Here is a 56,236-nt window from a genome sequence, read left to right on the forward strand (position 1 = left end):
GAGGACGAGGCCGTTCAGGCCGACAGCGGGGGTCTGGGGGCGGCAGCCCCCAGGGACAAGGGACGGGCAGGGGCGGCGGGGGCGAAGAAACCAACCCCCACCCCACCAACCGTAGAATCACGACGTGACCGCCCCCGCCGAAGCCCTCCGCACCGCCCTCGCCGGCCTTCTCGACGGCCTCCCCCCGAAGGCGGCCACGCAGGCGGTGGAGCGGCTGATCGCGAACTACCGGGGTCGCACCCCGACGCACACCCCGGTCCTGCGCGACCGCTCGGACGTGGTCGCGTACGCGGCGTACCGGATGCCCGCGACGTTCGAGGCGGTACGCACCGCGCTGGACGCGTTCGCGGACGCGGCCCCCGGCTGGGCGCCGGACAGCCACGTGGACGTCGGCGGCGGCACCGGCGCGGCGACCTGGGCGGTGAACGCGACCTGGGAGGGCACGCGCCCGGTCACGGTGCTCGACTGGGCGGAACCGGCGCTCGCACTGGGCCGGGAAATCGCCGCGGCGAACCCGGAGTTGAAGTCCGCCGAGTGGCACCGCTCTCGTATCGGAGCAGCGCTCACCATCGAGAGCACTGCTCTCGTCACCGTCTCCTACGTCCTGGGCGAACTGACCGACGCCGACCGCGCGCATGTCGTCGACGCCGCCGCGTCCGCCGCCCAGGCCGTCGTGATCATCGAGCCCGGCACCCCGGACGGCTACGCCCGTGTCATCGAGGCCCGCGACCGGCTGACCGGCGCCGGGCTCCGGGTCGCCGCGCCCTGTCCGCACAGCGCGGCCTGCCCCATCGTCCCCGGCGAGGACTGGTGTCACTTCTCGGCCCGGGTCAGCCGTTCCTCCCTGCACCGCCAGGTCAAGGGCGGCTCCCTGCCGTACGAGGACGAGAAGTTCAGCTATGTCGCCGCGACCCGCTTCCCGTCGGCCCCGGCTCCGTCCCGCGTCGTCCGCAAGCCGCAGATCCGCAAGGGCCAAGTGCTCCTGGACCTGTGCGAGACCGAGCCCTCTCTCCGCCGGGAAACGGTCAGCAAGCGCCACGGGCTCCTGTACAAGGCGGCCCGCGACGCGGTCTGGGGCGACGCATGGCCGCCGCCCCGGGGGGACTGACTCCGTCCCTGGGGGAGACTGACTCCGCCCCAGGGGGCTGACTCCGCTTCAGGGGGACTAACTCTGCTCCTCCGCACTGCGGCGCTCTTCCTGCAGCTTGCGCAGCAGTTCACGTTTCTGAGCCTGGGGGTCCTGGCTCACGCCGACCTGCTTGCCCCGGCCTCCGCCGCGCAGCGCCTTGCGGCCCAGGTTGCTGCGGCCTCCGCCGACGCCCAGCATGTTTCCGCCTCGGCTCATCTCGGGTCTCCCTCTTCGGTTCACGGCGAGACGATTCGTCTCGCTAGATACCTACCACTGTCCAGCGAGACGCACCGTCTTGTCAACCTGGTAAATTCACCCCATGGTCCAGAAGCCCCCTCAGTCTTTGGGCAATCCCGCCCCGCCCTCAACCAAACCCACCCCCGACTCCACCCGCCGCAGTGAGAAGTCCCGCCGCGCCATCTATGACGCCGCCCTCGCCCTCGTCAGCGAGGTCGGCTATCCGAAGACCACCATCGAGGGCATCGCCGCCCGCGCCGGCGTCGGTAAGCAGACGATCTACCGCTGGTGGTCGTCGAAGGCGGACGTGCTCCTGGAGGCGTTCATCGATCTCAGTGCCCAGGCGGCGGAGGCCGCGTCACGGCCCGAGATCCTGGGGGAGGAGGCGGCGTACGAGATCCCTGACACCGGCGATCTGGAGGCCGACCTCAAGCTGGTCCTGCGCGCCACTGTCGACGAGCTCCTCGACCCCAAGTTCGAGATCCCCTCGCGCGCGCTGGCCGCCGAGGGTGTCGTCAACGAGCAGGTCGGCGTCGAGTTCGTGACGAAACTCCTCGAACCCCAGCTCCAGCTGTATGTGAAGCGGCTGCGCTCCGCCCAGGACGTCGGCCAGGTCCGCCAGGGCATCGACCTGCGCATCGCCCTGGAGCTCTGGGTCTCCCCGCTCGCCCAGCGCTGGCTCCAGCGCACCGGCCCGATCGACTACGCCTACACGGACGCCCTCGTCGACTACGCCCTCCACGGTCTCGCCCCGCGCTGACCGGCAGCCGCTCAGTGCGGAATGGCGGCGACATATATCACACCAAAACGCGCGAACATGCCTGATTCCTGCCACAGGCGCATCGCCCCCACCCACCCCGGATGTCAGCTCTGGCCACCCGGGGCGCAGGATGATGGGACCATGGGGCAGGACGCAACACGTGGCCACTACGGCGAGGCGAGGCGATACATGAGCGCAGAGTCCGGCAGTCGCTCCGGCGCGCAGGGCAGGATCTCCCAGTGGCTGCGTGGCCGCCGCCCCAAGGAGACCGCCGACGACGGCAGCGGGCGTGAAGCCCTGCTGCTCGCCGCTGCCGCAGCCGGGCTGCCGCTCGCGCAGGCCGCGTACCCCTCCGGGTACCGGTGTTCCTGTGACCGCGTGGGCTGTCCCACCCCCGCGCGCCACCCCATCTCCTTCGCCTGGCAGACGCAGTCCACCACCGACCGTGCCCAGATCGAGCGTTGGGCCCGCCACCAGCCGCGGGCCAACTTCATCACCGCGACCGGCATGGTGCACGACGTCCTGGACGTGCCGCTGGAGGCGGGGCGCGAGGCGCTGGAGCGGCTGCTGGCCTCCGGGATCGAGGTCGGACCCGTCGCCCAGTCCGGCACCGACCGGATGCTCTTCTTCACGGCCACCCGCGGTACGCCCGAGGACCCGGACGAGTGGTGGCCCTGCGAGCTGGACTGCCACCCCGAGACGATGGACGAGCACCCCGGGCTGCGCTGGCACTGTCGCGGGTCCTACGTCCTCGTGCCGCCGGCCCAGCTCCCCGGTGATCTGACGGTCGACTGGGTACGGGGCCCCGAGCACCCCCTGCCGGACCCGCTCACCATCCTCGAAATGCTGACCGACGCCTGTGCCCGCTACGTGGGAGACGGTTCGGACCAACTGGCGGCCTGGCCCCACCGGGGCTGAACCCCCCACGGGGCTGAGCCGCCTCCGTTATTCGCCCTTCGCCCCCGTCAGCCCCTGCACCCGGCTCAGGAACTCCACCTGCTGGTCCCCCGACCCCTTCGCCGGGTCAAGCACCGCCTCGTTGGAGACGAACTCCAGCGTGAGGGACTGCTTCAGCTCGCCGGTCATCAGGGCCTTGATGTTCGCGTCGGTGACGTTGAGGTCCACGCCCTGTGCGGCGGTCTGCTTCTCGTAGTGGCGGGTGGTGAAGAAGACCAGCGCGCTGCCGTCCGTGGTGCGCAGCCCGACGGGGGCGTAGTCACCGGAGTTGAGCGGCTCGTCGACGTACTGCCGGGCCAGGCCCGGCTTGCTCGCGTTCTTCTCGCGCAGGGCCCGCCACTCGGTGGTGTGGGCGCCGGGCGCGAAGGTGTCGCCGCCGCTCGCCAGATACGTCGCGTAAGCCTGGCCCAGTTTGTCCGGCGCGACCGTGAGGGCCGCGTCGTCCGCCGTGACCGGCTGCGCCCAGCCGTCCGCGTCCTTCTCGAACTCCGGTACGTCGTCGGTGGCCAGGACGGTCAGATACGAGGCCTGCCACACGTCGTTCGCGCTGCCCCGGGTGAACACCAGCAGCCAACGGGTGTCGCCCGAGCCCTTGTTGGCCTGGGTGTCCGCCAGGAACCAGCGCGGCCAGCCCGCCTTCTCGGGGATGGTGAACTTCGCGTCGGTCAGCTCCAGCGGAGCGGGCGCCGGGTTGCCGGCCGGGCTGTTCTCGTGCCCGGCGTCCAGCTTCGCGCCGTCGATGTCGGAGAGCGGGCCGGTGACATGGCCGGCGTCCAGCGAGCGGTCGTACGCCTTGTCCGCCTTGTTGTACGCGGTGGTGAAGTCGCTGAGCGCGCGGGCGGCCTCCGTCCGGGTCGCCGTCGGCACGATCTCCCGCTCCCCGTGCACCACCATGCAGCCGCTCGCCGTCAAGGACAGAACCGTCACCGCGCCCGTTGCCAGGGCGAATCGACTGCGACTACGGAGTCTTCGAGTGCTGCGATCCCCGCGAACCCTGCGATCCCTGCTCATCAGGTGTCTTCACCTTCCCCTTCCCGGAGGCGAACCCTACCGGGGCGAGAAAAATCGCGAGCGTCGGGATCAGATAGAGCGCCCACACCGTGATCTGGAGGACGGTCGGGTCGGGCTGGAAGTTGAAGACGCCCTTGAGGAGGGTGCCGTACCAACTGTCCGGCGGAATGGCACCGCTGATGTCGAAGGCCTTGTCCGTCAGGCCAGGCAGGAAGTCGGCCTCCTGGAGATCATGGAAGCCGTACGCCAGCACACCCGCGGCGACGACGACCAGCATGCCTCCGGTCCAGGTGAAGAACTTGGCCAGGTTGATGCGCAGCGCGCCACGGTAGAACAGCCAGCCGAGCACCACCGCCGTCGCGAGACCGAGCAGCGCGCCGAGCAACGGCCTGAACGTGCCGTCCTCGGAACCGGCCGCATGCACCGACGTCCACACGAACAGCGAGGTCTCCAGGCCCTCCCGGCCGACCGCCAGGAACGCCGTGGCCACCAGCGCCCCGGTGCCCATCAGCAGCGCCGAGTCCAGCTTGCCGTGCAGGTCCGTCTTCAGATGCCGTGCCGTGCGCCGCATCCAGAAGACCATCCAGGTCACCAGGACCACGGCCACGACCGACAGCGAACCGCCCAGCGCCTCCTGCGCCTTGAACGTCATCTCCTGCGAGCCGTACTCCAGGCCGAAGCCGAAACCGAGCGAGATCAGCACCGCGACGGCGATGCCGATCCAGATCGGCCGCAGAGCCTCGCGATGCTCGGTCTTCACCAGGTAGGCGACCAGGATGCAGACGACCAGGCTGGCTTCAAGGCCCTCGCGCAGACCGATCAGATAGTTCGCGAACACGGCTATGCCTCCTCGGTGAACAGTGCCCGGCCCCACCAGTCGTCCTTGTCGCGGACGCCTGGTGGGATCGCGAAGACCGCCGAACCCACGTGCTGGATGTACTCGTTGAGCGTGTCGACGGCCAGGCTGCGCTGCACCGGGATGAAGCCGGTGCGCACATCGCGCTGGTAGGCGAGGAAGAACAAGCCCGCCTCCAGGCGGCCGAGGCTGTCCGTGCCGTCGGTGAAGGAGTAGCCGCGGCGCAGGAGCGTCGCCCCGTGGTTGGAGTCGGGGTGCGCGAGCCGTACGTGTGCGTCGGGCTTCATCGCCTTCAGGAACGGCTCGTCGCGCTCCTTCGCCTTGCCGACCGGGGCGCCCTCGGCCTTGTCGCGGCCGAAGATGTCCTCCTGCTCCTGGAGCGAAGTCCGGTCCCAGGTCTCGATGTTCATCCGGATCCGCCGGGCGACGAGGTACGAGCCCCCGGTCATCCAGGCCGCAGCGCCCTTCTCGTCCCCCTCCTCCACCCACACGAACTTCTTCAGCCGGTCGGTCTCCGTCCCCGCGATGTTGCGGGTGCCGTCCTTGAAGCCCATGAGGTTACGAGGGGTCTGCGCGTCCGGCGTCGTCGAGGAGGTCTTGCCGAAGCCCAGTTGGGACCAGCGCATGACGACCTTGCCGAAGCCGATCCGGGCGAGGTTGCGGATCGCGTGCACCGCGACCTGCGGGTCGTCCGCGCAGGCCTGGATGCACAGGTCGCCGCCGCTGCGGTTCCCGTCCAGGTTGTCGCCCGCGAACTTCGGCAGGTCGACGAGGGCCGCCGGCCGCAGGCCCGCCAGACCGAACTTCGCGAAGAGCGAGGGCCCGAAGCCGATCGTCAGCGTCAGCCGCGAGGGGCTGAGGCCCAGCGCCTCACCGGTGTCGTCCGGCGGCGCCTCGGCCAGGCCGCCGTACGCCCCCTCACCGACCGCCTGCCCGGCGGTGACCCGCCGTGCCGCCTCGGTCCAGTCCTTAAGGAGCTGGACGAACTCGGCGCGGTCTTCCGTCTTCACGTCGAACGCGGCGAAGTGCAGCCGGTCCTGCACGGGTGTCGCGATGCCGGCCTGGTTCGCTCCGTGGAAGGCGATCGCGGCGCCGGACTCGGCGGCCGGTTCCACGTCGCTGCCCGCCTGGGTCATCGCCACCGCGCCACCGGCAGCGGCGGCACCGAGCGCGAGACCCGCCCCGCCCCAGCTGATCAGCGAACGCCGGGAGGGAGTGGAACCGGTGGAGGTGTCCGTCATGGTGACCCCTCGTCTACTTCACGACAGCGGCGGCGAGCTTGGACAGGGGCTCGGCGAGCGCGTTGACCGCGTCCGAGAGCTCCTTGCGGTCGGCGTCACCGACCTTGTCGTACGAGGTGAACTCGTAGGACGTCTTGTCCGCGCGGTACTTGTCGAGCAGCGTGTTCAGCGCCGCGAACTGCTTGTCCAGTTCCTTCGTCAGGGCCGCGTCGTTCTCGGCGGCGACCGACTTGAGGAGCGTGTACGACTCCTGCGCGCCCTCGACGTTGCCCTTGAAGTCGACCAGGTCGGTGTGCGAGTAGCGCTCCTCCTCGCCGGTGACCTTGCCGGTGGCGACCTCGTCGAGGAGTTCCTTGGCGCCGTTGGCCATGGAGGTCGGGGTGATGTCGGCCTTGCCCACCCGCTTCTGCCAGTCGGTCAGGTCCGTCACCAGCTGGTCGGCGAGGGTCTTGTCCTCGGCGGTGATCTTCTTGTCCTGCCAGAGGGACTTCTCCAGGCGGTGCCAGCCGGTGAATTCCTGGCCGGGCTCCAGACCGTCCGCGCGGACGTCGACCTTCGGGTCGATGTTGCCGAAGGACTCGGCGACCGGCTCGGTGCGCTCCCAGCCGATCCGCGAGGGCGCGTACGCCTTCTTCGCGGCCTCCAGATCGCCGGCCTTGACGGCGTCGGTGAAGACCTTGACCTTGGGCAGCGTCGCGTCGGCCTGCGCCTGCGCGTACGAGCGGTAGGCGGCGACGGCCTTGTCGAGCCGCGGGTCACGCTTGGCGACCGTGCCGCCGGTGGCCTTGACGTCCTGGCGGATCCCGTCGCCCGTCATGCCGGGCTTGCAGGCGATCCGGTAGTCACCGGCCTTCACCTCGGCGGTGACCGTCTGCTTGGTGCCCGGGCCGATGTTCTCGCGCTCGGTGACGATCCGGTCGTCCGGGAAGAGGAGGTAGACCTCGGTCACCTTGGAGCCCTTGTTCTCCACGGAGATCTTGACGTGCCCGGCGGGGAACTCCGTCCTGGACACCTCGCACTTGGAGTCCGTGGCGGTCACCTCGACGAGGTTGTCACTGCTCGACGTATCGCTCTTCTCGGTGCAGCCCGTGACGGCGGTCAGAACCGCCGCGCCGGCGACGGCTGTGGCGACGGAGAGTCGGACGGGACGCATTAAGGCTCCAGGCGGGGCTCGACGGGTTCACAGAAACGGTAAAGATCCAGGTGAGGCAGACCTAACTTATCTGAGGCTTACCTGAGTGGTACCCGTCCGTCCAGTGATTCAGCTCTCATGGACGGTGTATGAGCGCGACCTGATCACGGTGGCTCAATCCGCAGCCCACGGGATGGTAAAGAGTGGGTCAAGAACGGTGGCGGGGGGCCGCCAGGACCTCGCCGGTGCGCGGATGCGGAAACACCTCGACCGGCTGCTTGTACGCCTCCGAGAGCAACTCGTCGGCGAAGATCCCGGCCGGCGGCCCGTCGGCCACCGCGCGCCGGCGCACAGAATCACCACCCGGTGCGCGTACGCCGCCGCGAGCCCCAGATCGTGCAGCACCACGACCACGGCGTCCCCCGCATGCGCCCTTTCCCGGCAGACCCGGAGCACCAGCTCCTGGTGCCGCAGATCGAGCGCGGCGGTCGGCTCGTCGAGCAGCAGCAGGGGAGCGCGCTGGGCGAGCACCCGGGCGAGCGCGACCCGCGCCCGCTCACCGCCGCTCAGCGCCGAGAAGGGACGGCCCGCGAACGCCGCGACCTCCGTCACCGCCATGGCATCGGCCACGGCCACCTCGTCGTCGTCGGACTGTCCGGCCCACGGCGCCCGGCCCATCCGTACGACCTCGTCGACCGTGAACGGGAGGGAGAGCGCGGCCGACTGGGGGAGCACGGCACGGCGCAGGGCGAGTTCGGGCGCGGACCACTGGGCGGCCGGGCGGCCGTGGAGTCCCGGACGAGGGCTGAACTCCCTTACACCGTCCGCCGCAGTCCCCGATGAGGACTGAGCCCCCTTACACCGTCCGCCGCTTGTCCGGATCACCCACCAAGGAGAACCGCCACCATGCCCGTCAGAGCACGCCGCCCGCTCGCCCAGGGCCACGAGACGAACGGCGAGTACGGCCTCGACCTCACCTTCAGCGACCTCAGGACGGAACTCGACGATGGCTCCGGCGAACTGACCGCCGACGTCGACAGCCTCGGCGAGAAGTCCGAGGACGTCGCCCTCGCCAAGCTCAAGGCCGCCTCGGGTCAACTCACCGTCCAGGACGGCGTGATCGAGCTCGACGACGTCACGGCCACGCTGACGGACGCCGGCGCGAAGGCCTTCGGCGGGTTCTACACGGCGGGAACCGAACTGGACCCGGTGGACCTGGCCGTCGCGGTGGACGAGGGCGCCCAACTGCCCGACGATGACGACGAGTCGACCACGGGCGGCTCCGGTACGACGGGCGGCTCGGGCACGTCCGGTACGACGGGCGGCACCGGCACGACCGGCTCCGCAACCGGCTCCACGACGGGCGGCACGAGCGGTTCGCTCGCCTCGACCGGCTCGGACGTACCGGTCGGTGCGCTCGGCGCCGCGTCCGCGGTGATCGTCGCGGCGGGCACGGGCGTGGTGGTCGCGATGCGCAGGCGACGTACGGCGTAGCCCGGTTCACCCGCACTGGTGCGGCAACCCACCCCGGCCTCGGCCCCGGCCCCGGCCCCACCTCGGCCCCGGTCCCACCTCGGCCCCCACCCCGGCCCCGGCCCCGGCCTCACCCCGGCCCCGGCCCCGGCCTCACCCCGGCCCCGGCCTCACCCCGGCCTCACCCCGGCCCCGGCCTCACCCCGGCCCCGGCCTCACCCCGGCCCCGGCCTCACCCCGGCCCGGCCTCGGCCCCGGACCCGGTCGCCTTCGGCGGTCCGGTGGGCTGGGGCGGGCTTGTGGAGCGAGTGGTGTTTGAATGCCGGAGTGACTGAATATGACGTGCTGCGGGTCTTCTGCGGTTCCGGCGGGCGATACGGCAACGAACTCGGGGTCGTTCGTGAGGGCTCCGTCATGCCGGACAGCGAGGACCGGCTGGCTTTCGCCGCGAAACTCGGGTTCAGCGAGACCGTGTTCGTGGACGACCCCGAGCGCGGGGTCATCGACATCTACACGCCCACGCTGCGACTGCCCTTCGCCGGACATCCGTGTGTCGGGACGGGCTGGCTGCTCGATGTGCCCGAACTGGTCACGCCTGCCGGGGTGGTGGGGGTTCGGCTGGACGGTGAGTTCAGCTGGATCGAGGCCCGTCCGGAGTGGCCGGAACCGCGCACGCTGCGTCAGTACGCCACGGCTGACGAGGTGGACGCGCTGCCCGTGCCGCCCTCCGGGGAGTGGATCTACGCCTGGGCGTGGGAGGACGAGGCCGCGGGGCGGGTCCGAGCCCGTGGGTTCCCCGGGCGCGGGGACGCCATCGAGGAGGACGAGGCCACGGGGGCGGCGGCCCTCCAGCTGACGGCTCGGCTCGGGCGGGCGCTCAACATCGTCCAGGGGGCCGGGTCTCAGATCCTTACGGCGCCGCAGCCGGGGGGATGGGTCGAGGTGGGGGGCCGGGTGCGGTTGATGCGGGGGTGAGGTGGGTGGGCCCGCGGCGGAGCCGCTGATGGATGCAGTTCGCCCCCTCCGCCCCTGCCCATGCCCGTCCCCGGGGGGTCCGCCCCCAGACCCCCGGATCGCGCCGAACGCGTTCGTCCGCGGACGCCGGACGGGCTGGAACCTCACGCAGTGAGGGGAAACTCCTCCCCGAGGGCACGGAAGACATCGGTGTTCAGGGCGAAGGCCCGCTTGCACTCCGTCACGATCCGTTGCTTCTCCAGGTCGTCGGCGTGGATGGCGTCGAGGAGTTCGCGGTAGTTGCGCTTGAAGGCGGCGGGGTTGGTGATGTCCTCGAAGACGTAGAACCGGACGCCGTCGCCCTTGCGGGTGAAGCCCCAGGTCTGTTCGGCCTTGCCGCGGATGATCTGGCCGCCGGAGAGGTCGCCGAGGTAGCGGGTGTAGTGGTGGGCGACGTAGCCGCCGGGCCAGGTGCGGGCGCACTCGGCGACGCGGGCCGCGTAGGCCCGGGTCGCCGGCAGGGCGGTGAGGGTCGTGCGCCAGTCGGGGCCACGGAGGTGGGCGAGGTCGGCCTCCAGCGCGGCGCGGCGCGACAGTTCGGGCTGGATGAAGGGCCCGGCCACCGGATCGGACGCCAGCTTTCCGGCGTCCGTCTCCAACGCCTCGTACACGCACCACAGCTGCTCGGTGTAGCGCGCGTACGCCTCCACGCCGAGCCTGCCGCCGAGCAGGTCGCTCATGAACGTCGAGGTCTCCGCCTCCGTGTGCTGCTCGTGCGAAGCGGTGCGGATGAGCGTCGAGAACGCCGTACCCGACGAGTTCATGGTGGACCTCCGGTGGTGAAGGGGAAGAGAGCAGCAGTCGGATTTTCTGTGGTTAGCCTTACCTAAGTCAACTGGTTCCCGACGTCCTGTCGGTAAAAACGTACCCTGGATCCCGATCAGATCCACATGAAAAAGCCCGCCCCGGGAACAGGGCGGGCTGTGGGGCTCGGAAGTACCGGAGGATCGGGGGTTACGGCAGCGTGAGGATGTCGGCGCCGCTGTCCGTGACGACCAGCGTGTGTTCGAACTGCGCCGTCCGCCTGCGGTCCTTCGTCACGACCGTCCAGCCGTCGTCCCACATGTCGTACTCGTGCGTACCGAGCGTCAGCATCGGCTCGATCGTGAAGGTCATCCCGGGCTGGATGACGGTCGTCGCGTGGGGGCTGTCGTAGTGCGGAATGATCAGCCCGGAGTGGAAGGAGGAGTTGATCCCGTGCCCCGTGAAGTCCCGGACCACCCCGTACCCGAAGCGTTTCGCGTACGACTCGATGACGCGGCCGATGATGTTGATCTGGCGGCCCGGCTTGACCGCCTTGATGGCGCGCTCCAGCGACTCGCGGGTCCGGTCGACGAGCAGTTTGCTCTCCTCGTCCACGTCGCCGACGAGATAGGTGGCGTTGTTGTCGCCGTGCACACCGCCGATGTACGCCGTCACGTCGAGGTTGATGATGTCGCCGTCGCGCAGCACCGTGGAGTCGGGGATGCCGTGGCAGATGACCTCGTTCACGGAGGTGCACAGCGACTTGGGGAAGTCGCGGTAGCCGAGGGTCGACGGATAGGCGCCGTGGTCACACATATAGGCGTGCGCGACCCGGTCCAGCTCGTCCGTCGTGACGCCCGGCGCGATGAGCTTCGCGGCCTCGGCCATCGCCTGCGCGGCGATCCGCCCGGCGATCCGCATCGCCTCGATCGTCTCGGGCGTCTGCACCTCCGGGCCGGTGTACGGCGTGGGGGCGGGCTTGCCCACGTACTCGGGGCGCCTGATGTTTCCCGGGACGGGACGGGTGGGAGAGAGCTCCCCTGGTACGAGCAGCGACTGGCCAGACATGCCAGCGAGTCTAACCAGCGGACGTGGGGGACCATGTCCGTGGCGAAAGGAGCCGGTCATGGCCCTCTTCAAGAAGCGCACCGTCGGCAAGCCCGGCGAGTGGTACTACTGCCTGGAACACAAGACCGTCGAGGAAGGCCCCGACTGCCCCGGCAAGGACCGCTTCGGTCCCTACGCCTCCCGAGCCGAGGCCCAGCGCGCGATGGAAATCGCCCGCGAACGCAACCTCGAATGGGAGACGGACCCGAAGTGGCACGACGCGAAGGGGACGGAGCCGGGGCCTGACGAGGACTGAGCCCGCGGGCGGCTGGTGACCCGCAGTCGCCCATGGTGCTCAGCCGACGCTGGGGGCCTGCATTTGTCGGCCGACAGTCATGGGCGATGCGGGTGGGAAAGAACCCCGGCCGTAGGCCGGGTCTACCCCCCACCGGCGTCAACCTGGCGAAACCCCGCTGGCCGACCGCCGCACGTCCCGCATCCGCCGCGCATGCGGATTCGTCCGTACGTCGTACGTCATCAGCTTGGGGAGGCAGAGCGCCAGCAGTCCCACCGCGCCCACGCAGAGCAGCCCGCCTGCCCAGATCGAGGCCCGGACACTCGTCCACGCCGCCATCCCGCCCGCGCGGACCTGCCCCAGCTGCGGCCCGGCGGAGTAGGACAGCAGTTCGATCCCGGCGAGCCGGCCCCGCAGCTCGTCCGGGATCGTCTGGTTCCACATGGCGGCCCGGAAGATCCCGCTGACCATGTCGAAGGCGCCGCCGAGGACGAGGCAGAGCAACACCAACCAGACGTTGCCCATCACACCCGCGGCGACCATGGCGAATCCCCAGCCGACCGCCGCGAGGACCACCATCCGCCCGTGCCGGTGGATCCGAGAGGTCCACCCGCTGGTGAGGGTCACGAGCAGCGCCCCGGCCGGCAGTGCCGCGTACATCAGCCCCAGCGACCACGGGGCCCCGAGTTCGTCCGCGAGGAAGGGCAGCAGGGCGAGCGGCATCGCGAAGAACATCGCGGCGAGGTCGATGGCGTACGTGCCGAGGAGCTCCTTGCGGCTCCACGCGTACCGGGCGCCCTCCGCGATCGACCGCAGCGACGGCTTCGCGGCCTCGCGCGCCGCGGGTGACGCCGTCAGCCCGACGACCAGCAGCACCGACGCCAGGAACGTCACGAGGTCCACGGCGTACGCCCAGCCGAGCCCGGCATAGGCCACGACGACACCCGCGAGCGCCGGGCCCGCGACGCCGCCGACGGTCCAGCGCAGCGCGTTGAGCGAGGCCGCGGCCGGCAGGTGCTCGTGCGCCACGATCCGCGGCAGGAGCGAGTCCAACGCGGGGCGCTGGACGGCGCCGAGCGCGGAGCTGAGTCCGGCGACCACGTACAGCGGCCACACCGTCGGGTGCGGCAGAGCCGAGTTGACGAGCAGCGCGGCGCACAGCACCCCCTGCCCGGCCTCCGTGTAGACGATCAGCTTCCGCTTGTCCAGAGCGTCGGCGAGCGCCCCGCCGTACAACCCGAACACCACCATCGGCACCAGCTCCACGGCCCCGATCGCCCCCACCGCCACCACGGATCCGGTGAGTTCCTTCATCTGCACGGGCAGCGCGACGAAGGTCAGGAAACTCCCGAACGTCGTGATCAGCCCGGCCACCCACACCCGACGGAACTCGGCGGAGGCCCGCCAGGGCGCGAGATCCGGCAGCAGCGAACGGAGCGGTGCGGGGTCGTCGTCAGTCACGACGGGCCATGCTGGGCGACGCCACGGTGTGAGGCAACTGCATTTCGGCTACGGGAGCCGGCCCGCCGCGGGCGGGAAGGAGTGGTGAGTCGGGTGGGCGGTCGGGAAGGGTAGGTCGAGGTGCCCGCAGGCGGGGTGGGAGACCGAGTCGGGTGGGTGGGCGGGCGGGCGGGATAAAGATCACCACCGCGCAGACGGCGGAGCCGTCAACTGATCCGCCAGCCGGGACAGCCGGTCACGAAAGCGGCGCCGCCCCCGCGGCGCAGGCAACGCACACTCCCCAGCCCCCGCACTCACAAGATGCTGCACGGTATCGAGATCCAGCTCGGGATCGGCCGGCACGGCAAGCGACTCGTGAGCCAGCCCCAACAGCTCAGAACCCCCTGCGGACAGCGCCAGCACCGTCGCCCCGGCCCGACGGGCATCATGAACCCGTTCCAGGAGCGGCGCCCCGGTCGCACCCTGCGACACCACGAGCAACGTCTCCCCCCGCCGCGCGGCCTCGATACGCCCGAGCCCCACCGCCAGGTGGGCCGGATCCGACCCCCGCGCCGCATGCCGCACCAGCGTCGGCGACAGTTCCGGCGTTCCCGACCACGCCGCCTCGTCGACCAGATGCGCGGCGAGATGCCAGGGTTCGTACTCCTCCGTACCCACCAGCAACAACCCGCCCCCGTACGACACCACGGACCCCCGCAGCACCCCCGCGAACCGCCGCGTGGTCCCCAACCACTCGGTCCCGGCGAGCACTTCACGCAGCAACGCGACCCTTACGGCATCCATGGGGACGCATCCTGCCGCAACCGGCCACCCGGGACACGGAGTTCACCCCGAATTCGCCCAAGTTGGGCAAGGCGCCGAATCAAGCGGTAAGAAGAGACGCATGACAAGCACCAAGGACACCGAGGGCATCGAGGACGCAGAGGTCATCGAGGACGCAGAGGTCACCGAGGACGCTGAGGTAACCGAGGGCATCGAGACGTCCGTCCCCTTCGAGGCGGGCCGGGAAGGCTACGCCAGCTTCCGCATCCCGGCCGTCGTCGCCACCGCAGGCGGGACCCTGCTCGCCTTCTGCGAGGGGAGGGTCGGCTCCCGGGAGGACTTCGGAAACATCGACATCGTGCTGAAGCGGTCCACGGACGGCGGCCGCACCTGGGGCCCACTCCGGGTCGCCGCCGAGAACGGTGAGCACCTCGCGGGCAACCCGGCCCCCGTCGTCCTCGACAGCGGCCGCGTCCTGCTCGTCCACGTCCGCAACGCGGCTGCCGCCACCGAGGCCGCCATCCGCCGCGGCGAGGTGTCGGCCGCCGACGGCCGCCGCGTCTGGGTCCAGCACAGCGACGACGAAGGCCTCAGCTGGTCGAGCCCCACGGACATCACCGCGCAGACCAAGGCGGAGACCTGGCGGTGGTACGCCACCACGCCGGGCCACGCCCTCCGGCTGACCTCCGGCCGGGTCGTCGTCGCCGCCAACCACTCCCTCCCTCCGACCGGCACGGACAACGGCACCGAGGGCAAGTACGACGGCGGCCACTGCCTGCTGAGCGACGACGACGGCAGGACCTGGCGCCTCGGATACGTCGACGACAACCCCAGCGGCTACATCAACGCGAACGAGACCACCGCCGCCGAACTCCCCGACGGACGCGTCTACTTCAACACCCGCAACGACTCACCCGCCCCCGGCACCCGCGCCGACGCCTACTCCCACGACGGCGGCGAGACCCTGGTCAAGCCCTTCCGCCCGCAGGCGGGCCTCAGCGCCCCCGTCGTCCAGGGCAGCGTCCTCCAGCTCCGCGACCCCGACCTGCTCCTCTACTCCGGTCCCGCCGACCCCGGCTACCGCGCCCTGATGACCGTCCGCGCCTCCACCGACGACGGCGTCACCTGGCACCCCGCGCACACGGTCGACGGACTGCCGGCCGCGTACTCCGATCTCGTACGTGTCGACGCCACGACCCTCGGACTCCTCTACGAGACGGGCGACTTCGGCGCGTACGAGACGATCGTCTTCCGCCGCATCCCCCTGACGGCCCTCACCTGACTCCCATGCCCGGGATCCGCGCCCGGGATCCGCGCACGTAAAGTCGGCTCATGACCTCTACCGACAGCGCCTCCACCGCCGGCGCACAGAAGGCCCCCGCCAAGGACCCCTGGGACCTTCCCGACGTGTCCGGGCTCGTCGTCGGCGTACTCGGCGGCACCGGCCCCCAGGGCAAGGGCCTGGCCTACCGGCTCGCCAAGGCCGGCCAGAAGGTGATCATCGGCTCGCGTGCCGCGGACCGTGCGCAGAGCGCCGCCGCGGAACTCGGGTACGGCGTCGAGGGCGCCGACAACGCCGAGTGCGCGCGGCGCAGCGACATCGTGATCGTCGCGGTGCCGTGGGACGGGCACGGCAAGACCCTGGAGTCCCTGCGCGAGGAACTGGCCGGCAAACTCGTCGTCGACTGCGTCAACCCGCTCGGCTTCGACAAGAAGGGCGCGTACGCGCTGAAGCCGGAGGAGGGCAGCGCCGCCGAACAGGCCGCCGCCCTGCTGCCGGACTCGCGGGTCACCGCGGCCTTCCACCACCTCTCGGCCGTCCTCCTCCAGGACCCGGAGATCGCGGAGATCGACACCGACGTGATGGTCCTCGGCGAGGAGCGCGCGGACGTCGAGATCGTCCAGGCGCTCGCCGGACGCATCCCCGGCATGCGCGGCGTCTTCTCCGGGCGGCTGCGCAACGCCCACCAGGTGGAGTCCCTGGTCGCCAACCTCATCTCGGTGAACCGGCGCTACAAGGCCCACGCGGGCCTGCGGGTGACGGACGTATAAGTCACGTGGGGGACACTGGTGGCCATCAGTGTCCCCCCGACAGGAGCCGCTCCCATGTCCCTCTTGCCCCCACCCGCCCCGGCCCGGCGACTCGCCTTCTACGCACTCGCCGTCTGCGTCCTGGCCGTCGCCGCGGCCGTGGTCTCCTTCGTCCAGGGCAGCCTGCTGGGGATCGTGTGGGTGCTGCTGGCCGGACTGTCGTCCAACATGACGTGGTACTACGCGCGGCGCGGCAAGGCGCGTACGGGATCGGGGTCCGTCACTGGGTGACGGTGCAGTACTCGTTGACGCCGTCCCAGAAGCGGTACAGGTTCTGACCGCAGTAGCGCTCGACGTCGTCGATGCCCAGGCCGCCGAGGATCCAGTAGATCGCGTCGAAGAACGCGGTGTTCACCGACGGGATCCACAGCACCGCGAACACGGCGAGCAGACCGAACGGCGCGAACGGCTCCACCTGGCGGCGGACGCCGTACGACAGCCAGGGCTCGATGACGCCGTAGCCGTCGAGGCCCGGCACCGGGAGGAAGTTCAGGATCGCGGCCGTGATCTGGAGCATCGCGAGGAACGCCAGCGCGTAGCGGAACGGGTCCGGCACTCCGTCCAGGGCGCCCAGCCAGAACGGCGCCGTGCAGACGATCGCGAAGAGGACGTTGGTCAGCGGGCCCGCCGCCGAGATCAGACTGTGCTTCCAGCGGCCCTGGATCCTGCTCCGGTCGATGAAGACCGCACCGCCCGGCAGACCGATCCCGCCCATGATCACGAAGACGACGGGCAGGACGATGCTGAGGAGCGCGTGCGTATAGGCGAGCGGGTTGAGCGTCAGGTAACCCTTCGCGCCGATCGAGATGTCCCCGCTGTGCAGGGCGGTGCGCGCGTGGGCGTACTCGTGCAGACAGAGCGAGACGATCCACGCGGCCGTCACGAACAGGAACACGGCCAGACTCGGCTTGTCGGCGAACCCGGTCCAGGTCGCCCAGCCGGTCACCGCCGTCACGGCCACGATCCCGATGAAGACGGGGCTGATCCTCCGGTCACTGCGCCGGGAGGCTGTGGTGGTCATGAGGTGGGGCTCCTGGGGTGGGCTGGGGGGTGTGCGGTCGACCGTACCGGTGGTCTGTGAAGAACGTCCTGCGGACGGCCAGAGGTTCCTGACACTCGCTACGCTGCAAGCGATTCCCCTGAGGAGCTGCCGTGATGATCGCAGACCCTCCTCCTCAACTTCTCCCGGATCACGCGGGTTCGAAACCCGGAAGCGGAGCCGGGCCCTCACCAGTGACAATGGGCCCCGTGCGCTACCGCATCCTCGGCACCACCCAGGCACTCCGCTCCGACGGCACGCCCGTCCCGGTCGGCGGGGCGCGGCTGCGTGCCCTGCTGACCGTGCTCGCGCTCCGGGCGGGACGGACCGTGCCGGTGTCCGTCCTGGTGGACGAGGTGTGGGACGGCGACCAGCCCGCGGACGCGCCCGGCGCGGTCCAGGCGCTGGTCGGCAGGCTGCGCAGGGCGCTGGGCGCGGAGGCGGTGGACTCGGACGAGGGCGGCTACCGGCTGACCGCGGGCCGGGACGACATCGACCTGCACCGTTTCGAGCGGCTGGCGGACGAGGGCACCCGCGCGCTGGCCGACGGCGACAGCGCGAAGGCGGCGGTCGTCCTCGACGACGCCCTCACGCTGTGGCACGGACCGGTCCTCGCCGACCTCCCCGACCGCACCGCCGAGGCGGCCCGCTGGGAGACTCGCCGCCTCGACGTACGCCGCGCCCGTTTCACCGCGGCCCTCGCCCTCGGCGGCGCCGAACAGTCGCTGCCCGAACTCACCGCCCTCTGCGACATTCACCCCCTCGACGAACCCCTCCAGGCGCTGCGCCTGCGCGCCCTGCGCGACGCGGGCCGCCCGGCGGAGGCGCTGGCCGCGTACGAGTCCGTACGACAGCTTCTTGCCGACCGCCTCGGCTCGGACCCGGGACCCGAACTACGCACCCTGCACACCGAGTTGCTGACCCCGGCGCCCCAGAGCACCCCCGCGCCGCAACCCGCCGCCCGCCCCGGCAACCTCCGCGCCCGCCTCACCTCCTTCGTCGGACGCGAGGCCGACATCGACACCATCCGGGGCGACCTCGCGGCGGCCCGGCTCGTGACCCTGCTCGGACCCGGCGGAGCGGGAAAGACGCGGCTGTCGCAGGAGGCGGCGGAGGCCGTCGCATACGCGGCACGGGACGGGGTGTGGCTGGCCGAACTCGCCCCGGTGGACGACCCGAAGGCCGTGCCCGAGGCGGTACTCACCGCCGTCGGCGCGCGCGAGACCGTGCTGCGCGGCGCCGGCGCCGAGGAGATGCGGGCGGTCTCCGACCGGATCGACGACCCCCTCAACCGGCTCGCCGAGCACTGTGCCAAGCGCCGCATGCTGCTGATCCTCGACAACTGCGAGCATGTCGTGGACGCCGCCGCGCACCTCGTCGAGGAGCTCCTTGAGCGCTGCCCCGGACTGACGGTGCTCGCCACCAGTCGTGAACCCCTCGGTGTACCAGGGGAGTTGCTGCGCCCGGTGGAGCCGCTGCCGGAGCCCGTAGCGCTGGCGCTGCTCGCCGACCGCGGGGCGGCGGCCCGGCCGGGATTCCGGATCGAGGACGATCCGGCGGCGGCCGCCGAGATCTGCCTGCGCCTGGACGGACTGCCGCTCGCCATCGAACTCGCCGCCGCCCGGCTCCGGTTGCTCACCGCACGGCAGATCGCCGACCGCCTCGACGACCGGTTCCGCCTGCTGACCTCGGGCGCTCGCACGGTCCTGCCGAGGCAGCAGACCCTGCGCGCGGTAGTCGACTGGTCCTGGGACCTGCTCGACGAGGACGAACGCGACGTACTGCGGCGGCTGTCCGTCTTCGCCGGCGGCTGCGATCTCGCCGCCGCCGAGGCCGTCTGCGGACCCACCGCACTGGAGTCGCTGGGCTCCCTTGTCGACAAGTCCCTTGTGGTGGCCGCCCCTTCGGCGGACGGCGGGATGCGCTACCGGCTCCTGGAGACCGTCGCCGAGTACGCGCGCGAGCGCCTCGACGAGTCCGGCGACCGCGCCGGCGCCGAGCGCGCCCACCTCACGTACTACCGTGAACTCGCCCGCACCACCGACCCCGAACTGCGCGGCCACGGCCAGGCCGCGGCCATCGCGCTCCTTGAACGCGAGTACGAGAACCTGCGCACCGCCCTGCGGCACGCCGTCACCGAACGCGACGAGCAGGAGGCCATCTACCTCGTCCTGTCACTCAACTGGTACTGGCAGATGCGCGACCAGCGCATCGAGGCCCGCACCTGGTCCGCCGAGGTCATGGCCCTCGGCCCCGACCCGTTCACCCCGCCCGCGCGCCCGGCAGCCCCGCTGTACGAGAGCGTCACCGCCACCGCGCCACCACTGCGCCCGGAGGTCCTCGAAGAGGCCCGGCGCGGAGTGCACCTCGTCCATCTCGCCGGTATGGACATGGACTTGGAAGCCTGGATGACGCCGGAGGCCCAGGAGAGGCTGCGCGTCATCGCCGCGACCTACCGTCCGGGCCTCCCGCAGACCTGCCGCAGCCCCGGCAGCCTCTGGTTCTACGCCGTCCTGCTCACCGGCGACATGGAGCGGATGCGCTCCGTCATCGACGTGACCGTCAGCACCTGCCGCGAACTCGGCCTCGAATGGGAACTCGCCGTCGCCCTCCAGATGCGCGCCAACATCCTCGCCAACCGCGCCGACTGGGCGGGCGACGCGACCCGTGACGCCGACGAGGCGCTGGAGATCTTCGGCCGGGTCGGCGATGCCTGGGGCGCGGCCGAGGCGCTCTCGGCACGCGGTGAGGCCCATGAGCGCCGGGGTGAGTACGGGCCGGCCGCCGCGGACTACGCGGAGGCGATGGCGTACGCCGAACGGCTCGGCGCCCGAGCCCAGGCGGCGGTGCTGAGTGTCCGCCTCGGCAGTATGTACATCGAGCTGGGCGAGCCCGAGCGGGGCGAGCGGATGCTGCGCGAGGTGCTCGCGCAGGGCTTCGGCGCCGTCAACGAAGCCATGCCCGCGGGCCGGCTCTTCCTCACCATGCGGCTCGGCCGCACCGGCCGGTTCGCCGAGGCGCGCGAGCAACTGCGACTGCTGCGTGAGGAGTTCGGGGCCAGCACCTTCGTGATCTTCGACGGGTATGTGATCGGGGTGGACGCCTGGCTGGACGCGGTCGACGGACGGTACGCGGACGCCCGGGACAAGGCGCGGCGGGCCGTGGAGCGGTCCCTGGACCCGCTGTCGCGGATGATGACGCCGAACCTGATCTCCACCCATCTGACCACCGCCGTCATCGCCCTCACCGGCCTGTACGGTGCCGACCGCGCCCGCGACGCGGCCCGACTCCTCGGCGCAGCCGACCACTTCCTGCCGCCGGGCCACTTCGCCGCCCCGATGGAGGACGAGATGCGCACCCTGGCGGAGGCCGGTCTGCGGGCCGTACTCGACGACGCGGCGTACCAGGCCGCCTACGCCGAGGGCGGCGGGCTCTCCATGGAGGAGGCCGCCGCCCTCATCTGACGCGGACCGGACCGGGCAGTCGCTCGGCGTGCCCAAGGTCAGGACTTCGTACGGAACTTGTGGATCGCGTACGGCGCCATCACCACGGTGATCAGCGCCGTCCAGCCGAGGGTCACCCACAGATCGTGTGCGACGGGGCCGCCCACCATCAGTCCGCGCGAGGCGTCCGCGAGTGAGGACAGCGGGTTGTAGTCGGTGAAGGCCTGGAGCCAGCCCGGCATGGTCTGGGTCGGCGAGAAGATCGACGAACCGAACTGCAGGGGCATCAGGACCAGGAAGCCCAGCGCCTGCACCGACTGCGCGTTCTTCAGCGTCACACCGAGCGCCAGGAAGATCCACATCAGGGAGGTGCCGAAGAGGGCGGCGAGCCCCACGGAGGCGAAGAGGCCCGGCCAGTTCGTGATGTCGAAGCCCACCAGCACGCCGACGACCATGAGGACCGTCGTCGCGACAAGCATCCGCATCAGCTCCACCACGATCTTGGCGAAGAGTACGGAGCCCTGGCCGATCGGCAGGGTGCGGAACCGGTCCATCACCCCCTTCTGGAAGTCCTCGTTGAAGCCGGTGCCGACGGCCATCGCGATGTTCATCGCCGTCATGGCCATCAGACCGGGCACCACGTACTGGACGTACGCCTCCTGGCCGCCGCCCAGCGACTGCCCGATGGAGCCGCCGAAGACGTACACGAACAGCAGGGTGAAGACGACCGGCATCAGGATGGCGTCGAACATCGACTCCGGGTCCTGACGGATCCACAGCAGGTTGCGGCGGACCAGGGCGCCGATGTGGCGCGCGTGCGCGCGGGGGCTGATGCGGCCCTCGTCCTTCGCGGCGAGGGGGACATCGATGACTGCGGTACTCATGCGGAGACCTCCTCGTAGGCGCGGGCCGGGGTGTTGTCCTGCGGGGTACTGGCCTTGTGGCCGGTGAGGGACAGGAACACCTCGTCCAGGCTGGGCAGTTCGGTGCTGATCGAGCCGATGGTGATGCCGCGCGCGGTGACCGCGCCGACCACGGCGGTGAGTTGTTCGTCGCTGAGGATCGGGACCAGGACGGTGCCGGTCTCGGTGTCGACGACGGTGGTGGCGAGGCCGGTGAGGCCCAGCTCGTCGAGCATCGCGGCCAGCGGGCGCAGCTCCAGCGGATCCACCGGACGGACGCGCAGGGTGCGGCCGCCGACCTTCGCCTTCAGCTCGTCGATCCGGCCGTTGGCGATGACCTTGCCGCGGTCGATGACCGTCAGCTCGGAGGCCAACTGCTCGGCCTCCTCCATGTACTGGGTGGTGAGCAGCACGGTGGCGCCGTCGGCGACCATCCGCTTGACCTCGCGCCACACCTCGTTGCGGGTGCGCGGGTCGAGGCCGGTCGTCGGCTCGTCCAGGTACAGCACGGCCGGGCTGCCGATCATGGAGGCGGCGAGGTCGAGGCGGCGGCGCATACCACCGGAGTACGTCGCCGCCGGGCGCTTGCCGGCCTCGGTGAGCGAGAAGCGCTCAAGGAGCTCGTCGGCACGCCGGCGGGCGTCCTTGCGGGGCAGATCGAGCAGCCGCCCGATCATGTACAGGTTCTCCCAGCCGGAGAGCTTCTCGTCGACCGCGGCGTACTGGCCGGTGAGGCCTATCACGCGGCGGAGTTGCCGGGGCTGCTTCAGTACGTCGTAGCCGGCGACCGTCGCCTGGCCGGAGTCGGGGGTGATGAGGGTGGACAGCACCCGGACGAGGGTGGTCTTGCCGGCGCCGTTGGGACCCAGCACACCGAGGACGGTGCCCTCGTGCACCTCCAGGTCCACACCGTCCAGCGCCTTGGTCTCGCCGTAGTGCTTGACCAGCCCCCGTACGGTGACGGCGCTCTGGCCGCTTCGGGGCTTGTTGTCGATTCGCGTCATGACCATCAAGGTGCCAGCCCCCACCGACAAACCACCGACAGCCCGCCCACGGCTCCCGACACCTCGCCGACAGCGGGATGTCCGCGCAGGTCGGCCCCATGGCGCAGAAACGGGCAGCGACCCGTCGACGGGGGAAGTTCGACGGGTCGCCTCGGTGCCGCAGTGGCTCGGTGGACCCTCAGGTCCTCAGGTGGTATCAGTGCACGGAGTGCTCGTCCAGCGGGAACGTTCCGCCGATGACGTCATCGGCGAACGCCTTCACCGCGTTGCCCATGACCTCGCGCAGGTTGGCGTACTGCTTGACGAACTTCGGCATCCTGCCGCCGGTCAGGCCGAGCATGTCGGTCCAGACGAGGACCTGCGCGTCCGTGTCGGGGCCCGCGCCGATACCGACCGTCGGGATGTGCAGGGTGCGGGTGACCTCGGCGGCCAGCTCCGCCGGGACCAGTTCGAGGACGACGGCGAACGCGCCCGCGTCCTGGACCGCCTTGGCGTCGCGCAGCAGCTGCTGGGCGGCTTCTTCTCCGCGGCCCTGCACCCGGTAGCCCATGGAGTTCACGGACTGCGGGGTCAGGCCGATGTGCGCCATGACCGGGATCCCGGACTCCACCAGGAGCTCGATCTGGCGGTGCGAGCGTTCGCCGCCCTCCAGCTTCACCGCGCCGACCCCGGCCTCCTTGACGAGGCGGGTGGCCGAGCGGAGCGCCTGGACCGGGCCCTCCTGGTAGGACCCGAAGGGCAGGTCGGCCACGATCAGGGCACGCGAGGTGCCCCGTACGACCGAGGCCGACAGCATGGTCATCTCGTCCATGGTGACGGGCACGGTGGTCTCGTATCCCAGGTGGACGTTGCCCGCCGAGTCGCCGACGAGCATGACCGGGATACCGGCCTCGTCGAAGACGGACGCGGTCATCGCGTCGTACGCGGTGAGCATGGGCCACTTCTCGCCGCGCTCCTTGGCGGCGGTGATGTCACGCACCGTGATGCGGCGGGTGCTCTTGCCTCCGTACAGCGCCTTGCTGCTGCTGTCGGTGGACGGGCGGACACCCTCCGCGGGCTGCTTCGCGGCAGCCGGAATCTGCGTCATCGCAACGGCTCCTTCTGTCATCTCGAGGCACCCTCACGGCGTCCCCGGACCACCTCCATGGTGGCACCTCGTGCCACGCGCGGCTAGACCGGGCCCGGAGACGCCGCGGGGGCCGGGTTCCGGGGCCTCCGTCCTGCGACCTAGGTCCCTTTGTAAGGTCTCCGTAAAGCATTTTCGATACGAGACGGTGTCGTATCGAATGTCGTTAGGCTGGTCGCCATGACAACTTCCGCTCCCGCTACCGAACGACACGTGTCCGAGGCGGTGCACAGGCGCCGCTGGGTCATCCTCGGTGTGCTCATGCTGAGCCTGCTGATCGTGGTGCTCGACAACTCGATCCTGAACGTCGCGATCAAGACGATCTCGACCCCCGAGCCCATCGGCCTGGGCGCCACCCAGGGTGAGCTGGAGTGGGCCATCAACGCCTACACCCTCGTCTTCGCCGGACTGCTCTTCACCGCGGGCCTCCTCGGTGACCGGCTCGGCCGCAAGAAGGTGCTGCTCGCCGGGCTCGCCGTGTTCGGCATAGGTTCGGCCCTGGCCGCCGAGTCCGGCTCACCGGTCCAGCTCATCGTGTTCCGCGCGGTGATGGGCCTCGGTGCCGCGTTCGTGATGCCCGCCACCCTCTCCGTCCTGATGAACGTCTTCGAGCGCGACGAGCAGCCCAAGGCCATCGGCATCTGGGCCGGCGGCGTCGGCCTCGCCATCGCGATCGGCCCGATCACCGGCGGCGTACTCCTCGACCACTTCTGGTGGGGTTCGGTCTTCCTGGTCAACGTGCCGATCGTGCTCATCGCGCTGGTCCTGATGGTCTGGCTGGTCCCGGACTCCCGCGACCCGAACCCCGGACGCGTCGACCCGATCGGCGTGGTCCTGTCCGTCATCGGTCTCGTGCTGCTGGTCTACGGCATCATCAAGGGCGGCCAGCTGGCCGACTTCACCGACCCGACGGTCCTGGCGACCATCGGGGCCGGAATCGCGGTGCTCGTCGGCTTCGTCGTCTTCGAGAAGCGCAGCGACCACCCGTCCATCGACGTCACCTACTTCAAGAACAAGGTCTTCTCGGCCGCGATGTCCGCCATCGCGCTCGTCTTCTTCGCGCTGATGGGCGTGACCTTCTTCTCGGTCTTCTACACGCAGAGCGTGCGGGGCTACTCGCCGCTCCAGACCGGCCTGTTGATGCTGCCGCTCGCCGTCGCCCAGCTCATCTTCGCGCCGCGGGCCCGGCTCGTCGTCGACCGCTTCGGCAACAAGGCCACCTGCACGGCGGGACTGCTGATGATCGCCGCGATGCTGGCCGCGTTCGCCACGCTGGAGGCGGACACGCCGATCTGGATCCTGGAGGTCATCTTCTTCCTGATGGGCACCGGCATGGCGCACATCATGACCCCGACCAGCGTCGTGATCATGCAGGCCCTGCCGCGTGAGAAGGCGGGCTCCGCGTCTGCCCTCAGCAACACCTTCCGCCAGGTCGGCGGCGCCCTCGGTATCGCCGTCCTCGGCTCCGTCCTGTCCGCGGCCTACCGCAACAGCATCGAGGACAAGCTCACCCTGGTCCCGGCCGGCCTCCGCCACACCGCCGGCGAGTCCATCGAGGCCACCCTCGGCGTCGCCGCCCGGCTCGGCCCCGAGGGCAAGAGCCTCATCACCCCCGCCAACGACGCCTTCCTGCACGCCATGCACGTCACCGCCCTGTGCGGCGCGGGCGTCGCCGTCATCGGCGCGCTGATCGTCTTCCTCTTCCTGCCGGGCCGCACTCCGGCACCGCAGGAGGACAAGGAGAAGACGGAGTTGATGAGCACAGGGTCGTAACCACGGGCAACACACGGGGAGACCAGGGAGAATCACCCCAGGCGCAACCAAGGAGCGGACGGAGTTCGAAATGGGCCTCGCTGAAAGCCAGGACAGGTACGCGGGCTCCCCAAGGGGACGCCCCCGCAGCGAGGCCGTGGAACGCTCCATCATCGAGGGCGTGATGAGGCTCCTGGAGGAGGGCCTACCGCTCGGAGAGGTCTCCATCGAACGCGTCGCCCGCACCGCGGGTGTCGGCAAGGCGACCATCTACCGCCGCTGGAGCGGCAAGGATGCCCTCTTCGTCGACGTCCTGCGGGCCGCCGAGCCGCCGGACGCGGAACTCCCCGGCACCTCGATGCGCGAGGACCTGATCGTCATCCTGGAGCAGATGCGCCGGCGCGGCCTGGCCAGCCGCAACTCGCTGATCCTGCACAACGTCTACGCGCAGATGAAGAGCAGCCCCAAGGTCTGGGACGCGTACCACGCGACCGTCATCGAACCGCGCCGCCTGGTCGCCTTCGAAGTCCTGCGCCGCGGGCAGCGCAACGGCGAACTCCGCGAAGACATCGACATCGAACTGCTGAACGACATGTTCGTCGGACCCATGCTCGTACGCGCAATCCTGCGCCCCGACGCCGAACTCCCCGAAAACCTCGCGGAACGGATCGTGGACGCGCTGCTGGCGGGACTGAGCCACGCCAAGCCGTAGTCCACGTGGCCGTTCACCCGACGGTTCAGCCGTTTTCTGACGGGCCGTATGTGCGCGTTCTGTCACAGGGGACGCGTTCCACCTCCGCATTCGGAACTCCGGACGCGAGGTTGCACGTCTTCGTGCCCGTACGGCCGTCATGGGACGGCAGGAAGGACACGGATCATCCCCTAGGGTCGTAACCGCGGGGCGGACGGTGTGCACGGCAAGTTGTGAGGCGAAGGTATGGCGCAGGCGTATATGACGGAGACGGGCAGCGGCGGCCAGGGGCCGGACCGCAGAGGGTCCCGGCTTCGGCGCCTGGTCGACGGCTGGCGCGGTGACCGTGGCATCTGGCGCCGGGGCGCGATCCTCGCCGCGCTCGCGGTGATCCTCGCGCTGGTCATGCTGCTGCACTCACGCATCCCGAACGTGATCGGCAACCTCGGCAGCCTCACCGAGACGTTCCTGCCCTGGTGCGGCCTCGCCGTGCCGGTGCTGCTGGTCCTCGCCTTCGTACGGAAGTCGGCGACCGCCCTGATCGCCGTGCTGCTGCCCGCGATCGTCTGGCTCAACCTCTTCGGCGGGCTCATCGGCGACAAGCACGGCACGGGCGGGGACCTGACCGTCGCCACGCACAACGTCAACGCCGACAACCCGGACCCCTCGGGCACCGCCCGTGACGTGGCCGCCTCCGGCGCCGACGTGGTGGCCCTCGAAGAACTGACGGCCACCGCGGTCCCGACGTACGAAGAGGCGCTCGCGTCGACGTACAAGTACCACTCGGTGCAGGGAACCGTCGGCCTGTGGAGCAGGTACCCGGTGTCCGACTCCCTGCCCGTGGACATCAAGCTGGGCTGGACGCGTGCGATGCGGGCCACGGTGACGACGCCGGAGGGCCCGATCGCCGTGTACGTCGCCCACCTGCCCTCGGTACGGGTGAAGCTGGAGGCCGGGTTCACCGCCCGCCAGCGTGACACGAGTGCCGACGCGCTGGGCGAGGCGATCGCCGACGACCCGAACAAGCAGGTCATCCTGCTCGGCGACCTGAACGGCACGATGAACGACCGCGCGCTCAACGCCGTCACCGCACAGATGCGTTCCACGCAGGGCGCGGCGGGCAGCGGCTTCGGCTTCAGCTGGCCCGCGGCGTTCCCGATGGCCCGGATCGACCAGATCATGGTCAAGGGGATCGAGCCGGTGACCTCCTGGACCCTGCCCAGGACCGCCAGCGATCACCTTCCGGTCGCCGCCCGCGTGAAGATCTCCGCAACCGGGTCTTAACCTCCTGGAATACTGAGCCTGAGAGGCTTTGTTCCACAGATGAACTTACGCGTCCCGTGCACATCGGTGTGCACGGGCGCGACCCTGCGCGCACGTACGTCCCCACGCACCCCCGCGCGCCGTGCCCTCCGCTCCCCTGAAAGGCCCCTCATGCCCCTGGCCCTGCTTGCCCTAGCCGTGGGCGCCTTCGGCATCGGTACCACCGAGTTCGTGATGATGGGCCTGCTGCCCGACGTCGCGGGCGACCTGCACATATCGATCCCCACCGCCGGTCACCTGGTCTCCGCGTACGCGCTCGGTGTCGTCATCGGCGCCCCGCTCCTGGCCGCCGCCACGGCACGGATGTCCCGCCGCAAGGTACTGATCGCCCTCATGCTGCTCTTCGTCGCGGGCAACGCGCTCTCCGCCCTCGCCCCCGACTACAACTGGCTGCTGGCCGCCCGTTTCCTCAGCGGCCTGCCGCACGGCGCCTTCTTCGGCGTGGGCGCCGTCGTCGCCACCAGCCTGGTCGCCCCCGAACGCAAGGCGCGCTCCGTCTCCCTGATGTTCCTGGGCCTCACGGTCGCCAACATCGTGGGCGTCCCGGTGGCCACGCTCATGGGCCAGCAGCTGGGCTGGCGCTCCACCTTCCTCGGCGTCAGCGTGATCGGTCTGCTGGCCGTGGTGTCCCTGGCGTTCCTCGTCCCGCACGACGGCACCCACGCGCCCGCCGCGGGTCTGCGTGGCGAACTGGCCGCCCTGCGCTCGCTCCCGGTCTGGCTGGCCCTCGGCACGACGGTCGCCGGCTTCGGCGCGCTGTTCGCCGCGTACAGCTACATCACGCCGATGCTGACGGACGCCGCCGGGTACGCCGGCTCCAGCGTGACCCTGCTACTGGCGCTGTTCGGTGTCGGGGCCACGGCGGGCAACCTGCTGGGCGGGCGCCTGGCGGACCGGTCGATGCGCGGCACGCTCTTCGGCGGCCTGGTCTCGCTCGCGGTGGTCCTGGCGCTGTTCCCGGTACTGATGGGGGCGGCGTGGAGCGCGCCGCTCGCGGTGGTCCTGCTCGGTACGGCGGCGTTCGTGACCAGTACGCCGCTGCTGATGATGGTCATGGAGAAGGCGTCGTCGGCCCCGTCCCTCGCCTCCTCGGCCAACCAGGCCGCGTTCAACCTGGCCAACGCCGGGGGCGCGTGGATCGGGGGGCTCGTACTGGCCGCAGGGTTCGGCGTGACGTCTCCGGCGCTGGCGGGGGCGGCGCTGGCCGTGCTCGGACTGGGCGTGGCCGGCGTGGCGTTCGTGGTGGACCGTCGCCGGGGCCCGGTTTCGGGGGTCGGCCGGGAGCGCGTGGTGACCTCGTACGTGCCTGAGCGTACGGATTCGGTGCACCACTGAGTTTTTCGCCCCCCTCCGCCCCTGCCCGTCCCTTGTTCCTGGGGCTCCGCCCCAGACCCCGCCAGGGGGCATTGGCCCCCTGGACCCCCGCTCCTCAAACGCCGGAGGGGCTAACCTCCCTAGCCCGTCCGGCGTTTGAGGACGAGGCCGTTCGGGCCGAAGCGGGGCCCTGGGGGCGGCAGCCCCCAGGGGACGGGACGGGCAGGGGCGGAGGGGGCGAGAACCTCTCCCGGCCGTCCCCACTCACCCGCACCGGACTAGTCGAAGCGGGCCAGGTCGCGCAGCCAGACCGTCGCCGAGCTGTCCGACGGTGCTCGCCAGTCGCCCCGCGGTGACAGCGAACCGCCCGCCGATACCTTCGGCCCGTTCGGCATGGCCGAGCGCTTGAACTGCGCGAACGCGAAGAAGCGACGGCAGAAGACCTCCAGCCAGCGCCGGATCTCCGGCAGCTCGTACGCCACCCGCTTGGCCTCGGGAAAGCCCGGCGGCCAGGCACCGGCGTCCGCGTCGTGCCAGGCGTGCCAGGCCAGGAAGGCGATCTTCGAGGGCCGGAAGCCGTAGCGCAGCACGTGGAAGAGCGTGAAGTCGTGCAGCGCGTACGGGCCGATCTTCGACTCGGTGGACTGCATCTCCTCACCCGGTACGAGTTCCGGGCTGATCTCGGTGTCGAGGATCGCGGCCAGGATCTTGCCGGCCTCCTCGCCGAACTGGGCGCTGCCGATGACCCAGCGGATCAGATGCTGGATCAGCGTCTTCGGCACGCCCGAGTTGACGTTGTAGTGGCTCATCTGGTCGCCCACGCCGTACGTGGACCAGCCGAGCGCCAGCTCCGAGAGGTCACCGGTGCCGAGTACGATGCCGCCGCGCTGGTTGGCGAGCCGGAACAGGTAGTCGGTGCGCAGTCCGGCCTGGACGTTCTCGAAGGTGACGTCGTACACCGGCTCGCCGGAGGCGAACGGGTGGCCCATCTCCTTCAGCATCAGCCGCGCGGTCGGCGTGATGTCCAGCTCGGCCGCCGTGACACCGAGGGCGGCCATCAGCTTGTGCGCGTTGTCCTTGGTGTGGTCGCTGGTGGCGAAGCCGGGCATCGTGAAGGCGAGGATGTCGCTGCGCGGACGGCCCGCGCGGTCCATCGCGCGGGCGGCGACGATCAGCGCGTGCGTGGAGTCGAGGCCGCCGGACACCCCGATGACCACCTTCGCGCCACCGATCGACGCGAGCCGCTGCTGCAGTCCCGCGACCTGGATGTTGTACGCCTCGTAGCAGTCCAGGGCCAGCCTGTCGGGGTCCGCGGGCACGAACGGGAAGCGCTCGACACGCCGCCGCAGGCCCAGGTCCCCGGTGGGCGGGGCGAGTTGGAAGGACACGGTCCGGAAGTCGGCCGTACGGGCGCCGTGCGTGCGCCGGTTGTCGTCGAAGGTGCCCATCCGCTGCCGCTCCTGCCGCAGCAGGTCGAGGTCGATGTCGGCGACGGCGAACTGGTCGTCGAGCGGGAAGCGGTCGGACTCGGCCAGCAGCACCCCGTTCTCGTAGATCAGGGTCTGGCCGTCCCAGGACAGGTCGGTGGTCGACTCGCCAAGACCGGCCGCCGCGTAGACATACGCGGCGAGGCAGCGCGCGGACGCCGAGCGGCACAGCAGTTTGCGGTCCTCGGCGCGGCCGACGGTGATCGGGCTGCCGGAGAGGTTGGCGAGGACGGTCGCGCCCGCCAGGGCCGCCTCGGCGCTCGGCGGCACCGGCACCCACATGTCCTCGCAGATCTCCGTGTGCAGCACCAGACCGGGGACATCCTCCGCCGCGAACAGCAGGTCCACGCCGAACGGCACCGACTCCCGGCCCACCAGGATCGTGCCGCCGCGCTCGTCGTCGCCCGCGGCGATCTGCCGGCGTTCGTAGAACTCCCGGTAGTTCGGCGGGTACGACTTCGGCACGACACCGAGGACGCGGCCGCGGTGCACGACCACCGCGCAGTTGTAGACGCGGTCGCGGTGGCGCAGCGGGGCGCCGACGAGCAGGACCGGCAGCAGTGGGGCCGAGCCCGCCACCACCTCCTGGAGCGCCTCCTCGACCTGGTCGAGCAGCGCGTCCTGGAGCAGCAGGTCCTCGATCGAGTAGCCGCACAGCACCATCTCGGGGAAGACGGCGACGGCCACGCCCTCCGCGGCGCACCTGCGCGCGTGGCGCAGCACCGCCTCGGCGTTGGCGTGCGGGTCCGTGATGACGGTGTGGCCCGTACAGGCGGCGACGCGTGCGAAGCCGTGCTGGTAGAGCGACCGGAAGTTCAGTGGAGGCACAAGGGTCAGTGTAATCGTCAGAGCGACGCGATGGGGTGGCGGGCGCCGGACAGCACCTCGCACCTCCCGGACACAGGCCCGGACGAGGGGGCCATCGGTGAAGATGCGCCCGCGTCCCTGACGGGAGGCTCGTCAGTGTACGTACGCCCGTGGTGCCCCCGACGAGAAGCCCGTCGGCGCACGTACGCCCGCCCCCGACGAGACCTCCGTCGGGGGCGGGCGCGGGGAACTACCGCGTGACCGCGTGGATCTCAGTGGCGGCCGTACGACTGGATGTAGCCGCTCGCGGGCGTACCCACCCCGGTGACGTCGTCGTAGCCCTTCACGGCGGACAGTGAGCTGTCCTTGCCGAGGCTGCGTACGGAGGTGAGGAGACCGTCCGTGGCGTCGTAGCCGTTGGCGAAGTCGACGCGTGCCACGGCGAGCCCGGACCCCGTGGGGTTGTCCGTGACGTCGTGGTACGCCTTCGAGCCGTACTTGGCGTAGATCGCCGGGTTGGCGAAGCCGATCGGCTTGCCGCCGCGCGTCTGCTGGGCCAGTGCCTGGACGGCCGCGATCACCGGTGCGGCGAGCGAGGTGCCGCCGATCCGGTACTCGCTGTACGCCTGCGTCCCGTCGGCCTGGGTCTGCGTCTGGCCGACCTTGAAACCGGTGTTGGGGTCGGCGACGGCCGAGATGTCCGGGACGACGCGGTTGCCCGCGGCGCTGTTGGCCGTGGCCAGCGAACCCGGGACGACACCCTTCTGGTAGTAGGGCTCCGCCACCGTGCTGCTGGTGCCGCCGCCCGCGCCCGAGGTGAACGCACCGGGGAAGTCCGTCCAGCTCGTGCCGTCGGCGGACAGCAGTGCCTTCTGGGTGCCCCAGCCGGTCTCGAACTTGTACTGGTCGCCCTTGCCGACCGCCAGCGAGGTACCGCCGACCGCCGTCACCCACGCCGAGTTGGCCGGGGTGTCGACCTGCTTCGTACCGGTGTGCGAGACCTCGTCGCCGTTGTCGCCGGACGAGAAGTAGAAGCCGATGCCCTCGACCGCGCCGAGCTGGAAGACCTGGTCGTAGGCGGCCGCGATGTCGGTCGTCTCGTTGGCCTCGATATCGCCCCAGGAGTTGGAGACGATGTCGGCGAGGTGCCCGTCGACGATCTTGCCGAGCGAGTCGAGCAGATCGTCGTCGTAGCAGGAGGCGGCGCCGACGTAGGTGATGTTCGCGGCGGGCGCGACCGCGTGCACGGCCTCGACGTCGAGGGTCTCCTCGCCGTACCAGCCGGCGGCCCCGCACTCCTCGGTCTTCGTGTAGGTGCTGGGCAGCGACTGGCGCAGCTGACCGCTGGTGTACTTCGCGTCACCGTGCTTCTTGGCGTAGGTGGCCGCGTCGTACGCGATGGTCGGCGAGGCGTACGCGTCGGTGATGGCGACCCGCACCCCCTTGCCGGTGCTGCTGCCCGCTCCGTAGGCGGCCCGCAGCTGCTTGCCGGTGTAGCCCTGGACGGCGTACGGGATCTTCGTGCCGTACGCGTCCGGCAGGGTGCTCGCGATGTTCGAGCCGTAGTACGAGGAGAACGGCCCGGAGTTGTTGAACACGGCGTCCGGCGGCGGCAGCGTGTCGCTGTGGCTCGCCTTGTGCGGGGCATTGTCCAGGCCGGTGACGGTGAGGACGGCGCCGTCCAGAGCGGCCGGAGCGGAGGCCGTCTTCGACGGCGCCCGGTAGGTCTTGCTGCCCTTGGTGTAGTTGTGCAGCTGGGTGGCGAACGCCTTCTCGGCGGCGGCGACATCACCTGTCACGGAGATGTAGTGCTCCGTGCTGCCGGTGACCTTCAGGCCCGCCGACTTCAGCCACGAGGTCACCGCGGTGACCTGCGCCTTGCTGGCGCCGAAGCGTTCCTGCACCTGTGCGGCGCTGAGGTACTTCCCGTAGGAGACCGACTCCGGGTCGGACACGGCCTTGGCGTACGCGGCCAGACCCGAGGCGTCCTGGCCGGCGAGGTAGACCCGGGCGGAGACCTGGGAACCGTCGGCCGTGGCGCCCTTGTCCGCCTTCGCCGTCGCCCAGGTGGGCTTCGTGCCCGCGAGGGTGTCCCGGCTCGGGCCGTCCGCGGCCTGGGCCGCGGGTATGCCGAACGCCAGCGCTCCGGCAAGCAGCGGCAGTGTCGCTGCCATGCTCACTCCGGCGCGCAGCGCTGCGCGGTTGGATCTCATGTAACCCCCTGCGATGCGGTTCGTCGCATGTAGTGGTCGGCCGGTGATCCGTGAACTCCCCGTGCCATATGGGTGCACAGGGAATGGATCACGCACGGGTCACTCTTGCGATGAACCGTCCATGCCAGGGGAATGGGCGGACCATGGGTGAGCCAAGAAGAGCCCAAGGAACCGTATCCGCAGGGGATTTGGGAGTTACGCGCACCTTGTGGTCATGAACGTGCCTTCGCCCCCCGTTCCTTCAGCAGATCCGCCATCAGGCCGATCTCCGACTGCTGCGCCGCGACCATCCCGGTCGCGAGCTTGCGCTCCACCTCGACCTCGCACTTCTCCACGCAGCCCTCGGCCATGTGGATCCCGCCCTCGTGATGCGCGGTCATCAGCTGGAGGTAGAAGACCTCGGCCGGCCTGCCGTTCAGCGTGTTCAGCTTCTTCAGCTCGGTGTTGGTCGCCATCCCCGGCATCAGCGCACCGTCCTCGCCGGAGGCCATACCGCCCATGCCCATCCAGGTCATCGGCCCGTCCGCCGACACCTTCGGCAGGCCCCACAGGTCGAGCCAGCCCAGCAGCATGCCCCGCTGGTTGGCCTGCGTCTGCGCGATGTCGTAGGCGAGACGCCGTACCTCCGTGTCCTTGGTGCGGTCCCGCACGATGTACGACATCTCGACGGCCTGCTGATGATGGACGGCCATGTCCCGGGCGAACCCCGCGTCCGCGGAGTCGGCGGCGGGAATCTGCACCGCCGAGTCGGCACCGGAACCGTCGGCGACCGCATACGTGATCGCCCCGGCCGCGACGAGCACCGCCGCCGCGGCCCCCGAGATCCACCCGATCCGTTTCATTCCCGCGACCCCGTTCCCTCGGCTCACTGGGACAGACCGCCGGTGCAGGCGGCGCCCGGCTCCGGTGTCTGGTCGCCCTGCACGAAGGACTCGAAGAACTTGTCGACATTGGCGTCGGTCGCGCTCGTCACCGTGCGCTGCTTGCCCCACGCGCTGAGCATGATCGGGTCCTTCTGGTCCTCGACGGGGCTCATCAGCGTGTACGGGGTCTTCTTGACCTTCTCCGCGAGTGCCTGCACGTCGGCATCCGCGGCCTTGCTGTTGTACGTCACCCAGACCGCGCCGTGTTCCAGGGAGTGCACGGCGTTCATGTTGTTGATCGCCTTGGTGTAGACGTCGCCGTTGCAGTTCATCCAGACCTGGTTGTGGTCACCGCCGACCGGGGGCTCCATCGGGTAGTCCACGGTCTTGGTGACATGCGTCTGGGAGAGCTTCGCGCTCCAGGTCTTCACCCCGTCCGAGCCCGTGACGAAGTGCCCCGCGGTCCCCTTGGAGTCGCTCGCCGTGTCCTCCTTGCCGGACTGCGACCGGACGAGAATGACGCCACCCACGGCAAGCCCGACGACGACGACCACACTGGCGCCGATCACGAGAATCCGATTGCGGCGCTCGCGGGACTGCTCCGCGCGGCGCATCTCCGCTATGCGCGCCTGCCGGGAGGCGTTTCCGGTGTTCTTCGCGGAACCCATGGCGAGTCCTTATACCTGGAGGGACGGTCGGGACAGCTGATCGTAGTGGGCCGGGGGCCGCCCATTCCGGATGAGCCCCCGAGCAGGCAAGATGGACAGCGGGGCAGGATCAGGACGGACCCGCAGCAGACCCTCCAGCGGGACTCGGAGCAGGGCCCGGAAGCAGAATCAGAGCAGGACACCTGGCGTATGCGAGGCGTTAAGGCGCCCGTAGGCCGGGCGATCAAGGTCCGCAACGCGCATGAAATGGTGTTGTGGTGGGATGCTCAGGAGCCCCGACCGTCCCCGAGGCGTGGGAGCAGGCGGCCTGACCAGCAACGATGGGTGGAAGCGGAAGATGGACAAGCAGCAGGAGTTCGTGCTCCGGACATTGGAGGAGCGTGACATCCGGTTCGTACGCCTGTGGTTCACGGACGTACTCGGCTTCCTCAAGTCGGTGGCCGTGGCCCCGGCGGAGCTGGAACAGGCCTTCGACGAGGGCATCGGCTTCGACGGCTCGGCGATCGAGGGCTTCGCCCGCGTATACGAGTCCGACATGATCGCCAAGCCGGACCCCTCGACCTTCCAGGTCCTGCCGTGGCGCGCGGAGGCCCCGGGCACGGCCCGGATGTTCTGCGACATCCTGATGCCGGACGGCTCCCCGTCCTTCGCGGACCCGCGCTACGTCCTCAAGCGCACCCTCACCAAGACCTCCGACCTGGGCTTCACTTTCTACACCCACCCGGAGATCGAGTTCTTCCTGCTGAAGGACCGCCCGCTGGACGGTACGCGGCCCACCCCCGCGGACAACTCCGGCTACTTCGACCACACCCCGCAGAACGTCGGCATGGACTTCCGCCGTCAGGCGATCACCATGCTGGAGTCGATGGGCATCTCCGTCGAGTTCTCCCACCACGAGGGCGCGCCCGGCCAGCAGGAGATCGACCTCCGCTACGCCGACGCGCTGTCCACGGCGGACAACATCATGACGTTCCGCCTGGTCATGAAGCAGGTCGCGCTGGAGCAGGGCATCCAGGCCACCTTCATGCCCAAGCCGTTCTCCGAGCACCCCGGCTCGGGCATGCACACCCACCTCTCGCTCTTCGAGGGCGACCGCAACGCCTTCTACGAGTCCGGCTCGGAGTACCAGCTCTCCAAGGTCGGCCGCTCCTTCATCGCGGGCCTGCTGAAGCACGCCGCGGAGATCTCCGCGGTCACCAACCAGTGGGTCAACTCCTACAAGCGCATCTGGGGCGGCTCGGAGCGCACCGCGGGCGCCGGCGGTGAGGCCCCCTCGTACATCTGCTGGGGCCACAACAACCGCTCCGCCCTCGTCCGCGTCCCGATGTACAAGCCGGGCAAGACGGGCTCCGCGCGGGTGGAGGTCCGCTCCCTCGACTCGGGTGCGAACCCCTACCTGGCGTACGCGATGCTCCTCGCCGCCGGCCTCAAGGGCATCGAGGAGGGCTACGAGCTCCCGCCCGGCGCCGACGACGACGTCTGGGCCCTCTCCGACGCCGAGCGCCGCGCCATGGGCATCGAGCCCCTGCCCCAGAACCTCGGCGAGGCCCTGACCCTCATGGAACGCAGCGAACTCGTCGCCGAAACCCTCGGCGAACACGTCTTCGACTTCTTCCTCCGCAACAAGCGGCAGGAGTGGGAGGAGTACCGCTCCGAGGTGACGGCCTTCGAACTCCGGAAGAACTTGCCGGTGCTGTAGGCGCGGGTCAGCGGGACTCTCGCGCGGGAACGACACGTAGGGCCGACGGTCAGCGGCCGTCGGCCCTACGTCGTCTCAAAGGCTCCGGGGCGCCTCCGGGCCGTCCGGCACGGTACCGAGGGCCGCCCACATGCTGTCGATCGACGATCTTCGTCCTCGTCGCGTCAGGTGTCCCGGCCGTCCCTCCCGGGACGAAGTTCGATGCCGGGAAAACCAGACGGATTCATGGACTCCGATTTCCTCCGGGTGGCCGAGGGGAAAAGCAACACGATCACGTCGATCGGCATAGTGGCCGGAGTGGCCGGACTCATCTGTCCCGATATTGCTGGGGACGCAGAACGGCCGGGCCTCGGGTCGGAGGCCCGGCCGTAATCACCGGAGCTGGTTCGGCGGTCGGCCCGTCACCGGGTCGGACGGTCTGACCGGCAGGGTGTCAGCAGTACGCCTTGGCCGCACGCTTCGCGGTGCCCGCCGCAGGCGCCTCGGTGCACTTCACCGCACCCTCGCCCTCAATATTCCAGCTCCTGGCCTTCCCGCTTCCCGACTTCGTCCAGCCTGTACCGGACGAATTGCAGGTCTTGGCCGTGTAGTAACCAGAGGCCTTCTTCACCCCGCTGAAGACGACGTAGACCCCCGACTTGTTGAAGTTGTAGGTGACCGACTCGCTCTTTTCCTTCGTCTTCTCGCCGGCCTTGGTAAGTGTCCCGGAGACTTGGGCGTCCATACTGGAGATCACCCAGCTGGCGGAGTACGAGACACCGGCGGTCACCTCCCGGCCCGAGCTCTCCGTCTTGCGATAGGTCGCGGACTTCGTGAGAGTGCCCGTGCCGCCACTGGGGATACTCAGCTGCTTGGCGTGAGTGATCACCCATTTCTTGCTCATACCGGACCAGGTGCCGTGCTTGTACCCAGGCTCACAGACAATCGGTGCTGCGCCGGCCGAGGTCACCGGCCCGAGCACCACGATCGAGGCCGCAGCGATACCAGTAGCCACAGCTATCGAAGCCAGTCTTTTACTCATGGTCATTTCCCCGTTTCACCCTGCGTGGCAAATTCCTTGGGAGGAACCGCGCGCCCCGTACCCCGTCCACTTGATGGGGTCAGGTCAACCTATGTCGTGTGATCGCGCACGGCACAGTGATCTGAGGGAAATTTGAGGCAGGGGAAGCAGCGGCTGATATGGGTAACGCGGTGAAATCAAAAGGGAGTTGAGGATTCCATCTGCGCCCGTCCGGTGCTGTGACGCAACTCAGCAGGGTCATCGCGCCAGAACGCCACGTAGGACCGTGGCCCTACGGTGTTCCCTGCCGGAAAACTAGCGGCCGACGACGCGATGCCCGGGGAGCCATCCCTGCGCGTAATCGACCGCGTCCACGAAGCCCACCAGGCGGCACCGTGCCGCCCCCACCGTGCCGACGCGCACGGTCGCCGTCCCCGAGGCCGCACGCTCGAACTCCGCGCCCAGGGTGCCGAAATCGCTGTCGTCCAAGGCGACATCGGCGTACTCCCACCACTGACGTCGGCCGTCCAGCCGGACCACGCATCTGTAGGACCGCCGCGGCGGGGAGTCGACTCTGTACTCGCCGAGATGGAAAGCGGTGCAGCGGTCGAAGTCGACGCCGAGCAGGAGGATCCGGGCACGGAGCTCGTAGAGCCGGGCCAGTGGTGACCTCTCGCCCAGGTGGCAGTCGAGATGATGGTCGTCGATGACCTTCGCCGCCCGGGGGCCCAGGGCGGCGAACGAGGTCTGGGGGTGGGCGCTGCGCAGTGAGTCCGGGTGGAGGCGGGTCGTCTCGGCCAGGATGCCCACGCCGGTCGACGGGGTGGCCGCCCGGTCGAACGGCGGCATGCGCTCCCGGAAGGCGGTTCGGGCTTCGTCGCTCAGGCCGCGGACACGTTCCCCGTGTGCGGCCGACGTATCGGAGTTGTCCGAGGTGAACGCGGGAACGACCAGGGTGCCGTCGGGGCCGAGTGCGCGGCGTAACGCGCGCAGCACGGAGGCCGCTCCTCCCTCGACCTTTCCGAGAGACCGCAGGGAAGCGTGCACCAGCAGGACGCCGCCCTCACCGACTCCCAGTTCGGTGAGCTGCTGAGTGAGCTGGGAGTCGGTGAGTTCGGTCCCGCCGGAAACTGGGCGCAAAGTGTCCCGTCCCTCCCCGCCGCGGCTTCCGGTGCCGGGGCGCCGCCGGCGAACTACTGGCGCTGCGTGGCCAGTTCGCTGAGAAGCTGGTGCAGGGGCCGCGTCGCCCGCTGGCGGTACTCCTGGATCGCCCAGCCGTTGCCGTCGGGGTCCTTGAAGTACATGAACGTGGCGCCGTCCTGCGGCGAGAACGCCTGCGGCTCGCTGACGTCGAGACCGCGCTCCCTCAGCTCCTCGTACGCAGCCTTGGCGTCCTCCACGCACAGCTGCATCCCGTGGTACGTCCCCGGCTGCGGCGTCCCCGTCGGGATCGGGAGGCCGTCGATGAGGGCGATGGAACACCCGGAACCGGGCGGCGTCAGCTGCACGATCCGTACGCCCTCCATCACCTCCCCGTCGAGGTCGACGTGGAAGCCGACCTTGTCGCGGTAGAACTCCTTGGCCCGGTCCACGTCGGTGACCGGCAGCATGATCACTTCGAGGGTCATGTCCATGGAACGACTCCTTTGTCGTACGACGTCACGCACTTGATCTGCTTGAGCTACTCGATCTGTTGGGTCTGCTCGATCCGCGAGCTCACTCGAACCGCCAGCGCGTCTGGCTGAACGGCTCCCCCTTACCGAATCCGAAAACGGTGCGGGGCGCCACGGCGAAGACGAGAGCGGGGCCGCCGCCACCGTCGAACGTCCCGTCCTCCCGTACGTCGAAATGCCACTGGGCGCCGTACTTCTCCTCCCACGCCTTGGCCAGACCGCGCAACCGGGCGTCGTCGGTGACGCGGACCGCCTCGCCCTCGACGACGAGATCGTAGCCCTCGGCCCAGGTGTTGGTGCCCGTGGTGAGGACGACCTCGGGATTCTCGGCGAGGTTGTGCGCCTTGCGCTCCTGCGCGCCCGTCGTGAAGTGCAGCGCCCCGTCCTGCCAGACGCCGATCAGCGGCGTCACATGCGGCCGCCCGTCCGGCCGTACCGTCGACAGCCAGTACAGCTCGGCCGTGACCAGCTGCGCCAGGGCCTGCGGCCAGGGAGTCGGCGTCGCTCCGGGACTGCCGTAGCGCGGGTCGAGCTCGGTGTGCGGTGCTACATCGGACATGGGCTCTCCTCCTTGGAACGACATGGTCCCTGCACAGGAAAGACCTCGCACGGCAGCGGGACTCATCGGTGCCCGCGGGAAATCTCCGGCCGCTCGGCTCAGGGCGCCTCGGGTTGCGGGAACACCCGTGCCACCGCCGCCGTCCGGCTGGACACCCCGAGGCGGTTGAAGGCGTTCTCCAGGTGCTTGCGGACGGTGCTACGGGAGACGACGAGCTGTTCGGCTATCTGCGGGGTGGTCAGGCCGCGGGCCACGCAGCGCAGCACTTCCAGTTCGCGCAGGGTGAGCCGCACGGGGGGCCGGCGCCGGTCGGCCGCCTCGCGGTAGAGCGCGTACACGTGCGGGGCCAGCAGACTCAGCGTGGTCATCTCGTGGTCGCTGAACGGTTTCGGGCCCTCGCGGAAGAGCTGGATGACGCGCGTGCGGTTCGGGGCGGTGGGCAGGGCGATGGACGCGATGGTCTTGAACGGGGAGATGAACTCGGTGTAGATCGCCAGGCTCGTCAGCCGGCGCACCGACATGAAGTCCGCCATCTGCGTGGTCTCGGGATTGCTGTGCGGCCGTGAGACCTGCAGACACTGCAGGTACTGGTGGCGCCAGCGCCAGTACCCGTCGATCGAGCATTCGCCTTCGTCGTCCATCGTGGCCTGCTCGTTGAGCTCCTTCCTGGTCGGGATGTCCAGCTCGGAGAAGCTGACGCCGTCACAGGGGACGAGGCTCTGCAGCCCGAACAACAGGCACGTCGGAGGCACCCCGTCCGAGGGGTCGCGCCGGGCCTCGTCCAGGACGTCCGCCATGCGCCGCAGATGGGCCTCGGCCGTCGTTCCGGTTGCTGACATGGCGGCCTCCCGGGGCCGGTCTTCGTCTGCTGCGAATGTACGCCTCCACGGTGCCGCGGCGACCCGGAGATTCGCCAAATGCCGAATGGGCTACGGCCTTTGACAGGCGCAGTGTCGACACAGACGGTCATCCGGCCGTCGGGAGGGACATCGGGAGAGACAGAGGCACCCATGCGTTCTCACCTGCGCACTCATGTTGTGCGTACACACCGGCACCACAACCCGCACGCCCACCCGCGCCACCCCGCGACCCTCGTCGCGGGCGCCGCCTCCCTGGTCACCACACTGCTGGGCACGGGGTGCACATCGGCGCCCATCACTGCGGCCGACGAGACGAAGGGAGCCGGTGCGGCGTTCTCCGCCGTGCGCTTCGAGGCCGACGCGCTCGGCGGCATCCAGGTCTCCGGGGCCTCCCGGACCACTGTCGCTCCGGCGGGCACGCACGTGGTGGCCGCGGGCCGCACCCACCCCTTCGCCAGGCCCGCCGGCAAGCTGCTGGTCGTACTGCGGCACTGGCCTCGGGCACGGACGGAACGGGCCTCCCGGGCGGCGGCGAGGGCACCCGAGATGCCGCCACCCGATGAGGTCCAGGCCGAGACGGGATTCCTCGTGGACACCGCGCAGTGGGTGCGAGCCGATCTCGACGGCCACCCCGTGCAGTGGCTCCGCCGCGACACGATCCGCATCGACACCACGAACCCCGCTGCCGGGGACCTGTGGGACTCCACCGGGAGCGGAAGCCGGCTGGTCCGGCTCACACTGTCCGCACCGCACGGGGGTCGGTCCGGACAGCCCACCTCGCCGCCGAGCGGTCCCGCGTGCGCGGGCCAGGACCAGCGGACCAACCGCAGTGCGGTGCTCCCGGCGGTCGCGACGGGTGCGCCCGTCACGGACGTACTGGCGAGCCTGCGGTCGCAGTGCCTCAAGGTCCAGTACGTGTCGCACCCGGGCGGTGCACGGCCCGGCACCGTACGACAGATCCAGGTTCCGCTCGCCGGGCAGCCGCTCGCCGTGGCGGTCGTACCGCCTCTCGACGGCATCGACGTCCCGGGCCGCACCCCTGGCAGCACGGTGCGGGTGGACCCGGGCCGTCCGGCGACGATCGTGGTGACCTGCTGACCGCACCCCTGCTGCGCTCCCGGCGCTCGTGCCGGGCTCTCCGGTTACGCTCAAAGTCGTACGACCTTGATCCGACGGGAGGGCCGGGGATGACGGCGCCGGGGCGCAGGAGCAGTACCTTCACGCGGCTGCTGCGGCACGGTTTCACTGATCCGTCGGGGGCCGAGCGGCTGCTGGAGAGTGTGGAGCTGGCGCCGATAAAGGCCGATCCGGTACTTCTCGACGCGCTCGGAGCCACCGCCGACCCGGATCTGGCGCTGCTCGGGCTCGTACGGCTCGTCGAGGCGCAGGAGGGGCCGGCGGCGCGGCGGGAGCTGCTCGACACGCTCATCGCGGCGAAGCCGCTGCGGGACCGGCTGCTCGGTGTGCTCGGCGCCTCCGCCGCGCTCGGTGACCATCTCGCCCGGCACCCGGGCGACTGGCGGGAGCTCGTGACGTACGAGCCGCGGGACCTGCACCCAGGGGTGGAGGAGTTCGAGCGGGGGCTCGCCCCGGCGACCGATCCCGTGTCCCTGCGGGTTTTCTACCGGCGCTGCCTGCTGTCCATCGCCGCCCGTGATGTGTGCGGCACCACCGATCTCGCACAGACCGCCGCCGAGCTCGCCGACCTCGCGACGGCGACCCTGCGGGCCGCGCTCGCCATCGCGCAGGCCGCCGCGCCCGACGATGCCGCGCTGTGCCGGCTCGCCGTCGTCGCGATGGGCAAGTGTGGTGGCCACGAGCTCAATTACGTGTCCGATGTCGACGTGATCTTTGTGGGGGAGGCGGTGGACGGGGCCGATGAGGGCAAGGCCGTTCAGGCTGCCGGTCGGCTTGCCTCGCACCTGATGCGGATCTGTTCCGAGACGACCGTTGAAGGCAGTATCTGGCCCGTCGACGCGAACCTGCGGCCCGAGGGGCGGAACGGGCCGCTGGTGCGGACCCTCAGCAGCCACCTCGCGTACTACCAACGGTGGGCCAAGACCTGGGAGTTCCAGGCGCTCCTCAAGGCGCGTCCGGTGGCCGGCGACCTCAAGCTCGGTGAGGAGTACGTCGCCACCCTCGCGCCGCTCGTCTGGCACGCCGCCGAGCGCACCAACTTCGTCCCCGACGTCCAGAAGATGCGGCGCCGGGTGGTGGAGAACATCCCCGTCGCCGAGGTCGAGCGTGAGCTGAAGCTCGGGCCCGGGGGCTTGAGGGATGTCGAATTCGCCGTGCAGATGCTGCAGTTGGTGCACGGGCGGGCCGATACCTCGCTGAGGAGTGGGACCACCCTTGACGCGCTGAAGGCGCTGGCTGCCGGTGGGTATGTGGGCCGTGCGGATGCCGTACAGCTCGATGAGGCCTACCGGTTTCTGCGGTCCATGGAGCACCGGATACAGCTCTACCGGCTGCGCCGGACCCACCTCGTGCCCGAGGAGGACGCCGATCTGCGGCGCATCGGGCGGTCCTTGGGCCTGCGCGCCGATCCCGTCGTCGAGCTGAACCGCGAGTGGAAGCGGCACGCCGCCGTCGTACGGCGACTGCACGAGAAGCTCTTCTACCGGCCGCTGCTCGATGCCGTTGCCCAACTCGCGCCGGGGGAGACGCGGTTGAGTGCCGACGCGGCCCGGGAGCGGCTGGTCGCTCTCGGGTACGCCGACCCGGCGGCGGCGCTGCGGCATCTGGAGGCGCTGGCCTCCGGGGTGTCGCGCAAGGCCGCGATTCAACGGACGCTGTTGCCCGTGCTGTTGGGGTGGTTCGCGGATTCCGCCGATCCGGATGCGGGGCTGCTCAACTTCCGCAAGGTGTCCGACGCGTTGGGCAAGACCCCTTGGTATCTGCGGCTGTTGAGGGACGAGGGCGCCGCCGCCGAGAATCTGGCGCGGGTGCTGTCCGCCGGGCGGCTCGCGCCCGACCTGTTGTTGCGTGCCCCGGAGGCGGTCGCGCTGCTCGGTGACGGGGACGGCGGGAGGGGCGGGCTCGAACCGCGGTCCCGCGCCCATCTCGAACAGGAGATCCTCGCGGCCGTGGGTCGGGCAGACGGGGGCGAGCAGGCCGTCACGGCGGCGCGTGGCGTGCGGCGGCGTGAGTTGTTCCGTACGGCGGCGATGGACATCGTCGCCTCCTACGGCACCGAGGAGATCCCCGTCGTCGCCGACCAGGGCGCGCTGGTGGACCTGGTCGGCGGGGCGGTGTCCGATCTGACGGCGGCGACCCTCGCGGGGACGCTGCGGGCCGTGGTGCGGGACAGGTGGGGGGACACCCTGCCGACGCGGTTCGCGGTCATCGGCATGGGGCGGTTCGGGGGGCATGAGCTGGGCTACGGGTCCGATGCCGATGTGCTGTTCGTGCATGAGCCCCGGGACGGTGTCGATGAGCAGGAGGCGTCCCGGGCCGCCAACGCCGTTGTCTCCGAGATGCGGCGGCTGCTTGAGATTTCGAGTGCGGATCCGCCGTTGTTGATCGACGCCGATCTGCGGCCCGAGGGGAAGTCCGGGCCGCTTGTGCGGACGCTCCGGTCCTATGAGGCCTACTACCGGCGCTGGTCGCTGGTGTGGGAGGCGCAGGCGTTGCTGCGGGCCGAAGTCGTCGCCGGGGATGCGGACTTGGGGCGACGGTTCATCGAGTTGATCGATCCGCTGCGGTATCCGGCGGAGGGGCTCGGGGACGATGCCGTACGGGATATCCGGCGGCTGAAGGCACGTATGGAGTCGGAGCGGATGCCGCGCGGGGCCGATCCCACGCTGCACACCAAGCTCGGGCGGGGCGGGCTGTCCGACGTCGAGTGGACCGTGCAGTTGATGCAGCTTCGGCATGGGTGGGCGGAGCCGGGGTTGCGGACCACGCGGACGCGGGAGGCGCTTGCCGCGGCGTGTGCGGCGGGGCTGTTGGTGGGGGAGGACGCGGCGGTGCTGGATGAGGCGTGGGTGTTGGCTACGCGGGTGCGGAACGCGGTGATGCTGGTGCGGGGGCGGGCGGGGGATACGTTTCCTTCGGATGGGCGGGAACTGGCTGCGGTGGGGCGGTACTTGGGGTACGGGTCGGGGCATGTGGGGGACATGCTCGATGACTATCGGCGGATTACCCGGCGGGCTCGGGGGCTGGTGGACGAGTTGTTCTACGGGGCGTGAGCCGTGGCCGTCGGCGGGGCGCCGCCGGTTCGCCTGCGGTATGTGGGTGGGCCGGGGCCGGGGGCCGGTACATCCGCCCGTCGCCGACGGATCAGACCTTGGGCGGGAAGCGGGCGTCCGGTGACGCGGACGTACGCGACGGGCATGTGATGTACCGGCCCCGGCCCCTTCCCGCCGTTTGCGGCTGCGGCTGTGCGTCGGTCCCCGGGTCCCTTGCCGCCGTTTGCGGCTGCGGGTCGGCCCCCGGGCCCTATCGGCCGGTTGCCGGTGCGGGTGCGACGGGGGCCGCTACTTGTTGTTCCGGCCTTGGCTGCGGCTTTTTGCGGGACAGGGCTACGCCCGTCAGGACTATGGCCATGCCGACGATCACGCGGAGGCCGATCTGTTCGTCGAGGATCAGGGCGCCGAGGGCTACGGAGACGACGGGGAGGAGGTAGCCGACGGTGGCGGCGCTGGTGGGGCCCTCTTCGGCGATCATGCGGTAGTTGAGGTAGAAGGTGATGCCGGTGGCGAAGATGCCCAGGGTGGTGACGGCGAGTACGGCCGTGACGTCGATGTCGCCGAGGGACCCCCCGGCGGGGAGGGCCAGGGTGCTCCAGGCCGTGGCGGTGAGGAGTTGGGCCGCCGAGACGGCCAAGGGGGCCCCGTGGATGGTGAGGTGGCGGGCCATGTACGCGAAGGCGATCGCATAGCTTGCCGCGGCGGCCAGGAGGGTCAGTGCTCCCCAGCTGGCCAGGCCCTCCTGGTGCCAGGGGGCGAAGATCAGGAGTACGCCGGCGAAGCCCAGGAAGAGGCCGGTCAGGCGTAGTGGGTGGAGGCCCTGGTCGGTGCCGAGGAGGAAGCCGATGAGGAGGGACCAGAGGGGGGTCGTCGCGTTCAGGACGCCCGCGATGCCGGAGTCCACCGTCTGCTCGCCGATGGCGAAGAGGGCGAAGGGGATGGCGTTGCAGAAGAGTGCCGCGACGGCGAGGTGGGCCCAGAGCCTGCGGGAGCGGGGGAGGTGCTGTTTCGCCCTGCGGGCCAGGAACAGGAGGACCGCTGTGCCCAGGGCGCAGCGCGTGACCGTGATGTGGGTGGGGGACAGGCCGTGGTTCAGGGCCAGTTTGATCCAGAGGAAGCCCGAGCCCCACAGGAGGGCCAGGGCGCCCATGCGGAGGGAGGAGGCGAGGGAGCGGGAGCTTGGCATGGGTCCACGGTCCTGGAAGTAACTCGTGAGGACAAGTGAAGAGTGCTGCATGCACTGTTAAGCTGAGCTACATGCTTGATGTGAGGCGTATGCAGGTTCTGTCGGCCGTGGTGGGGTGCGGGTCGGTTACTGCTGCTGCGGCGGATCTGGGGTACACGCCGTCCGCGGTCAGTCAGCAGATCGCCGCCCTGGAGAAGCAGGCCGGGGTCGAGTTGTTGGAGCGGGTGGGGCGTGGTGTGCGGCCGACCGCGGCGGGGCGGTTGCTGTCCGAGTACGCCGATGTCATCGGGCGGCAGGTCGCCGAGGCGGAGACCGCCCTCGGCGATCTGCGTGCCGGGCGTACGGGGCGGCTCGCGGTGCGCTACTTCGCCACGGCCGGGGCTTCGCTGGTGGCTCCTGCCATTGCCCGGTTCCGGGTCGGACATCCTGATGTCGAGGTCGAGTTGAAGCTCGTCGATCCCGAGGATCCGCTGCCCGACGTGAAGGAGGGGCGAGCCGACCTGGCGCTCGTCGTGCGGCCGCCCCATGACTCGGGCGGCCCCGAGGGCGTACAGCTGCTGCATCTGCTCGACGATCCGTACCGCGCCGTGCTGCCCAAGGGGCACCGGCTCGCCGGGAGGCGCTCGCTCGAACTGGCCGACCTCGCCGATGAGCCGTGGGTCGGGAGCGAGCGGCCGGGGCCCTGTCTCGACGCTCAGCTCGACGCCTGCGCCGCGGCCGGGTTCAGGCCCGGGTTCGTGGTCGAGAGCGAGGACTATGTGACCGCCCAGGGCTTCGTGGCGGCCGGGCTGGGTGTCAGCCTCATTCCGCGTCTCGGGCTCGGGGGGCTCCATCCGGACGTCGTCATCCGCAAGGTGCGTTCCCCCGAGCCGCAGCGGGCGATCTACCTGGCGGTGCGGGCGACGGCGCCACAGCAGCCGGCACTGCGGGGGCTGATCGACGCCCTGCGGGAAGCGGCCCGTGCGGACATGTGACCGACCGGGCAGCGGGGCCTCACGCCTTGACGGGTAGCAGCCGTGCCTTGCGTGAGCTCGGTACCCACCGCGGCAGCGCGTACGGAAGTGCCCCGTACCAGAGCCGTGCCACCGCGAAGCCGAAGGCCAGGCAGAGCATGCCGCCCACCGCGTCCAGCCAGAAGTGGTTGGCCGTGGCGACGATGACCACCAGGGTCGCCATCGGGTAGAGGAGTCCGAGGATGCGGGCCCAGGGGGCGGAGGCCAGGGCGAAGATGGTGAGGCCGCACCACAGGGACCAGCCGATGTGCATGGACGGCATCGCGGCGTACTGGTTGGACATGTGCTTCAGGTCGCCGGAGGCCATGGAACCCCAGGTCTGGTGGACCAGCACGGTGTCGACGAAGGTGCTGCCGCTCATCAGGCGGGGCGGCGCCAGCGGGTAGAAGTAGTAGCCGACGAGGGCCACCGCCGTGGTGGCGAAGAGGGCGAGGCGCGTCGCCGCGTAGCGGCCGGGGTGGCTGCGGTACAGCCACACCAGAACACCCAGCGTCACCACGAAGTGCAGTGTCGCGTAGTAGTAGTTCATCCCGATGATCAGCCAAGTCACCGAGTTCACGGCGTGGTTGACGGATTCCTCGAAGGCGATGCCGAGCTGGTGTTCCGTGCGCCAGATCCAGTCGGCGTTGCGCAGGGCCTGTCCGCGCTGCTCCGGAACCGCGTTCCGGATCAGCGAATACGTCCAGTAACTGACCGCGATGAGCAGGATCTCGAACCAGAGGCGGGGGCGACGCGGGGTCCGCAGCCGACGCAGGAAACGCCGCCCCGCTTTCTCCTCCGCGACGGGCTGTGAAGCACTCTGCTCCCGGCCTTCCAGTGTCGTCACGGTTGTCTCACCCATAGGCACAGAGTCTGCCAGAAAAGCCTTGCCTCACAGATCATCCCTTGGTCGGGTCCGGGCCGCATGTTCTACGGCGAGAGGACTCCGACGAGTGCCGTACGGGCTCCTTCTCAAGGAGGATTACGGACGATTTCGGTCCCCGGGGGCCGAAGCCGTCGAACCGCGCACCACCAGCTCCGGCATGAACACGAACTCGCTGTGCGGCGCGGGCGTCCCGCCGATCTCCTCCAGCAGTGTCCGAACCGCCGCCTGTCCCATGGCGGGCACCGGCTTGCGGACCGTCGTGAGCGGCGGGTCGGTGAAGGCGATGAGGGGGGAGTCGTCGAAGCCGACGACCGAGACGTCCTTCGGGACGTCCAGACCACGCTGCCGCGCCGCCCTTATCGCGCCCAGCGCCATCATGTCGCTGGCACACACGACGGCCGTACAGTCGCGGTCCATCAGCGCGGAGGCCGCGGCCTGGCCGCCCTCCAGCGTGTACAGCGAGTGCTGGACCAGTCGCTCCTCGATGTCGGCCGCGGTCAGCCCCAACAGGTCCTGCATCGTGCGTATGAAGCCCTCGATCTTGCGCTGCACGGGCACGAACCGCTTGGGGCCCAACGCGAGCCCGATGTGGGTGTGGCCGAGCGAGACGAGGTGGGTGACGGCCAGAGCCATCGCCGCGCGGTCGTCCGGTGAGATGAACGGCGCCTGGACCTTCGGCGAGAAACCGTCCACGAGGACGAACGGGACGCCCTGGGCGCGCAACTGGTCGTAGCGCTGCATGTCCGCCGAGGTGTCCGCGTGCAGGCCCGAGACGAAGATGATGCCGGCGACGCCGCGGTCCACCAGCATCTCCGTCAGCTCGTCCTCGGTGGAGCCGCCCGGGGTCTGGGTCGCGAGGACCGGCGTGTAGCCCTGCCGTGTCAGTGCCTGGCCGATGACTTGCGCAAGCGCGGGAAATATGGGGTTCTCGAGCTCCGGCGTGATCAGGCCGACCAGGCCCTCGCTGCGCTGCCGAAGTCGTACGGGGCGCTCGTAGCCGAGGACGTCGAGTGCGGCCAGGACGGTCTGGCGGGTGGTCGCGGCGACGCCCGGCTTCCCGTTCAGGACGCGGCTGACGGTCGCCTCGCTGACGCCCGCCTGGGCTGCGATGTCGGCAAGCCGTGTGGTCACGGGAGTGGACTGTACCGGCCGGTTCTCGCCGTGCCCACCAACCGGACGCCGTGTGCGGGCGGTTGAACGGCCCGCTCCGGGCTGCTGCGTCATCGCGCTCCCTCGTGTAGTGGTCGGCTCGGCGTCCCGGGCCTGCGCCGCGGGAAGGGGTGACTCCTGCAAGGCGCTGACGGGGCGATGATCCTCGTACCCGGCAGGTGTGGCAAGAGCTTGCAGAGTCTTGCACAGGGGTCCCGTGTCTGCTGAGCGGCCTTGTTCAGGGGGTTGTGGAGGTCGGGGAGAGGTCACGGGGACGTAACTCTGGGCAGTCCTTGCACTTTTTTGCTGCAAGGCCTTTCGCGGCGCTTTCAACGCTGTTACGTTCACGTCGCCCGGCGGACGCAACGGCGCAGTCGGCAAGTCGGCAGGGGGAGCGGGCGGGACCGCTGCCTCACCCACTCGGGCTTTCACCCTCAAGGAGATCTCATGCGGCGTGGCATAGCGGCCACCGCTCTGGTGGCTTCCCTCGCCCTCGCGGCGACGGCCTGCGGCGGCAGTGACAGCGGCAGCGACAAGTCGGAAGGACCTACCACCATCACCTGGTGGGACACCTCCAACGCCACCAATGAGGCACCGACGTACCAGGCTCTGGTCAAGGAATTCGAGACGGCCAACCCCGACGTCAAGGTCAGTTACGTCAACGTCCCCTTCGACCAGGCGCAGAACAAGTTCGACACGGCCGCCGGTGCCAGCGGCGCCCCCGACGTTCTGCGCTCCGAGGTCGGCTGGACCCCCGCCTTCGCGAAGAAGGGCTTCTTCCTGCCGCTGGACGGCACCGAGGCCCTCGCGGACGAGAGCAAGTTCCAGCCCAGCCTGATCGAGCAGGCCAAGTACGACGGCAAGACGTACGGCGTACCGCTGGTGACCGACACGCTCGCCCTTGTCTACAACAAGGCGATCTTCGAGCAGGCCGGCGTTGCGGCACCCACGACGTGGGACGAGCTCAAGGCCGCCGCCGCCACGATCAAGAAGAAGACCGGCGTCGACGGCTACTGGGGCTCCACCCAGGCGTACTACGCGCAGTCCTTCCTCTACGGCGAGGGCACCGACACGGTCGACGCCGCCGCCAAGAAGATCACCGTCAACTCCGCCGCCGCGGTCAAGGGTTACGAGACCTGGGAAGGCCTGTTCGACGGCGACGGTCTGCACAAGGCCGACACCACCGTCGACGCGTACGCCCACATCCAGGAGGCGTTCGTCAGCGGCAAGGTCGCCTCGATCATCCAGGGACCCTGGGAGATCACGAACTTCTACCAGGGCTCGGCCTTCAAGGACAAGGCCAACCTCGGCATTGTCAGCGTCCCGGCCGGTTCCACCGGCAAGGCGGGCGCCCCGACCGGCGGCCACAACCTGTCCGTCTACGCGGGCTCGGACAAGGCCCACCAGGAAGCGTCGCTGAAGTTCCTGAAGTTCATGACCTCGGCGAAGTCCCAGGAGACGATCGCCCTCAAGAACTCCACGCTGCCGACCCGCGACGACGCCTACACCGCGGAGGTCAAGGCAGACCCGGGCATCGCCGGCTACCAGACGGTGCTCGCCGCCGCCCAGCCGCGTCCGGCGCTGCCCGAGTACAGCTCGCTGTGGGGCCCGCTCGACACCGAGCTGAACAAGGTCGCCGCCGGCAACGAATCGCTGGACAAGGGGCTGGGCAACGCGGAAACCGCGATTGCCAAGCTGGTCCCCGACTTCAGCAAGTGACCGTCGTGGCCGCCGGATCTGCCTGAATTGGGGGGACAGATCCGGCGGCCATCGGCCTGCGAGCGCCCAACCCCTGATCTTCCAGAAGGTGTCGAACCATGACAGTCGTCATCGACCGCGCGACCGGCAAGCGCCGCGGTGACCGGGGGCCGCGCCCCGGGCCGCTCCAGCGCCTGAAGCACGGGTACCAGAAGTACTGGTACGCGTACGCGATGATCGCCCCGGTGGTCGTCGTGCTCGGCGCGCTGGTGCTCTACCCGCTGGTGCGGGGCATCTACCTGACGTTCACGGACGCCAACAGCCTCAACTCGGCCCGCCAGATCGGCGTCAACCACATCGACGCCACCTACAAGTTCATCGGCCTGGACAACTACGCCGACATCCTGTGGGGCCCGACCTCCTACGACCGCTTCTGGTCGCACTTCATCTGGACGATCGTATGGACGGCGCTGTGCGTGCTGCTCCACTATGCCATCGGGCTCGGCCTCGCCCTGCTGCTCAACCAGAAGCTGCGCGGCCGCACGTTCTACCGGCTCATCCTGGTCCTGCCGTGGGCCGTGCCCACCTTCGTCACCGTCTTCGGCTGGCGCTTCATGCTCGCCGACAACGGCATCATCAACTCCGCCCTCGACGCGCTGCACCTGCCGTCGCCGCTGTGGCTGGAGGAGACCTTCTGGCAGCGCATGTCCGCCATCATGGTCAACACCTGGTGCGGTGTGCCGTTCATGATGGTCTCGCTGCTCGGCGGTCTGCAGTCCATCGACTCGACGCTGTACGAGGCCTCCGAGATGGACGGCGCCAACGCCTGGCAGCGCTTCAGACACGTCACGCTGCCCGGACTGCGGCCCGTCAGCTCCACCGTCGTACTCCTCGGTGTCATCTGGACCTTCAACCAGTTCGCCGTCATCTTCCTGCTCTTCGGCGACACCGCCCCCGACGCGCAGATCCTCGTCACCTGGGCCTACTACCTGGGCTTCGGCCAACAACCGCGCGACTACGCTCAGTCGGCCGCGTACGGCGTCCTGCTCCTCTCCATCCTGATCGTCTTCACCTCCGTCTACCGCCGCTGGCTGGCCCGCAATGAGCAGCAGCTCGCGAACTGAGGCAGGAGCCCCCATGAGCACCACCACACTGCAGAGTTCCGCATCGGCGGACGAGGTCCCCACGGACACCGAGCCGGTACGCAGGCCGCGGCGGCGTGGCGAGAACAGCCTCGCCGGGACGATCACCTCGCACGGCATCCTGAGCGTCGCCAGCCTCGTCGCGCTGTTCCCGATCGCCTGGCTGGTCTATCTGTCCCTCGGCCCGGACAAGGACGACTATCTGCACCCCGGGCGCATCTTCGGCAAGATGACGCTCGACAACTACTCGTTCGTGTTGCAGCACACGCGGTTCTTCGACTGGCTGTGGAGCACACTCGTCGTGTCGCTCGGCACCACCTTCATCGGTGTGCTCGTCGCCGCCACCACGGGCTACGCGGTCTCCCGCATGCGCTTCCCCGGCTACCGGAAGTTCATGTGGGTCCTGCTGGTCACCCAGATGTTCCCGGTCGCCGTCCTGATGGTGCCGATGTACGAGATCCTTTCCGAACTCCGGCTCATCGACAACTACTTCGGCCTCATCCTCGTCTACTGCTCGACCGCCGTGCCGTACTGCGCCTGGCTGCTCAAGGGTTACTTCGACACGATCCCGTTCGAGATCGACGAGGCGGGCCGCGTCGACGGGCTGAACCCCTTCGGCACGTTCGCGCGGCTGATCCTGCCACTTGCCAAGCCGGGCCTGGCGGTTGCCGCCTTCTACAGCTTCATCACCGCGTTCGGCGAGGTCGCCTTCGCCTCGACGTTCATGCTGTCCGACACGAAGTACACCTTCGCCGTCGGTCTGCAGAGCTTCGTCAGCGAGCACGACGCACAGCGCAACCTGATGGCCGCCACCGCCGTGCTGGTGGCGATACCCGTCTCCGCGTTCTTCTACCTTGTACAGAAGAACCTGGTGGCCGGCCTCACCGCCGGTGGCACGAAGGGCTGACGCCCGCCCAGCGACTCCCGCGCGCTCTGGCGCGCGGGTGGCGGCCGCCGTGGCCATCCGACCCCGCTGTCACCGCGGCCGCCTCGTCCAACCACTCCGCCACTCCGCCTACGCCCACGACCCGAACCCTGCTCCCACGACCCGACCCTTCCCCCACACTCGGCTTCGCTCGACCGGGGGGACCCCCATCGCATCAAGGACGCCATGAGCCAGCACTCCGCCGACCAGGCACCGACCTCCGCCCTCGCCACCGTCGCCACGCACCGCGACTGGTGGCGCGACGCGGTGATCTACCAGGTCTATCCGCGCAGCTTCGCCGACAGCAACGGCGACGGCATGGGCGACCTGGAGGGCGTACGTTCCCGACTTCCGTATCTGCGCGACCTCGGCGTGGACGCCGTCTGGCTGAGCCCCTTCTACGCCTCGCCGCAGGCCGACGCCGGCTACGACGTCGCGGACTACCGGGCCGTCGACCCCATGTTCGGCAATCTGCTGGACGCCGACGCCCTGATCCGCGACGCCCACGGGCTGGGCCTGCGGATCATCGTCGACCTCGTCCCCAACCACTCCTCCGACCAGTACGAGTGGTTCAGGCGCGCCCTCGCGGAGGGGCCGGGTTCGCCGCTGCGTGAGCGCTACTACTTCCGGCCCGGCAAGGGGGAGAACGGCGAACTGCCGCCCAACGACTGGGAGTCCATCTTCGGCGGCCCCGCCTGGACGCGCGTGCCGGACGGTGAGTGGTACCTGCACCTCTTCGCGCCCGAACAGCCCGACTTCAACTGGGAACACCCCGCCGTCGGCGACGAGTTCCGCTCCATCCTGCGGTTCTGGCTCGACATGGGCGTCGACGGGTTCCGCATCGACGTGGCGCACGGTCTGGTGAAGGCGGCGGGCCTGCCGGACCTTGGATCCCACGAGCAGCTGAAGCTGTTGGGCAACGATGTCATGCCGTTCTTCGACCAGGACGGTGTGCACGACGTCTATCGCCAGTGGCGCACGATCCTCGACGAGTATTCCGGAGAGCGCATTTTCGTGGCGGAGGCGTGGACCCCGACCATCGAGCGCACCGCCAACTACGTGCGCCCCGACGAGCTGCACCAGGCCTTCAACTTCCAGTATCTGAGCACCCATTGGGAAGCGGCCGAGCTGCGCGACTGCATCAACCGCACGCTGGACGCGATGCGCCCGGTGGGCGCCCCCGCCACCTGGGTGCTGTCCAACCACGACGTGACCCGGCACGCCACCCGCTTCGCCAACGAGGCCGGGCTCGGTACGCAGATCCGCACCGCGGGTGACCGCGCGCTTGGCCTGCGCCGGGCACGGGCCGCGACCCTGCTGATGCTGGCGCTGCCCGGCTCCGCGTACCTCTACCAGGGTGAGGAGCTCGGTCTGCCGGACGTCGTGGACCTGCCGGACGAGGTGCGCCAGGACCCCGCCTACTTCCGGGGCGCGGGCCAGGACGGGTTCCGCGACGGCTGCCGGGTGCCGATCCCGTGGACCCGCGAGGGGTCGTCGTACGGCTTCGGCGGCGGTGGCAGTTGGCTGCCGCAGCCCGCCGAGTGGGCCGAGCTGAGCGTCGAGGCACAGACCGACGCGGAGGGCTCCACTCTGGAGTTGTACCGTGACGCGCTCGCCGTCCGCCGCGAGCAGCCCGACCTGGGCGCCGGCGACTCCGTCGGCTGGCTGAAGGCTCCGGAAGGTGTACTCGCCTTCCGCCGCGGCGAGTTCACCTGCACCGCGAACACCGGCACCGAGGCGGTGACCGTCCCGGCGTACGGCCGGGTGCTGCTTGCCAGTGGCGAGGTGACCCTCTCGCAGGACGGCGGCGAGGCGAAGCTGCCGGCGGACGTCACCGTGTGGTGGACCACCGGCTGACAGCCCGTCAACTGACGTCTCGTCAGTCGAGAGGCCCCGCAAGGAGTTTCCGGCACTTTCAGAAGCCCGCCTTCCGCTTCGGGAGGCGGGCCTCTACTATCTGCGGCACCGCACATCTTGCAATCTTTCAGCAAGAACATTCAATGGACCTTCAATGGAGAAGGAACCCCACATGGCCAGCAGAACTCTCTCCGGTGCCCTTGCTTTCACGGCGGCCGCGTCGGTCGCGCTCGCCGTCCCCGCGGGCACGGCGCAGGCGTCTCCCCCCGGCACCAAGGACGTCACCGCCGTCCTCTTCGAGTGGGACTTCGACTCCGTGGCGACGGAGTGCGCGAGCCGCCTCGGCCCCGCAGGGTACGGCTTCGTCCAGGTCTCCCCGCCCGCCGAGCACATCCAGGGCTCGCAGTGGTGGACCTCGTACCAGCCGGTCAGCTATCAGATAGCCGGGCGGCTCGGCAATGCCACCGACTTCCGTGACATGGTCACGGCCTGCCACAACGCGGGCGTGAAGGTGGTCGTCGACACGGTCATCAACCACATGTCGGCGGGCAGCGGCACCGGCACCGGCGGCTCCTCGTACACGAAGTACAACTACCCGGGCCTGTACTCCTCGTACGACTTCGACGACTGCACCGCCTCCATCAGCGACTACACGAACCGCACCAACGTCCAGAACTGCGAACTGGTCGGTCTCGCGGACCTGGACACGGGTGAGTCGTACGTCCGTTCCGCCATCGCCGGCTACCTGAACACCCTCCTCGGCTACGGCGTCGACGGCTTCCGCATCGACGCGGCGAAGCACATGCCGGCGGCCGACCTCGCCAACATCAAGTCCCGGCTGAGCAGTCCGAGCGTGTACTGGAAGCAGGAGGTCATCTACGGATCGGGCGAGGCCGTCCAGCCGACCGAGTACACCGGCAACGGCGACGTCCAGGAGTTCCGGTACGCGTACGACCTCAAGCGGGTCTTCAACAACGAGAACCTCGCCTACCTGAAGAACTACGGCGAGGGCTGGGGCTACATGAGCAGTGGCGTCTCCGGTGTCTTCGTCGACAACCACGACACCGAGCGCAACGGCTCGACGCTCAGCTACAAGGACGGGGCGAACTACACGCTCGCCAACGTCTTCATGCTCGCCTGGCCATACGGCGCGCCCGACATCAACTCGGGCTACGAGTTCTCCTCCACCGACGCCGGACCGCCCAACGACGGTACGGTCAACGCCTGTTGGCAGGACGGCTGGAAGTGCCAGCACGCCTGGCCGGAGATCCAGCGGATGGTCGCCTTCCGCAACACCACCCGCGGTGAGTCGGTCACCAACTGGTGGGACAACGGCGCCGACGCCATCGCGTTCGGCCGCGGTTCCAAGGGCTTCGTGGCCATCAACCACGAGTCGTCCTCGCTGGCCCGTACCTACCAGACCTCCCTGGCGGCGGGCACCTACTGCAATGTCCAGAGCAACACGACCGTCACGGTGAACAGTTCGGGCCAGTTCACGGCGACCCTCGGCGCCAACACGGCGCTGGCGATCTACTCGGGCAAGTCCAGCTGCTGAGTGGCGGCAGCGGAGGGCCCGTT

At 69.9% G+C, this 56,236-nt stretch carries 48 protein-coding genes and 1 pseudogene; 23 read left to right on the top strand and 26 right to left on the bottom strand.

Annotated features, from left to right (window positions below; all coding sequences use genetic code 11):
* Positions 1 to 124 precede the first annotated feature (124 nt).
* Positions 125 to 1,108, top strand: a complete 984-nt coding sequence (locus ACFWP7_RS24735) for a small ribosomal subunit Rsm22 family protein (protein ID WP_384384774.1) — start codon at positions 125 to 127, stop codon at positions 1,106 to 1,108.
* A 57-nt stretch (positions 1,109 to 1,165) separates the two neighbouring features.
* Here ACFWP7_RS24735 and ACFWP7_RS24740 read toward each other — a convergent pair whose 3' ends face one another.
* Positions 1,166 to 1,345: a DUF6243 family protein gene (locus ACFWP7_RS24740; RefSeq protein WP_384384776.1), complete on the bottom strand. Its 180-nt coding sequence runs from the start codon at positions 1,343 to 1,345 to the stop codon at positions 1,166 to 1,168.
* A 103-nt stretch (positions 1,346 to 1,448) separates the two neighbouring features.
* Here ACFWP7_RS24740 and ACFWP7_RS24745 point away from each other — a divergent pair, with 103 nt between their 5' ends.
* Together ACFWP7_RS24745 and ACFWP7_RS24750 are read left to right on the top strand one after the other, a co-directional pair.
* Positions 1,449 to 2,126: a TetR/AcrR family transcriptional regulator gene (locus ACFWP7_RS24745; protein WP_384384778.1), complete on the top strand. Its 678-nt coding sequence runs from the start codon at positions 1,449 to 1,451 to the stop codon at positions 2,124 to 2,126.
* A gap of 189 nt (positions 2,127 to 2,315) precedes the next feature.
* Positions 2,316 to 3,044, top strand: coding sequence for a bifunctional DNA primase/polymerase (locus ACFWP7_RS24750; protein WP_384384781.1), 729 nt, complete (start codon positions 2,316 to 2,318; stop codon positions 3,042 to 3,044).
* A gap of 27 nt (positions 3,045 to 3,071) precedes the next feature.
* Here ACFWP7_RS24750 and ACFWP7_RS24755 read toward each other — a convergent pair whose 3' ends face one another.
* From ACFWP7_RS24755 to ACFWP7_RS24775, 5 genes and pseudogenes are all read right to left on the bottom strand, one after another.
* The gene (locus tag ACFWP7_RS24755; protein WP_384384784.1) at positions 3,072 to 4,094 is read right to left on the bottom strand and encodes a hypothetical protein; all 1,023 of its coding nucleotides are present in this window, start codon (positions 4,092 to 4,094) and stop codon (positions 3,072 to 3,074) included.
* Entirely contained in the window at positions 4,042 to 4,932 is an 891-nt protein-coding gene (gene efeU / locus ACFWP7_RS24760) for an iron uptake transporter permease EfeU (protein ID WP_384384786.1), read from the bottom strand. The genes ACFWP7_RS24755 and efeU overlap by 53 nt, the downstream gene beginning before the upstream one ends.
* A 2-nt stretch (positions 4,933 to 4,934) precedes the next feature.
* Positions 4,935 to 6,191 carry an iron uptake transporter deferrochelatase/peroxidase subunit gene (efeB, locus tag ACFWP7_RS24765; RefSeq protein ID WP_384384789.1) on the bottom strand — a complete coding sequence of 419 codons (1,257 nt, stop codon included), beginning with the start codon at positions 6,189 to 6,191 and terminating at the stop codon, positions 4,935 to 4,937.
* A 13-nt stretch (positions 6,192 to 6,204) separates the two neighbouring features.
* A complete protein-coding gene (gene efeO / locus ACFWP7_RS24770; RefSeq protein WP_384384792.1) occupies positions 6,205 to 7,344 on the bottom strand; it encodes an iron uptake system protein EfeO in 1,140 nt (379 codons plus the stop codon).
* Positions 7,345 to 7,531: 187 nt separating this feature from the next.
* Positions 7,532 to 8,331 (bottom strand): annotated as a pseudogene (locus tag ACFWP7_RS24775) (ATP-binding cassette domain-containing protein).
* Here ACFWP7_RS24775 and ACFWP7_RS24780 point away from each other — a divergent pair.
* Positions 8,230 to 8,817: an HtaA domain-containing protein gene (locus tag ACFWP7_RS24780; protein ID WP_384384795.1), complete on the top strand. Its 588-nt coding sequence runs from the start codon at positions 8,230 to 8,232 to the stop codon at positions 8,815 to 8,817. The pseudogene ACFWP7_RS24775 and the gene ACFWP7_RS24780 overlap by 102 nt on opposite strands.
* Before the next feature lie 306 nt (positions 8,818 to 9,123).
* Positions 9,124 to 9,771, top strand: a complete 648-nt coding sequence (locus tag ACFWP7_RS24785) for a PhzF family phenazine biosynthesis protein (protein ID WP_384384798.1) — start codon at positions 9,124 to 9,126, stop codon at positions 9,769 to 9,771.
* 143 nt (positions 9,772 to 9,914) lie between these two features.
* Here ACFWP7_RS24785 and ACFWP7_RS24790 read toward each other — a convergent pair whose 3' ends face one another.
* Both ACFWP7_RS24790 and map read right to left on the bottom strand, forming a co-directional pair.
* A complete protein-coding gene (locus ACFWP7_RS24790) occupies positions 9,915 to 10,574 on the bottom strand; it encodes a heme oxygenase (biliverdin-producing) (protein ID WP_384384801.1) in 660 nt (219 codons plus the stop codon).
* Between the two features lie 190 nt (positions 10,575 to 10,764).
* Positions 10,765 to 11,622, bottom strand: a complete 858-nt coding sequence (gene map, locus ACFWP7_RS24795; protein WP_384384802.1) for a type I methionyl aminopeptidase — start codon at positions 11,620 to 11,622, stop codon at positions 10,765 to 10,767.
* 58 nt (positions 11,623 to 11,680) lie between these two features.
* Here map and ACFWP7_RS24800 point away from each other — a divergent pair, with 58 nt between their 5' ends.
* Positions 11,681 to 11,917 carry a hypothetical protein gene (locus ACFWP7_RS24800; protein ID WP_384384805.1) on the top strand — a complete coding sequence of 79 codons (237 nt, stop codon included), beginning with the start codon at positions 11,681 to 11,683 and terminating at the stop codon, positions 11,915 to 11,917.
* A gap of 138 nt (positions 11,918 to 12,055) precedes the next feature.
* On the opposite strand, the gene ACFWP7_RS24805 is transcribed toward ACFWP7_RS24800, so the two are convergent.
* Positions 12,056 to 13,357, bottom strand: coding sequence for an MFS transporter (locus ACFWP7_RS24805; protein WP_384384808.1), 1,302 nt, complete (start codon positions 13,355 to 13,357; stop codon positions 12,056 to 12,058).
* Between the two features lie 180 nt (positions 13,358 to 13,537).
* Positions 13,538 to 14,140: a hypothetical protein gene (locus ACFWP7_RS24810; RefSeq protein WP_384384811.1), complete on the bottom strand. Its 603-nt coding sequence runs from the start codon at positions 14,138 to 14,140 to the stop codon at positions 13,538 to 13,540.
* Positions 14,141 to 14,240: 100 nt separating this feature from the next.
* Between ACFWP7_RS24810 and ACFWP7_RS24815 the strand changes: the two genes are divergently transcribed.
* From ACFWP7_RS24815 to ACFWP7_RS24825, 3 genes are read left to right on the top strand one after another with little or no spacing between them, the layout of a single operon-like run.
* Positions 14,241 to 15,401, top strand: coding sequence for an exo-alpha-sialidase (locus ACFWP7_RS24815; RefSeq protein ID WP_384384814.1), 1,161 nt, complete (start codon positions 14,241 to 14,243; stop codon positions 15,399 to 15,401).
* A gap of 50 nt (positions 15,402 to 15,451) precedes the next feature.
* Positions 15,452 to 16,171, top strand: a complete 720-nt coding sequence (npdG, locus tag ACFWP7_RS24820; protein WP_384384817.1) for an NADPH-dependent F420 reductase — start codon at positions 15,452 to 15,454, stop codon at positions 16,169 to 16,171.
* A 54-nt stretch (positions 16,172 to 16,225) separates the two neighbouring features.
* Positions 16,226 to 16,441: a hypothetical protein gene (locus ACFWP7_RS24825; RefSeq protein ID WP_384384820.1), complete on the top strand. Its 216-nt coding sequence runs from the start codon at positions 16,226 to 16,228 to the stop codon at positions 16,439 to 16,441.
* On the opposite strand, the gene ACFWP7_RS24830 is transcribed toward ACFWP7_RS24825, so the two are convergent.
* Positions 16,431 to 17,231, bottom strand: coding sequence for a site-2 protease family protein (locus ACFWP7_RS24830; RefSeq protein WP_384384822.1), 801 nt, complete (start codon positions 17,229 to 17,231; stop codon positions 16,431 to 16,433). The genes ACFWP7_RS24825 and ACFWP7_RS24830 overlap by 11 nt on opposite strands.
* 218 nt (positions 17,232 to 17,449) lie before the next feature.
* Here ACFWP7_RS24830 and ACFWP7_RS24835 point away from each other — a divergent pair, with 218 nt between their 5' ends.
* Positions 17,450 to 20,713, top strand: coding sequence for a BTAD domain-containing putative transcriptional regulator (locus ACFWP7_RS24835; RefSeq protein WP_384385008.1), 3,264 nt, complete (start codon positions 17,450 to 17,452; stop codon positions 20,711 to 20,713).
* A 38-nt stretch (positions 20,714 to 20,751) separates the two neighbouring features.
* On the opposite strand, the gene ACFWP7_RS24840 is transcribed toward ACFWP7_RS24835, so the two are convergent.
* The 3 genes from ACFWP7_RS24840 to panB form a co-directional block, all read right to left on the bottom strand.
* The gene (locus ACFWP7_RS24840; RefSeq protein WP_384384825.1) at positions 20,752 to 21,576 is read right to left on the bottom strand and encodes an ABC transporter permease; all 825 of its coding nucleotides are present in this window, start codon (positions 21,574 to 21,576) and stop codon (positions 20,752 to 20,754) included.
* Positions 21,573 to 22,598, bottom strand: coding sequence for an ATP-binding cassette domain-containing protein (locus tag ACFWP7_RS24845; protein ID WP_384384828.1), 1,026 nt, complete (start codon positions 22,596 to 22,598; stop codon positions 21,573 to 21,575). Before ACFWP7_RS24845 ends, ACFWP7_RS24840 begins: the two co-directional genes overlap by 4 nt.
* Positions 22,599 to 22,794: 196 nt before the next feature.
* Complete coding sequence (panB, locus tag ACFWP7_RS24850) at positions 22,795 to 23,685, bottom strand: 3-methyl-2-oxobutanoate hydroxymethyltransferase (protein WP_384384831.1); 891 nt, start codon at positions 23,683 to 23,685, stop codon at positions 22,795 to 22,797.
* Between the two features lie 219 nt (positions 23,686 to 23,904).
* On the opposite strand from panB, the gene ACFWP7_RS24855 reads away from it, so the two are divergent.
* From ACFWP7_RS24855 to ACFWP7_RS24870, 4 genes are all read left to right on the top strand, one after another.
* The gene (locus ACFWP7_RS24855; RefSeq protein WP_384384834.1) at positions 23,905 to 25,497 is read left to right on the top strand and encodes an MFS transporter; all 1,593 of its coding nucleotides are present in this window, start codon (positions 23,905 to 23,907) and stop codon (positions 25,495 to 25,497) included.
* A gap of 70 nt (positions 25,498 to 25,567) precedes the next feature.
* Positions 25,568 to 26,188, top strand: a complete 621-nt coding sequence (locus ACFWP7_RS24860; protein ID WP_384384837.1) for a TetR/AcrR family transcriptional regulator — start codon at positions 25,568 to 25,570, stop codon at positions 26,186 to 26,188.
* 225 nt (positions 26,189 to 26,413) lie between these two features.
* Entirely contained in the window at positions 26,414 to 27,451 is a 1,038-nt protein-coding gene (locus tag ACFWP7_RS24865) for an endonuclease/exonuclease/phosphatase family protein (RefSeq protein WP_384384840.1), read from the top strand.
* A gap of 150 nt (positions 27,452 to 27,601) precedes the next feature.
* Positions 27,602 to 28,825, top strand: a complete 1,224-nt coding sequence (locus tag ACFWP7_RS24870) for an MFS transporter (protein ID WP_384384844.1) — start codon at positions 27,602 to 27,604, stop codon at positions 28,823 to 28,825.
* 257 nt (positions 28,826 to 29,082) lie between these two features.
* Here the strand turns inward: ACFWP7_RS24870 and ACFWP7_RS24875 are convergent, their stop codons facing one another.
* The 4 genes from ACFWP7_RS24875 to ACFWP7_RS24890 all read right to left on the bottom strand — a co-directional run bounded on the left by ACFWP7_RS24875 (position 29,083) and on the right by ACFWP7_RS24890 (position 34,842).
* Positions 29,083 to 31,110, bottom strand: coding sequence for an NAD(+) synthase (locus tag ACFWP7_RS24875; RefSeq protein ID WP_384385010.1), 2,028 nt, complete (start codon positions 31,108 to 31,110; stop codon positions 29,083 to 29,085).
* Between the two features lie 260 nt (positions 31,111 to 31,370).
* Positions 31,371 to 33,311, bottom strand: coding sequence for a protease pro-enzyme activation domain-containing protein (locus ACFWP7_RS24880; RefSeq protein WP_384384847.1), 1,941 nt, complete (start codon positions 33,309 to 33,311; stop codon positions 31,371 to 31,373).
* A gap of 212 nt (positions 33,312 to 33,523) precedes the next feature.
* On the bottom strand, positions 33,524 to 34,153 hold the full coding sequence (locus tag ACFWP7_RS24885; RefSeq protein WP_384384850.1) for a DUF305 domain-containing protein: 630 nt from the start codon (positions 34,151 to 34,153) through the stop codon (positions 33,524 to 33,526).
* 23 nt (positions 34,154 to 34,176) lie between these two features.
* Positions 34,177 to 34,842 carry a DUF3105 domain-containing protein gene (locus tag ACFWP7_RS24890; RefSeq protein ID WP_384384853.1) on the bottom strand — a complete coding sequence of 222 codons (666 nt, stop codon included), beginning with the start codon at positions 34,840 to 34,842 and terminating at the stop codon, positions 34,177 to 34,179.
* Positions 34,843 to 35,179: 337 nt separating this feature from the next.
* Between ACFWP7_RS24890 and ACFWP7_RS24895 the strand changes: the two genes are divergently transcribed.
* Entirely contained in the window at positions 35,180 to 36,541 is a 1,362-nt protein-coding gene (locus ACFWP7_RS24895) for a glutamine synthetase family protein (RefSeq protein WP_365439817.1), read from the top strand.
* Between the two features lie 433 nt (positions 36,542 to 36,974).
* Here ACFWP7_RS24895 and ACFWP7_RS24900 read toward each other — a convergent pair whose 3' ends face one another.
* The 5 genes from ACFWP7_RS24900 to ACFWP7_RS24920 all read right to left on the bottom strand — a co-directional run bounded on the left by ACFWP7_RS24900 (position 36,975) and on the right by ACFWP7_RS24920 (position 40,612).
* On the bottom strand, positions 36,975 to 37,424 hold the full coding sequence (locus tag ACFWP7_RS24900) for a hypothetical protein (protein ID WP_384384856.1): 450 nt from the start codon (positions 37,422 to 37,424) through the stop codon (positions 36,975 to 36,977).
* Between the two features lie 432 nt (positions 37,425 to 37,856).
* On the bottom strand, positions 37,857 to 38,681 hold the full coding sequence (locus ACFWP7_RS24905) for an aminoglycoside N(3)-acetyltransferase (RefSeq protein ID WP_384384859.1): 825 nt from the start codon (positions 38,679 to 38,681) through the stop codon (positions 37,857 to 37,859).
* 53 nt (positions 38,682 to 38,734) lie between these two features.
* Complete coding sequence (locus ACFWP7_RS24910; protein ID WP_384384862.1) at positions 38,735 to 39,175, bottom strand: VOC family protein; 441 nt, start codon at positions 39,173 to 39,175, stop codon at positions 38,735 to 38,737.
* A gap of 82 nt (positions 39,176 to 39,257) precedes the next feature.
* Positions 39,258 to 39,773 (bottom strand): pyridoxamine 5'-phosphate oxidase family protein, encoded by a 516-nt coding sequence (locus tag ACFWP7_RS24915; protein WP_384384865.1) that lies wholly within the window; start codon positions 39,771 to 39,773, stop codon positions 39,258 to 39,260.
* Positions 39,774 to 39,871: 98 nt separating this feature from the next.
* Positions 39,872 to 40,612: a helix-turn-helix transcriptional regulator gene (locus ACFWP7_RS24920; RefSeq protein ID WP_384384868.1), complete on the bottom strand. Its 741-nt coding sequence runs from the start codon at positions 40,610 to 40,612 to the stop codon at positions 39,872 to 39,874.
* Between the two features lie 198 nt (positions 40,613 to 40,810).
* On the opposite strand from ACFWP7_RS24920, the gene ACFWP7_RS24925 reads away from it, so the two are divergent.
* Both ACFWP7_RS24925 and ACFWP7_RS24930 read left to right on the top strand, forming a co-directional pair.
* Positions 40,811 to 41,731 (top strand): hypothetical protein, encoded by a 921-nt coding sequence (locus ACFWP7_RS24925; protein ID WP_384384871.1) that lies wholly within the window; start codon positions 40,811 to 40,813, stop codon positions 41,729 to 41,731.
* 89 nt (positions 41,732 to 41,820) lie between these two features.
* Positions 41,821 to 44,823 carry a bifunctional [glutamine synthetase] adenylyltransferase/[glutamine synthetase]-adenylyl-L-tyrosine phosphorylase gene (locus ACFWP7_RS24930; protein ID WP_384384875.1) on the top strand — a complete coding sequence of 1,001 codons (3,003 nt, stop codon included), beginning with the start codon at positions 41,821 to 41,823 and terminating at the stop codon, positions 44,821 to 44,823.
* Between the two features lie 250 nt (positions 44,824 to 45,073).
* Here ACFWP7_RS24930 and ACFWP7_RS24935 read toward each other — a convergent pair whose 3' ends face one another.
* Positions 45,074 to 46,009, bottom strand: coding sequence for a DMT family transporter (locus ACFWP7_RS24935; protein WP_384384878.1), 936 nt, complete (start codon positions 46,007 to 46,009; stop codon positions 45,074 to 45,076).
* A gap of 71 nt (positions 46,010 to 46,080) precedes the next feature.
* On the opposite strand from ACFWP7_RS24935, the gene ACFWP7_RS24940 reads away from it, so the two are divergent.
* Complete coding sequence (locus ACFWP7_RS24940; RefSeq protein WP_384384880.1) at positions 46,081 to 46,983, top strand: LysR family transcriptional regulator; 903 nt, start codon at positions 46,081 to 46,083, stop codon at positions 46,981 to 46,983.
* Between the two features lie 19 nt (positions 46,984 to 47,002).
* Here the strand turns inward: ACFWP7_RS24940 and ACFWP7_RS24945 are convergent, their stop codons facing one another.
* Together ACFWP7_RS24945 and ACFWP7_RS24950 are read right to left on the bottom strand one after the other, a co-directional pair.
* Positions 47,003 to 47,863 carry a phosphatase PAP2 family protein gene (locus tag ACFWP7_RS24945; protein ID WP_384384883.1) on the bottom strand — a complete coding sequence of 287 codons (861 nt, stop codon included), beginning with the start codon at positions 47,861 to 47,863 and terminating at the stop codon, positions 47,003 to 47,005.
* 120 nt (positions 47,864 to 47,983) lie between these two features.
* Positions 47,984 to 49,018, bottom strand: coding sequence for a LacI family DNA-binding transcriptional regulator (locus tag ACFWP7_RS24950; protein ID WP_384384885.1), 1,035 nt, complete (start codon positions 49,016 to 49,018; stop codon positions 47,984 to 47,986).
* 465 nt (positions 49,019 to 49,483) lie between these two features.
* Between ACFWP7_RS24950 and ACFWP7_RS24955 the strand changes: the two genes are divergently transcribed.
* The 5 genes from ACFWP7_RS24955 (at position 49,484) to ACFWP7_RS24975 (ending at position 56,213) form a co-directional block, all read left to right on the top strand.
* On the top strand, positions 49,484 to 50,755 hold the full coding sequence (locus ACFWP7_RS24955) for an extracellular solute-binding protein (RefSeq protein ID WP_384384888.1): 1,272 nt from the start codon (positions 49,484 to 49,486) through the stop codon (positions 50,753 to 50,755).
* A 98-nt stretch (positions 50,756 to 50,853) separates the two neighbouring features.
* Positions 50,854 to 51,858, top strand: coding sequence for a carbohydrate ABC transporter permease (locus ACFWP7_RS24960; RefSeq protein WP_384384890.1), 1,005 nt, complete (start codon positions 50,854 to 50,856; stop codon positions 51,856 to 51,858).
* A 13-nt stretch (positions 51,859 to 51,871) separates the two neighbouring features.
* Entirely contained in the window at positions 51,872 to 52,783 is a 912-nt protein-coding gene (locus ACFWP7_RS24965) for a sugar ABC transporter permease (RefSeq protein WP_384384892.1), read from the top strand.
* Between the two features lie 204 nt (positions 52,784 to 52,987).
* A complete protein-coding gene (locus ACFWP7_RS24970) occupies positions 52,988 to 54,658 on the top strand; it encodes a glycoside hydrolase family 13 protein (RefSeq protein ID WP_384384895.1) in 1,671 nt (556 codons plus the stop codon).
* A 172-nt stretch (positions 54,659 to 54,830) separates the two neighbouring features.
* Complete coding sequence (locus tag ACFWP7_RS24975) at positions 54,831 to 56,213, top strand: alpha-amylase family protein (protein ID WP_384384898.1); 1,383 nt, start codon at positions 54,831 to 54,833, stop codon at positions 56,211 to 56,213.
* Positions 56,214 to 56,236: the final 23 nt, after the last annotated feature.

It is taken from the genome of Streptomyces sp. NPDC058470, assembly GCF_042721055.1.
Taxonomy (GTDB): Bacteria; Actinomycetota; Actinomycetes; order Streptomycetales; family Streptomycetaceae; genus Streptomyces.

Excerpts from the sequence above, each read along its gene's own strand:
- ACFWP7_RS24740 (WP_384384776.1), bottom strand. The coding sequence starts at position 1,345 with ATGAGCCGAGGCGGAAACATGCTGGGCGTCGGCGGAGGCCGCAGCAAC.
- ACFWP7_RS24745 (WP_384384778.1), top strand. The coding sequence starts at position 1,449 with ATGGTCCAGAAGCCCCCTCAGTCTTTGGGCAATCCCGCCCCGCCCTCA.
- ACFWP7_RS24750 (WP_384384781.1), top strand. The coding sequence starts at position 2,316 with ATGAGCGCAGAGTCCGGCAGTCGCTCCGGCGCGCAGGGCAGGATCTCC.
- ACFWP7_RS24755 (WP_384384784.1), bottom strand. The coding sequence starts at position 4,094 with ATGAGCAGGGATCGCAGGGTTCGCGGGGATCGCAGCACTCGAAGACTC.
- efeB (WP_384384789.1), bottom strand. The coding sequence starts at position 6,191 with ATGACGGACACCTCCACCGGTTCCACTCCCTCCCGGCGTTCGCTGATC.
- efeO (WP_384384792.1), bottom strand. The coding sequence starts at position 7,344 with ATGCGTCCCGTCCGACTCTCCGTCGCCACAGCCGTCGCCGGCGCGGCG.
- ACFWP7_RS24780 (WP_384384795.1), top strand. The coding sequence starts at position 8,230 with ATGCCCGTCAGAGCACGCCGCCCGCTCGCCCAGGGCCACGAGACGAAC.
- ACFWP7_RS24790 (WP_384384801.1), bottom strand. The coding sequence starts at position 10,574 with ATGAACTCGTCGGGTACGGCGTTCTCGACGCTCATCCGCACCGCTTCG.
- map (WP_384384802.1), bottom strand. The coding sequence starts at position 11,622 with ATGTCTGGCCAGTCGCTGCTCGTACCAGGGGAGCTCTCTCCCACCCGT.
- ACFWP7_RS24800 (WP_384384805.1), top strand. The coding sequence starts at position 11,681 with ATGGCCCTCTTCAAGAAGCGCACCGTCGGCAAGCCCGGCGAGTGGTAC.
- ACFWP7_RS24810 (WP_384384811.1), bottom strand. The coding sequence starts at position 14,140 with ATGGATGCCGTAAGGGTCGCGTTGCTGCGTGAAGTGCTCGCCGGGACC.
- ACFWP7_RS24815 (WP_384384814.1), top strand. The coding sequence starts at position 14,241 with ATGACAAGCACCAAGGACACCGAGGGCATCGAGGACGCAGAGGTCATC.
- npdG (WP_384384817.1), top strand. The coding sequence starts at position 15,452 with ATGACCTCTACCGACAGCGCCTCCACCGCCGGCGCACAGAAGGCCCCC.
- ACFWP7_RS24825 (WP_384384820.1), top strand. The coding sequence starts at position 16,226 with ATGTCCCTCTTGCCCCCACCCGCCCCGGCCCGGCGACTCGCCTTCTAC.
- ACFWP7_RS24830 (WP_384384822.1), bottom strand. The coding sequence starts at position 17,231 with ATGACCACCACAGCCTCCCGGCGCAGTGACCGGAGGATCAGCCCCGTC.
- ACFWP7_RS24835 (WP_384385008.1), top strand. The coding sequence starts at position 17,450 with ATGGGCCCCGTGCGCTACCGCATCCTCGGCACCACCCAGGCACTCCGC.
- ACFWP7_RS24840 (WP_384384825.1), bottom strand. The coding sequence starts at position 21,576 with ATGAGTACCGCAGTCATCGATGTCCCCCTCGCCGCGAAGGACGAGGGC.
- ACFWP7_RS24845 (WP_384384828.1), bottom strand. The coding sequence starts at position 22,598 with ATGACGCGAATCGACAACAAGCCCCGAAGCGGCCAGAGCGCCGTCACC.
- panB (WP_384384831.1), bottom strand. The coding sequence starts at position 23,685 with ATGACGCAGATTCCGGCTGCCGCGAAGCAGCCCGCGGAGGGTGTCCGC.
- ACFWP7_RS24855 (WP_384384834.1), top strand. The coding sequence starts at position 23,905 with ATGACAACTTCCGCTCCCGCTACCGAACGACACGTGTCCGAGGCGGTG.
- ACFWP7_RS24860 (WP_384384837.1), top strand. The coding sequence starts at position 25,568 with ATGGGCCTCGCTGAAAGCCAGGACAGGTACGCGGGCTCCCCAAGGGGA.
- ACFWP7_RS24865 (WP_384384840.1), top strand. The coding sequence starts at position 26,414 with ATGGCGCAGGCGTATATGACGGAGACGGGCAGCGGCGGCCAGGGGCCG.
- ACFWP7_RS24870 (WP_384384844.1), top strand. The coding sequence starts at position 27,602 with ATGCCCCTGGCCCTGCTTGCCCTAGCCGTGGGCGCCTTCGGCATCGGT.
- ACFWP7_RS24880 (WP_384384847.1), bottom strand. The coding sequence starts at position 33,311 with ATGAGATCCAACCGCGCAGCGCTGCGCGCCGGAGTGAGCATGGCAGCG.
- ACFWP7_RS24885 (WP_384384850.1), bottom strand. The coding sequence starts at position 34,153 with ATGAAACGGATCGGGTGGATCTCGGGGGCCGCGGCGGCGGTGCTCGTC.
- ACFWP7_RS24890 (WP_384384853.1), bottom strand. The coding sequence starts at position 34,842 with ATGGGTTCCGCGAAGAACACCGGAAACGCCTCCCGGCAGGCGCGCATA.
- ACFWP7_RS24895 (WP_365439817.1), top strand. The coding sequence starts at position 35,180 with ATGGACAAGCAGCAGGAGTTCGTGCTCCGGACATTGGAGGAGCGTGAC.
- ACFWP7_RS24900 (WP_384384856.1), bottom strand. The coding sequence starts at position 37,424 with ATGAGCAAGAAATGGGTGATCACTCACGCCAAGCAGCTGAGTATCCCC.
- ACFWP7_RS24910 (WP_384384862.1), bottom strand. The coding sequence starts at position 39,175 with ATGGACATGACCCTCGAAGTGATCATGCTGCCGGTCACCGACGTGGAC.
- ACFWP7_RS24915 (WP_384384865.1), bottom strand. The coding sequence starts at position 39,773 with ATGTCCGATGTAGCACCGCACACCGAGCTCGACCCGCGCTACGGCAGT.
- ACFWP7_RS24920 (WP_384384868.1), bottom strand. The coding sequence starts at position 40,612 with ATGTCAGCAACCGGAACGACGGCCGAGGCCCATCTGCGGCGCATGGCG.
- ACFWP7_RS24930 (WP_384384875.1), top strand. The coding sequence starts at position 41,821 with ATGACGGCGCCGGGGCGCAGGAGCAGTACCTTCACGCGGCTGCTGCGG.
- ACFWP7_RS24935 (WP_384384878.1), bottom strand. The coding sequence starts at position 46,009 with ATGCCAAGCTCCCGCTCCCTCGCCTCCTCCCTCCGCATGGGCGCCCTG.
- ACFWP7_RS24940 (WP_384384880.1), top strand. The coding sequence starts at position 46,081 with ATGCTTGATGTGAGGCGTATGCAGGTTCTGTCGGCCGTGGTGGGGTGC.
- ACFWP7_RS24945 (WP_384384883.1), bottom strand. The coding sequence starts at position 47,863 with ATGGGTGAGACAACCGTGACGACACTGGAAGGCCGGGAGCAGAGTGCT.
- ACFWP7_RS24955 (WP_384384888.1), top strand. The coding sequence starts at position 49,484 with ATGCGGCGTGGCATAGCGGCCACCGCTCTGGTGGCTTCCCTCGCCCTC.
- ACFWP7_RS24960 (WP_384384890.1), top strand. The coding sequence starts at position 50,854 with ATGACAGTCGTCATCGACCGCGCGACCGGCAAGCGCCGCGGTGACCGG.
- ACFWP7_RS24965 (WP_384384892.1), top strand. The coding sequence starts at position 51,872 with ATGAGCACCACCACACTGCAGAGTTCCGCATCGGCGGACGAGGTCCCC.
- ACFWP7_RS24970 (WP_384384895.1), top strand. The coding sequence starts at position 52,988 with ATGAGCCAGCACTCCGCCGACCAGGCACCGACCTCCGCCCTCGCCACC.
- ACFWP7_RS24975 (WP_384384898.1), top strand. The coding sequence starts at position 54,831 with ATGGCCAGCAGAACTCTCTCCGGTGCCCTTGCTTTCACGGCGGCCGCG.